General features: G+C 59.3%; 40 protein-coding genes. 19 read left to right on the forward strand and 21 right to left on the reverse strand.

Features of this window, described 5'->3' with window-relative positions; all coding sequences use genetic code 11:
- Positions 1-16: 16 nt before the first annotated feature.
- A complete protein-coding gene (locus C5687_RS18040; protein WP_104557496.1) occupies positions 17-1,522 on the forward strand; it encodes a flagellin N-terminal helical domain-containing protein in 1,506 nt (501 codons plus the stop codon).
- A gap of 176 nt (positions 1,523-1,698) precedes the next feature.
- Here the strand turns inward: C5687_RS18040 and C5687_RS18045 are convergent, their stop codons facing one another.
- The 4 genes from C5687_RS18045 to C5687_RS18060 form a co-directional block, all read right to left on the reverse strand.
- On the reverse strand, positions 1,699-2,049 hold the full coding sequence (locus tag C5687_RS18045; protein ID WP_238380493.1) for a hypothetical protein: 351 nt from the start codon (positions 2,047-2,049) through the stop codon (positions 1,699-1,701).
- Positions 2,050-2,920: 871 nt separating this feature from the next.
- Positions 2,921-4,816, reverse strand: a complete 1,896-nt coding sequence (locus tag C5687_RS18050) for a methyl-accepting chemotaxis protein (RefSeq protein ID WP_104557497.1) — start codon at positions 4,814-4,816, stop codon at positions 2,921-2,923.
- Positions 4,817-4,852: 36 nt separating this feature from the next.
- The gene (locus C5687_RS24745) at positions 4,853-6,016 is read right to left on the reverse strand and encodes a methyl-accepting chemotaxis protein (protein WP_104557498.1); all 1,164 of its coding nucleotides are present in this window, start codon (positions 6,014-6,016) and stop codon (positions 4,853-4,855) included.
- A gap of 111 nt (positions 6,017-6,127) precedes the next feature.
- The gene (locus C5687_RS18060; protein WP_104557499.1) at positions 6,128-6,619 is read right to left on the reverse strand and encodes a DoxX family protein; all 492 of its coding nucleotides are present in this window, start codon (positions 6,617-6,619) and stop codon (positions 6,128-6,130) included.
- A 455-nt stretch (positions 6,620-7,074) separates the two neighbouring features.
- Here C5687_RS18060 and C5687_RS18065 point away from each other — a divergent pair, with 455 nt between their 5' ends.
- Both C5687_RS18065 and C5687_RS18070 read left to right on the forward strand, forming a co-directional pair.
- Positions 7,075-7,884 (forward strand): winged helix-turn-helix domain-containing protein, encoded by an 810-nt coding sequence (locus C5687_RS18065; protein ID WP_059385140.1) that lies wholly within the window; start codon positions 7,075-7,077, stop codon positions 7,882-7,884.
- Positions 7,850-8,374 carry a hypothetical protein gene (locus C5687_RS18070; RefSeq protein ID WP_059385141.1) on the forward strand — a complete coding sequence of 175 codons (525 nt, stop codon included), beginning with the start codon at positions 7,850-7,852 and terminating at the stop codon, positions 8,372-8,374. The genes C5687_RS18065 and C5687_RS18070 overlap by 35 nt, the downstream gene beginning before the upstream one ends.
- Before the next feature lie 3 nt (positions 8,375-8,377).
- Here C5687_RS18070 and fliR read toward each other — a convergent pair whose 3' ends face one another.
- The 13 genes from fliR to fliF form a co-directional block, all read right to left on the reverse strand.
- Entirely contained in the window at positions 8,378-9,157 is a 780-nt protein-coding gene (gene fliR, locus C5687_RS18075; RefSeq protein ID WP_104557500.1) for a flagellar biosynthetic protein FliR, read from the reverse strand.
- Positions 9,157-9,426, reverse strand: coding sequence for a flagellar biosynthesis protein FliQ (fliQ, locus tag C5687_RS18080; protein ID WP_059385143.1), 270 nt, complete (start codon positions 9,424-9,426; stop codon positions 9,157-9,159). The genes fliR and fliQ overlap by 1 nt, the downstream gene beginning before the upstream one ends.
- 9 nt (positions 9,427-9,435) lie before the next feature.
- Entirely contained in the window at positions 9,436-10,134 is a 699-nt protein-coding gene (fliP, locus tag C5687_RS18085) for a flagellar type III secretion system pore protein FliP (RefSeq protein ID WP_104557522.1), read from the reverse strand.
- 26 nt (positions 10,135-10,160) lie between these two features.
- A complete protein-coding gene (fliO, locus tag C5687_RS18090; protein ID WP_104557501.1) occupies positions 10,161-10,532 on the reverse strand; it encodes a flagellar biosynthetic protein FliO in 372 nt (123 codons plus the stop codon).
- A complete protein-coding gene (gene fliN / locus C5687_RS18095; RefSeq protein WP_059385145.1) occupies positions 10,532-10,915 on the reverse strand; it encodes a flagellar motor switch protein FliN in 384 nt (127 codons plus the stop codon). Before fliN ends, fliO begins: the two co-directional genes overlap by 1 nt.
- Before the next feature lie 7 nt (positions 10,916-10,922).
- Positions 10,923-11,915 carry a flagellar motor switch protein FliM gene (fliM, locus tag C5687_RS18100; RefSeq protein WP_059385146.1) on the reverse strand — a complete coding sequence of 331 codons (993 nt, stop codon included), beginning with the start codon at positions 11,913-11,915 and terminating at the stop codon, positions 10,923-10,925.
- A 5-nt stretch (positions 11,916-11,920) separates the two neighbouring features.
- On the reverse strand, positions 11,921-12,427 hold the full coding sequence (locus tag C5687_RS18105) for a flagellar basal body-associated FliL family protein (RefSeq protein WP_104557502.1): 507 nt from the start codon (positions 12,425-12,427) through the stop codon (positions 11,921-11,923).
- Between the two features lie 129 nt (positions 12,428-12,556).
- On the reverse strand, positions 12,557-13,600 hold the full coding sequence (locus C5687_RS18110; protein WP_104557503.1) for a flagellar hook-length control protein FliK: 1,044 nt from the start codon (positions 13,598-13,600) through the stop codon (positions 12,557-12,559).
- Positions 13,597-14,046 (reverse strand): flagellar export protein FliJ, encoded by a 450-nt coding sequence (fliJ, locus tag C5687_RS18115; protein ID WP_032672560.1) that lies wholly within the window; start codon positions 14,044-14,046, stop codon positions 13,597-13,599. Before fliJ ends, C5687_RS18110 begins: the two co-directional genes overlap by 4 nt.
- A gap of 12 nt (positions 14,047-14,058) precedes the next feature.
- The gene (fliI, locus tag C5687_RS18120) at positions 14,059-15,423 is read right to left on the reverse strand and encodes a flagellar protein export ATPase FliI (RefSeq protein WP_104557504.1); all 1,365 of its coding nucleotides are present in this window, start codon (positions 15,421-15,423) and stop codon (positions 14,059-14,061) included.
- Entirely contained in the window at positions 15,420-16,124 is a 705-nt protein-coding gene (locus C5687_RS18125; RefSeq protein ID WP_104557505.1) for a flagellar assembly protein FliH, read from the reverse strand. Before C5687_RS18125 ends, fliI begins: the two co-directional genes overlap by 4 nt.
- The gene (gene fliG, locus C5687_RS18130) at positions 16,111-17,097 is read right to left on the reverse strand and encodes a flagellar motor switch protein FliG (protein WP_104557506.1); all 987 of its coding nucleotides are present in this window, start codon (positions 17,095-17,097) and stop codon (positions 16,111-16,113) included. The genes C5687_RS18125 and fliG overlap by 14 nt, the downstream gene beginning before the upstream one ends.
- Positions 17,094-18,776 carry a flagellar basal-body MS-ring/collar protein FliF gene (gene fliF / locus C5687_RS18135; protein WP_104557507.1) on the reverse strand — a complete coding sequence of 561 codons (1,683 nt, stop codon included), beginning with the start codon at positions 18,774-18,776 and terminating at the stop codon, positions 17,094-17,096. The genes fliG and fliF overlap by 4 nt, the downstream gene beginning before the upstream one ends.
- Positions 18,777-19,040: 264 nt before the next feature.
- On the opposite strand from fliF, the gene fliE reads away from it, so the two are divergent.
- The 8 genes from fliE to C5687_RS18175 are packed head-to-tail and all read left to right on the forward strand — an operon-like array spanning position 19,041 to position 25,992.
- Positions 19,041-19,364 carry a flagellar hook-basal body complex protein FliE gene (gene fliE / locus C5687_RS18140; protein WP_104557508.1) on the forward strand — a complete coding sequence of 108 codons (324 nt, stop codon included), beginning with the start codon at positions 19,041-19,043 and terminating at the stop codon, positions 19,362-19,364.
- Between the two features lie 16 nt (positions 19,365-19,380).
- Positions 19,381-20,235, forward strand: a complete 855-nt coding sequence (locus C5687_RS18145; RefSeq protein ID WP_059385154.1) for a CheR family methyltransferase — start codon at positions 19,381-19,383, stop codon at positions 20,233-20,235.
- Positions 20,232-21,311 (forward strand): protein-glutamate methylesterase/protein-glutamine glutaminase, encoded by a 1,080-nt coding sequence (locus C5687_RS18150; RefSeq protein ID WP_104557509.1) that lies wholly within the window; start codon positions 20,232-20,234, stop codon positions 21,309-21,311. Before C5687_RS18145 ends, C5687_RS18150 begins: the two co-directional genes overlap by 4 nt.
- Entirely contained in the window at positions 21,301-21,687 is a 387-nt protein-coding gene (gene cheY / locus C5687_RS18155) for a chemotaxis response regulator CheY (protein WP_059385156.1), read from the forward strand. The genes C5687_RS18150 and cheY overlap by 11 nt, the downstream gene beginning before the upstream one ends.
- A gap of 5 nt (positions 21,688-21,692) precedes the next feature.
- On the forward strand, positions 21,693-22,331 hold the full coding sequence (gene cheZ, locus C5687_RS18160) for a protein phosphatase CheZ (protein ID WP_025758664.1): 639 nt from the start codon (positions 21,693-21,695) through the stop codon (positions 22,329-22,331).
- A gap of 18 nt (positions 22,332-22,349) precedes the next feature.
- Entirely contained in the window at positions 22,350-23,495 is a 1,146-nt protein-coding gene (gene flhB, locus C5687_RS18165) for a flagellar biosynthesis protein FlhB (RefSeq protein WP_104557510.1), read from the forward strand.
- The gene (gene flhA, locus C5687_RS18170) at positions 23,495-25,588 is read left to right on the forward strand and encodes a flagellar biosynthesis protein FlhA (RefSeq protein WP_104557511.1); all 2,094 of its coding nucleotides are present in this window, start codon (positions 23,495-23,497) and stop codon (positions 25,586-25,588) included. The genes flhB and flhA overlap by 1 nt, the downstream gene beginning before the upstream one ends.
- Positions 25,585-25,992, forward strand: coding sequence for a flagellar protein FlhE (locus C5687_RS18175; protein ID WP_104557512.1), 408 nt, complete (start codon positions 25,585-25,587; stop codon positions 25,990-25,992). The genes flhA and C5687_RS18175 overlap by 4 nt, the downstream gene beginning before the upstream one ends.
- Before the next feature lie 42 nt (positions 25,993-26,034).
- Here the strand turns inward: C5687_RS18175 and C5687_RS18180 are convergent, their stop codons facing one another.
- The 3 genes from C5687_RS18180 to C5687_RS18190 all read right to left on the reverse strand — a co-directional run bounded on the left by C5687_RS18180 (position 26,035) and on the right by C5687_RS18190 (position 29,754).
- The gene (locus tag C5687_RS18180; RefSeq protein WP_104557513.1) at positions 26,035-28,167 is read right to left on the reverse strand and encodes an autotransporter outer membrane beta-barrel domain-containing protein; all 2,133 of its coding nucleotides are present in this window, start codon (positions 28,165-28,167) and stop codon (positions 26,035-26,037) included.
- A gap of 80 nt (positions 28,168-28,247) precedes the next feature.
- Positions 28,248-28,517 carry a polymyxin B resistance protein pmrD gene (locus C5687_RS18185; RefSeq protein ID WP_104557514.1) on the reverse strand — a complete coding sequence of 90 codons (270 nt, stop codon included), beginning with the start codon at positions 28,515-28,517 and terminating at the stop codon, positions 28,248-28,250.
- A 31-nt stretch (positions 28,518-28,548) separates the two neighbouring features.
- Positions 28,549-29,754 carry a conjugal transfer protein TraF gene (locus tag C5687_RS18190; RefSeq protein ID WP_104557515.1) on the reverse strand — a complete coding sequence of 402 codons (1,206 nt, stop codon included), beginning with the start codon at positions 29,752-29,754 and terminating at the stop codon, positions 28,549-28,551.
- Between the two features lie 278 nt (positions 29,755-30,032).
- Here C5687_RS18190 and C5687_RS18195 point away from each other — a divergent pair, with 278 nt between their 5' ends.
- From C5687_RS18195 to mtfA, 3 genes are all read left to right on the forward strand, one after another.
- A complete protein-coding gene (locus tag C5687_RS18195) occupies positions 30,033-30,578 on the forward strand; it encodes a chorismate mutase (RefSeq protein WP_104557516.1) in 546 nt (181 codons plus the stop codon).
- 29 nt (positions 30,579-30,607) lie between these two features.
- Positions 30,608-31,099 (forward strand): hypothetical protein, encoded by a 492-nt coding sequence (locus tag C5687_RS24635; protein WP_146086292.1) that lies wholly within the window; start codon positions 30,608-30,610, stop codon positions 31,097-31,099.
- A gap of 211 nt (positions 31,100-31,310) precedes the next feature.
- Positions 31,311-32,108 (forward strand): DgsA anti-repressor MtfA, encoded by a 798-nt coding sequence (mtfA, locus tag C5687_RS18205; protein ID WP_025758678.1) that lies wholly within the window; start codon positions 31,311-31,313, stop codon positions 32,106-32,108.
- Here mtfA and C5687_RS18210 read toward each other — a convergent pair.
- Positions 32,105-33,316, reverse strand: a complete 1,212-nt coding sequence (locus C5687_RS18210; protein ID WP_047959007.1) for an MFS transporter — start codon at positions 33,314-33,316, stop codon at positions 32,105-32,107. The two genes, mtfA and C5687_RS18210, sit on opposite strands and share 4 nt — an antisense overlap.
- A 138-nt stretch (positions 33,317-33,454) precedes the next feature.
- Here C5687_RS18210 and C5687_RS18215 point away from each other — a divergent pair, with 138 nt between their 5' ends.
- The 5 genes from C5687_RS18215 to C5687_RS18235 are packed head-to-tail and all read left to right on the forward strand — an operon-like array spanning position 33,455 to position 41,421.
- Positions 33,455-35,197, forward strand: coding sequence for an IucA/IucC family protein (locus C5687_RS18215; protein ID WP_104557518.1), 1,743 nt, complete (start codon positions 33,455-33,457; stop codon positions 35,195-35,197).
- Positions 35,197-36,144 (forward strand): GNAT family N-acetyltransferase, encoded by a 948-nt coding sequence (locus tag C5687_RS18220; RefSeq protein WP_104557519.1) that lies wholly within the window; start codon positions 35,197-35,199, stop codon positions 36,142-36,144. Before C5687_RS18215 ends, C5687_RS18220 begins: the two co-directional genes overlap by 1 nt.
- Positions 36,141-37,883 carry an IucA/IucC family protein gene (gene iucC, locus C5687_RS18225; protein WP_104557520.1) on the forward strand — a complete coding sequence of 581 codons (1,743 nt, stop codon included), beginning with the start codon at positions 36,141-36,143 and terminating at the stop codon, positions 37,881-37,883. The genes C5687_RS18220 and iucC overlap by 4 nt, the downstream gene beginning before the upstream one ends.
- Entirely contained in the window at positions 37,880-39,205 is a 1,326-nt protein-coding gene (locus C5687_RS18230; RefSeq protein ID WP_059385169.1) for a lysine N(6)-hydroxylase/L-ornithine N(5)-oxygenase family protein, read from the forward strand. The genes iucC and C5687_RS18230 overlap by 4 nt, the downstream gene beginning before the upstream one ends.
- A gap of 26 nt (positions 39,206-39,231) precedes the next feature.
- Positions 39,232-41,421: a TonB-dependent siderophore receptor gene (locus C5687_RS18235; protein ID WP_104557521.1), complete on the forward strand. Its 2,190-nt coding sequence runs from the start codon at positions 39,232-39,234 to the stop codon at positions 41,419-41,421.
- Positions 41,422-41,576: the final 155 nt, after the last annotated feature.

The following is a 41,576-nucleotide window of genomic DNA, read 5'->3' on the forward strand; positions in this document are numbered from 1 at the left end:
TTAGAAGGATATAACAATGGCACAGGTCATTAATACCAACGCACTGAGCCTGATGGCGCAGAACAACCTGAACAAATCTCAGAGCTCTCTGGGTACCGCTATTCAGCGTCTCTCTTCCGGTATGCGTATCAACAGCGCGAAGGACGATGCCGCAGGCCTGGCGATTTCTAACCGCTTCACCTCCTCCATCCGCGGCATGACCCAGGCGGCGCGTAACGCCAACGACGGTATCTCCCTGGCGCAGACCACCGAAGGTGCGCTGGAAGAAGTGACCGAAAACATGCAGCGCATCCGCGAGCTGACCGTACAGGCGAAAAACGGCACCAACTCTGCCGGCGACCGTGACTCCATCAAAAAAGAAATTGCTTCCCGTCTGCAAGAGATCCAGCGCGTGGCGGAAACCACCAACTTCAACGGCGTGAAGGTCTTTGACGGTTCACAATCTAAAATCACCATTCAGATTGGTGATAAAGACGACGATACCATCGACATTACCCTGAACAAGCTGGATATGCAGACCCTGGGTCTGGACAACTTCCTGGCTGATTTCGAGGATATCGGGATTACCGTGAATGGTGCGGGTACGCTGGCAAGTCAGTTTGATGATGCCGCAGTCGAGCAGGCAAATGGTGATGTGGATATCGGACACGCATCGGGTAAGGTTTGGGAACTTGCTGATACAGAAAGAGATGCTCTTAAAGCTGTTGTGGGTGAAGCTGACGTAGCAGATGTTAAGGTAATGACCTACGATGACAATGGTACTACCCGAATCTTTGCGTATGGTGAAAATTCTGAAAAAATGGTTGAAATCACCGATCCTAAATGGGACGCAACGGGGGCTAAATTAAAACTGGGTGCAAATCCTGATACAGCAGAGATTACTGACCCGGCTGACATCGATATGCTGCTTCACGGGAAAAGTGATTTCACAGAAGGATCGTCTACCGCGCTTAAAGAGGGTGATAAAGTTAATGGTGCAGGTACAGACATTACCCTGACTGCCGCCATACTTGACAATGTTGCTGCAGCAGCCTTCGGAACTGGTGAAACCGTTGAATCTTCTGGTATGAAGATGATCACGATGAACGATGGCACAAGCGATCGCTACTTCGTTTACGGCGGCGATGATGGTACTGGTGGTAAGGTATTACAAGAAATCACTTTTGATGCTACCGGTGCGCCAACTGCTACTGACGTTCGTCCTGCCGACAGTGATGTTGTGCTGAAGGAGTTTGGTGCGGCTGCTGCTGACAACCTGCTGGAGAAGCTGTCTGATGCAATCACTCAAATCGGTGACTTCCGTGCCGACCTGGGTGCCGTTCAGAACCGCTTCAGCTCCATCATTGCGAACCTGAACACTAACATCATCAACACCACCGAAGCGCGCTCCCGTATTCAGGACGCTGACTTCTCCGTGGAAGTGTCTGCTATGAGCCGTGCGAACATTCTGCAGCAGGCAGGTGTCTCCGTACTGGCCCAGGCCAACCAGGTTCCGCAGAACGTGCTGTCCCTGCTGCGTTAATCTGGACAAAACCACCTTACATTGTCATTACGCGCGTGCCTCACGCGCGGTTTGCCCTCCTCCCCGGAGGGCTTTTTTGTTTTTGTGCGCGGTGCCCATTGCCCGGCGGCGCTGCGCTTGCACGGGCCTGCTGGTTTCGTAGGCCGGGTCAGGCGAAGCCGCCACCCGGCTTGGTTTTAAGCGCGCAGATAAGGTTCCTTCACAAACTCCGCCAGCAGAAAGACCATGTCATGCAGTAATCCGGTCAGCACGTGATTCACCTCCTGCGGCAGCGTATTCCCCTGAATCGCCTGCGCCAGCGACCGGGCATAGGTGACCGTGGTGATCGTCTCCTGCCAGCAGTGCGGCATACAGGACGGCGCGGCGTCACCGGCAATCAGTTGTTCAATCAGATGCGGCGGCAGATCGTCACACAGACGTTCCAGCGCCTCCAGGGCATGCAGCAGGCGCCCGCAGAGGGCATGGCGTTCGCTCACGCTCTGCGTTTCGATCAGCGCGCTGGCAAACGCGGTGCAGAGATCGGCCACGTCAAACAGGTCGGAAGGGGTAAGGCGATGAGTTGTTCGGTGAAGCTATGGTGGGATGCGTCAGAGAGAGTGGACAGAAGAGTCATAGGAAAGCCTCCAGGGAGATGAGAACTGAATCACAAGGGAGCCAACCCGCAGGTCGCTCCGGTATCACCTTGTATCTTCAGGTTCTCACGCCCGGTTGCGGATGTTGCCGCAACGCAGGCACTTTACGATGTGATGAAAACAAACAACAGGGTAAACCACGGATTACATAAGGTTACTTGTGGGATTGCGAGGCGCCTTCCAGATTTGTGCCGGGGGGAACTTCCCCTCACCCTAACCCTCTCCCCAAAGGGGCGAGGGGACCGTTCGGTGCGGTCTTTATTTCAGGCACAGGTCTGCTTTTCCTCCTTTCCCTTACCCCGGTAGTTTTACCTGAAGCGATGAATGTTGCTCCGAAAAATTAATGGCTTACAGCGACACCCTGGTCCGGCTGTAAATCGCTGAGGCGTTTCCTGCAGGCCGGGGCGAGGCGCATGGATGCGCCGAGAGGGCGGGCTTTACAGGGACGTTACCTCCGCCCGTCCCCGATAAGCCGGAAGGAATAAGCCGAAGACAAAATTGCCGGGAGCAATTTTGGACAGCGCCTGCGCTGGCCCCGAAGGGGTGAGCCCCAGGGATGGGGCGAACAATCCGCGAAGCGGCGATTTACCGCCGGGAGCCCGGGTCGCCAGGGTGGTGGCGACTGAGCCACCCTGGCACGTTCACAGGTCATGTCGTTACAGAGTAGCAAGGAACATAAAGTGAACGGAATAACCTCCACAGCCGTATGTTCCCCCTCACCCCAGTCCTCTCCCGTCGGGAGAGGACGTCGCCCGTGCAAATAAAATTAAACCTTAAACCGATTAACCACACTTTCCAGCTCTTGCGCCTGCTCTTCCATCGCTTTAGCAGCAGACGACACTTCCGCCACCAGCGACGCATTCTGCTGGGTCGCACCTTCCAGCTGGCAGACCGCCACATTCACCTGGGCGATACCCACGCTCTGCTCCCGGCTGGCGGTTTTCACCTCCTCCATCAGGGCTGATACCTCGCTCACGGAGGTCACCAGCGCGTTCATGGTCTCCCCCGCTGCCTGCACCAGGCTACTGCCCTCCTGCACGCCCGCGACCGCGTCGTTAATCAGCTCGCGGATCTCCCGGGCAGAGCTGGAGGCTCGCAGCGCCAGGTTGCGCACTTCCGTCGCCACCACGGCGAAGCCACGCCCCTGCTCCCCCGCGCGCGCGGCTTCCACCGCCGCGTTCAGCGCCAGAATATTGGTCTGGTAGGCAATACCGTCAATTACCCCCACAATGTCCGCCACCCGCAGGGATGAGGATTCAATATGGCGCATTTTCTCCACTGCCGAGGTCATCAGCCCGGCGCCGCGCTGCGCTACCGCTGCGGCGTCGGTCGCCAGCCGGTCGGCGTGTTCCGCGTTATCGGCGTTGTTCGCCACAATTCCTGCGATCTCCTCCATCGAGGCCGCCGTCTGCGTCAGAGAGGCGGACTGCTCTTCGGTGCGCGAGGACAGCGACACGTTGCCTTCGGCAATCTGGTGCGAGGCGGCGGCAATGGTGCGGGTGCTGCTCCCCACCTGCTGTAACAGCCCCTGCAGATAACTCATAAACGCGTTGACGTTGCGGGCGATGGCGTTGAGCTCCTGGCTGCTGCTCTCCGGCAGACGGCGGGTTAAATCCGCGCCGCCTGCGGACAGGGTGGCCAGGCGGTCGCTCACCGTATGCAGGTTACGCATCACCGCGCGAATGGTCAGCACCAGCACCACGCCCAGCAGCAGTAACAGCGGGATCTGCACCATACCCAGACGCGTCAGGATAGCGTGCGTCTGCTGGCTCAACAGGCTGCTGCGGGTATCTGTCGCCACAAACCACGGGCTGCCCTTGATGGGATAAACAAAAATGGTGTGTTCCCCATCCTGCGCCTGATAGGTTCGCTCCAGCGGTGTCTCCTTCGCCTGCGCCAGCATCGCCTGCAGAATGGCAATTTCATGTCCCGGCAGTTCACTGATATTTTTCAGCGGTGGCGTCTCGTCGGATGCGCGGCTGTAGCCGACGATCTTGCCGCTGGCCTCCACGATCAGCACGCCGCCTTCAATAGGTTCAGCCATCTTGCGGGCCAGCGCGTTAAAGAAGCCGAGCGTCAGGTCAAGGGTTGCCACGCCCCACAGCTGGCCGTGGCGATAGACGGGCATCGCGCAGTTGGTCCGCGGCTGCGGGCTGGCCGCGTCTATATAGGCCTCAGCCCAGGCGCACTGGCCTTTCGCCGCACGGGATCCGGCTTTGAACCACGACTGTTCCCAGTAGGGCGGCGCGCTGGCGTCGTTCCAGGTGCTGTTCAGGCGCAGCCGGTTTTCCCGGTCCCGGGCAAAGAAGGTGCTGTGCCGGTCGATGCCCGCCTCACGCATGCCGGGAAGCGGCCAGACGCCGCCGCCGAAAAGCGCGCTGTCGCCGTTCTGGTTAATCAGCGCCGGCAGCAGGTTGTCTATCTGCGCACTCTCCAGCAGGGAGACGGTCTCGGTCAGGCTCCGCTGCTGGGCCTGCACGCGGGACATTTGCGTGGTAATGGCTGTTGCCTGTTCGCCAATCTGAGCATGGACGCGCTGATACTCGGTTTTAAGCAGCGACGGCGCCACCAGCCGCATCACCACCCACAGGGTGATGCCCGTCAGCAGTAAAAAGAAAGCAGAAACCAGCAGGATGATTCTGCTCTGAGTCGATTTAAACATAATAAGCTCGAAAATAAGGATTAACGTCGCGGCAGGTTAGCCCCGTACTCGCTGCATCAGGGCATTCGCCACGGTACAGACCTCTTCAATCAGTACGCTGTTATTCTGCGTCACCGACGCCGCACCGCTCTGCCCCTGCATCATCGCATCGTCAATCAGGGCCCGAAGCTCCTTCGAGGAGCGCGCGCAGCGGCTCGCCAGGTTGCGTGACTCCACGGCAAAAATCCCCTCTTCGTTATGCAGGGAGTAACTGTAGGCGCGGCTCGCCAGCTGAACCAGCGCCCCGCTGCTGTCGGCAATCTGCAGGGCTGCATCATGCAGCGCCTTCATGGCCATGATCACGCCGGTGGCGCTGTCGCCGAGCGTCGCCAGCAGATTGGCGCTGGCCTCCGGGACCTGCAGCAGCCGTTCGTTCTCCTGCGCAATAACGGTGGCCGCCCGGGCGATGGCATTCACCTGCTCGCCCACCTCATGCATCAGCGGCGGCAGATGCGCCCCCTGCCCGGTTTGCAGCTGCGACGGCAGCTCTTCATTGAGCCGGGAAAGGTGCAGATTCAGGCTGCGAAGCAGCGTCAGGGTCGAGACCAGCAGCAGCGCGGCCAGCGGCCACGGCTTGTGGAGCAGAATGCCAGGGCGCTCGCCCATGCGGCGGGTGGGGACATCGATGGCCAGCAGCCACGGCGTGTCGGTAAGGGGAACCACCATCAGGGTGTGCTCGCCGCTGGCGCTGCGAAAACGGGTATGGCGCAGCCCTTCCCCGGACTGGGCCAGCAGGGCGCGCAGCGGGACCGCCATGGGGAGATCGGCATCGTTGAGGGATTGCACGGTGGGCGCACCGGCAGCATCCGCGATGATGCGCCCGGTGTTTTCCACAATCCAGGCCCGACCGCCCAGCCGCTCCCCCGTCTCTTTCACCAGAGCATTGAAAAACTGACGGCTGTTGCCGGTCTCCTCCGGGAGATCGGTCTCCCCCGGCGCCGCTTTGTCGAGGGCAAAGCTTTTCAGGGTGACCACGCTTTCGGTCATCGAACGCTGCTGTGCTTCGACCCGGTCAAGCTGTTCACGCAGCTGGAGTGCCAGGGCATCCACCTGCGAGCGCAGGCGCTGCCCCTCCGTGCGGATAAACCACGGCATGACGCCCGCCTGTACCAGAATAATGAAGGTAATAAAAATAACGACCAGTATGACAATAAAAACCATGACAGCGCCTGTTGTTAAACATGACAGCACAATGCTGCCTCTACAGGGCTATTTTATTATGCGGGGGGCTGGAAATATGCTCTTCAAACCGTTGATAACCGCGCACTTCTGTTATCGCTCAATAAAAACAATCCGCCGGACATTATCCCAGCGTCTGACCAGCCAGCCATCGAGACTCCAGAACGTGCCGCCCCATGTCGCAGGCAGCAGACAGAGCACGATATACAGCGTCTCGGGCAGATAGAACAGCCAGCTGAGCCAGGCGATCAGGTTCAACCCGCGCGGAATGGTGTAGATACCGATGGTGACCAGCGCCACGGTGCTGATGACCATCAGTACCAGCGCGCTCAGGCGGCTGAATAACCCCAGCGTCAACAGCAGACCCATGCTGCATTCGAGAAAGGCCACCACCACCGCCATCACTGTCGGAAAAGGGATCCCCGCGTCATACATGGTGTCCACCATCAGCAGCTGGTTCTCGGTGACAAGTAATTTATTAAACCCTGCGGTAAAGAAAAATACGCCCAGCACCAGACGGCAGAGAAAGACGGGAAACATGGCTGGCATATCGGTGGTATGCAATAAACGCTTCAGAGAGAACATCGGTCATCCTTGTAAAGAAAATAAATACTGTGTAATAAATTCAATAACATCTGTTTACGCAGTATAAATTCGCCGGTCTCGTTCGCAACCGCTCCCGCCCCCTTCCCGACACAATTAATAAAAATATACAGATTAAAAAAGATTAATTCTGAATGATGACAGCGTCTCATTATCAACGCCGTACAGACGCCCCCTTTGACAGCAAAGAGGTAACCGATTGGTTTTAATATGATTAAAGTAAAACGTTATTAAGCACTACGTTTAATGTGGTTAATAACGCTCCGATTAATAACCTTAATCCCGTTAAGGCTGTTATTACGCAGTGGTTGCAAAAATATGACGTAAGACATAAAAAGCATGTCGCTCTGGCCTTCGGCTCGCAATAACATGTATTTCTTACTATTCATTACACTAGCCAGAAGCGATACCTAATACACCAGAAGAATCAAATAACTATGCTAAACCCTATCGCGATTGGAACGTCAGTGACGCTGGATTTACAGACCCGCGTACTTGCCCGGACGGATACGCAAGAGACGGTCACCCTTCCCCAAAGCGCGTGTCTGTGCCTTGCCGCACTGGTGGAGGCCCAGGGGGAGGTGCTTTCTCAGGAACAGCTGATGGAGATCGGCTGGCGCAGCGCAGGCGTGGAAGTGACCGACAACAGCGTCCGGGTGATGATCACCAAGCTGCGTCGCGCATTCGCCCAGTTGGATATGCAGGAAGCCATCACCCTTATTGCCGTGACGCGCAGCGGCTATCGTCTGCTCGTGCGGGACGCCAGCAGCGAACTGCCGCCTCAGCCGCAGACCGCGCCCCTGCCCGTGCAGGATGAACCGGCAGCGCCTGAGGTGTCGCCGGTGGCTGCGCACGCCCCTGCGCGCCACTATGCCCTGAAGCAGAAGATCTGCGTCACCCTGAGTGGCGTGCTGGTGGGGCTGGTGATTGCGCTGCTCCTGCGCGGGATCGTCGATTTTAGCCCCCAGCCGGTCCACTTTGTGCGCTGGAATGGCCCCGGCGTGCCGCCTGGCACGCAGGTGATGGTGCAGCAGGACAAACAGACGCAGCGCGCCCTGATTGAGTCCACGCTGCAAACCTATACCCGCCACGTGCTGGATCGTCGCCCCAATGAGAAACCGGCGGCGGTGCTGTACGTCACCACCGGCTCAGAAAAAATGAGCCAGTTCCAGGGACTTATTGCCTGCCAACAACCCTTTAAGGATTCCGGGAATGATTGCGAATCGTTCTATTTTCGCCTTTATTAAATCCCCGCTCAGCCTGCTGTTTGTCGGCGGGATGGTTGTCGGGCTGGGCGGCATGGCGCTGTACGGGCTTAAGACCTCAACGTTCGCGTCGCAGTGCATCGCCCCCACCTCCTACTACGTGATTGAGGATGACAACAATGCGACGCTGGCACGCGGCATCTACCGCTCTTACCGCGACGGCCTGTTCAGCGGGCATACCACCTATATCGGCACCATCAGCCATTTTAAAGACGGCAAACGCGACGGGCTGCCGAAAGCCGTGAACCGGGAGGTGCGCTACGATGTGGAACTGTCGGGCAAACGGATCCATCTGACCGTGACCAGCCAGCACCGTAAGCTCGGCGGTCAGACCACGGATCAAGATGTGACCGACTATATCTTCCCGCAAATTAAGCCGGGCGAAGTGGCGACCAGCACCGTCTATCTGCTGGATGACAAAGTGCTGGCCTCCGGCACGGAAACCGTCGCCCGCATCGCCTGCATGCACTGAGGGTTACACCAGCGCCTGAATCAGCCCGGCCAGCAGGTCAAAGCCGGTGGCCATCAGGCGCTCAAAGAACGGGGCCAGCGTTTCGGCAATCAGGAACAGCGCCAGCATGCCGAAGGTGAGCGTCAGCGGGAAGCCAATCACGAAAATGGAGAGCTGCGGCGTCAGGCGGTTTAACAGCCCGAGAATAAAGTTGATGCACAGCAGCAGGGCAATCACCGGCAGCCCCAGCATCAGCCCCTGACTGAAAATCAGCCCCGCATGGGTGACCAGATAGATAAACCCGCCCGCATGCAGCGGGGTGGCGTTTATCGGCAGCGTCTGGAAGGTGTCGGCCAGCAGGGCCAGCAGCCAGAGATGGCCGTTAAAGACGAGGAACAGCAGCGTCACCAGCAGGTTGAGAAAACGCGAGATCACCGGGCTGTTGCCGGCGCCGGGGTCAAAGAAGGTGGCGAACGACAGCCCCATCTGCATGCCGATGATTTCGCCGGACAAGCGCACGGCGGCAAACAGCAACTGCAGCGTCAGCCCCATCGCCGCACCGATAATCACCTGTTTCGCCAGCACCCAGACCCCTTCCCAGGAGTAGAGCCCTACCCCGGCGTCGGGCAGCGTCCCGCCGATGAGGATCGCCGTCAGCAGGGCCAGACCGGCGCGCAGTCGGGCACTGACGGCCTTCTCGCTGAAGACCGGCGCAACGTGCAGCAGCGCCGCAATGCGCACCATAATGAAAACGTAGTGGCTGACCAGCCCGTAGAGCTGATCGAGGGGAAGTCCAAAGGCCATCAGCCGATCACAAACGGGATGCTGGCGAACACCGCGCGGGTATATTCAATAAAGATTTTCATCATCCACGGGCCAAGCGCCACCGCGACGCCGACAATCATCAGGATTTTCGGGATGAAGGTCATGGTCATTTCGTTGACCTGGGTGGCGGCCTGCAAAATACTGATAATCAGACCGGTGACCAGCGCGGCCACCAGCAGCGGGGCGGAGATCATCAGCCCAACCTTGATGGCCTGCATGCCGATCACCATTACGCTTTCGGGGGTCATGGGGCTCTCCTAACTGTAAAAGCTCTGGGCCAGCGATCCCACCAGCAGCTGCCAGCCATCAACCAGCACAAACAGCATCAGCTTGAACGGCAGGGCAATGGTGGTCGGCGGCACCATCATCATCCCCAGCGCCATCAGAATGCTCGCCACTACCAGATCGATGATCAGGAACGGGATAAAAATGGTAAAGCCGATCTGGAACGCGGTTTTCAGCTCACTGGTGATAAACGCCGGGATCAGAATGCTGAGTGGCACCTCCTGCGGCGTGGCGACGTCCGGCGTTTTCGCGATGCGGGCAAACGTAGCCAGATCGCTTTCGCGGGTCTGGTCGAGCATGAAAGCGCGCAGCGGCTTCACCCCTTCCGTCAGGGCCACTTCCATGGTGATTTTGTTTTCCTGCAGCGGCTGCCAGGCTTTTTCGTAGATCTGGCTGAACACCGGCGACATCACAAAGAAGGTCAAAAACAGCGACAGCCCCACCAGCACCTGATTGGGCGGTGCGGTGGGCGTACCCAGCGCGTTACGCATCAGCCCCAGCACAATGATGATGCGGGTAAACCCGGTCATCATCAGCAGGACTGCGGGAATAAAGGTAAAGCCGCTCAGCAGCAGCAGGGTTTGCACCGGCAGCGTCCAGCCCCCTTCTCCGGAAGGCTGGCCGAGGGTGATATCCCCGTTGGCCGCCAGCGAACCGGCGGCAGGCAGCATCAGGATGAATGCCAGCAACAGACGACTCACTGTTCACCTCCCGGACGGTATTTCTGGCGCAGCTTCTCCAGCATCAGCGGGAACGTCGCCGCGGGCGCACTGGCCTGCGGGGCGTTTTCCGGGCGCGGCTGGGTGGCGAGGCAGGTAATCTGCGCGGCGGTAACCCCCAGTACTAGACGCTGGTCGCCAACGTCAACCAGCACCAGGCGCTCGCGCGGCCCCAGCGACTGAGTCGCCACCAGGGTCATGTTGCCCTGGGCGTCGTTGAGCCGACGCGCCAGCCCGCTGCGGCGGGCGGCCCAGGCCATCACCACCATCAGCAGAATAATCAGGGCCAGCGCGCCGCTGACCGTCATCAGCACCGAGCCGGTGGCCGGAAGGGAGTCAGTGGCGTTCATTAGCGGCTCAGACGATGCATGCGCTCGGACGGGGTAATGATGTCCGTGATGCGGATACCGAATTTATCGGACACCACCACCACTTCTCCCTGCGCAATCAGGTAACCATTGATCAGGATATCCAGCGGCTCCCCCGCCAGACCGTCCAGCGACACCACCGAGCCCTGGCTTAAGCGCAGCAGCTCCTTGATGGTCATTTTGGTGCGTCCCAGCTCCACGGTCATTTTTACCGGGATATCGAGGATCAGGTTCATTTCGTCAGAAAATTGCGCACCCGCCATGGTGTCGGTCATTCCCGCCGCGTGCTGTTCGGTCATTGCCTCACCCCAAAGATTATCGATGGACTGATCGTCAGAACCCGATGAGGTGTTCATATCGCTCATGGGGAAATTACTCCTTGTTTAATGAAAGTAATGAAGGCTGAATCATCTGCTCGACCTTCAGGGCATATTGATTGTTAACGGCGCCGTAGCGGGCCGTGAAGACCGGTACGCCACCCACGCTGGCCTCGATAAACTCCTGCTTATCCAGCGCGATGATGTCGCCTTTTTTCATCTGCATGACGCGGGACAGACGGGTGCCGATATCGGCGAAACGCGCCGTGAGCTCCAGCTCGGTTTCCCGCATCTGGCTTGCCAGCAGGCCGCGCCAGTGGGAGTCCTCATGGCGTGAGTTGTCCATCGGCGGGTTACTCAGCAGCTCGCGCAGCGGCTCGATGGTGCTGAAGGGAATACAGATGTTGAACTCCCCGCGGTGCGAACCTATCTCCACCGAAAACGGCGTGGTGACCACCACGTCGTTCGGCGACGAGGTGATGTTGGTGAACTTCACCTGAATTTCGGAGCGGATGTACTCCGTTTTGATTTTGTAGATCGAACTCCAGGCGAACTCGTACGCCTCGCGCGCCATCGACAGCATGCGGTGGATCACGCGCTGCTCGGTGGGCGTGAACTCGCGGCCGTCGGCTTTGGTCGGGAAACGCCCGTCGCCGCCGAACAGGTTATCCACGGCCATAAACACCAGCCCTGGCGAGAATGCCATCAGCGAGGTGCCGCGCAGCGGGTTAAGGTGCAGCAGGTTCAGGTTTGTCGGCACCGGCAGGTTGCGGGCAAACTCGTGATACGGCTGGATCTTAATATTCCCCGCCGTAATATCCGGGCTACGGCGCAGCAGATTAAACAGCCCCATGCGGAACTGACGGGCAAAACGTTCGTTAATGATCTCCAGCGAATGCAGACGTTCGCGGATCACCCGGCGCTGGGTATGCGGATCGTAGGGTTTGATCCCCGGGTCTGCCCCATTGTTCTGACGATCGCTGTTGCTCTCCACATCGGCATTAAGCAAACGGTCGATCTCATCCTGAGATAAAAAGCTGTCAGCCATAATAATTACCGCAGAATAAATTCGTTAATAAGCACGTCAGTGACGCGAATGGACTGGTTAAATGCCAGCGGTTTATCGAGCTCACTCTGAATATGGGTAATCAGGCGACTCTTTCCTTCATCCGTCGATAAATCTTCATAGGTCTGGTGAGTGAGCAACATAAATAAGCGGCTGCGATATTCCGGCAAATATTTTTCCAGCACCGCCAGTGATTTCTGTTCCGCCACGCGAATCGACAAGCCCAGGTACAATACCCGGTCCGATTCGTTCGCCGTCGGCTTCAGGCTGACGGTAAAAGTATTCATTGACGCATACAGCGGCTCGACCTGCACGGGCGCGGGCGGTGTTTTGATTTCCCCTTCCGCGACTTCTTGTGCCGGTTTGGCGAACTTCATCTCCCAGAACAGGTAGCCGGAAACTCCGCACGCCGCAACGGCAGTCAAAAACATGAACATCATCAGAAGCGAGCGAGACCCTCCGCCACTGGCGACCTTTTTATTTTTATTACTCATTGAACGTACACCTGATAAATAAGAGAGGGCAGCGTGCTACCCTCGTGTCAATATGGCGGACATTGTAGTCCATTTAATCATCCTGATAATCAGGCGATAAAATTTCATTCCTGAAGCTAATTCGCCACTTCAGGCAAAGGTATTAATTCCGTAGATATTTCCGGGGGTGGTGGTTAATAACGTAGGCACACTCTCCTCCTCCGGCGCGTGCTCTTCCGCCTCCTGCGCGGCATGTTCGTCGCCCGCGGCGTGTTCCCCCTGCTCACCGGCGGCAAACGACTGCCCTTCCGCGCTGACGCTGGACTGACCCAGCTGAATGCCGGATTCCGCCATCGCGGCGCGCAGCTGCGGCATCGCCTGCTCCATCACGTGGCGAATGTGCGCATGCTCGCTGACGATATGGATCTGTGCCTGATCCTGTTGCATGCGCAGGGAAATCTGCAGCGACCCCAGCTCTTCCGGGTGCAGACGGATCTCCGCACTGTGCAGCCCGTTGCGGCTAAAGACCGCAATGTGCTGGCTGACCGACTGCTTCCACTCCGGCGCTTCCGGCGGATGGTTAACGGTGACCACCTGCTGCGGCGCATGGGCGACGCTGGTGCGTACGGCGGCAGGCAGCGCCACGGCGTTCACCGTTGGCGTCGCGGCAACCTCGGTGGTGATCAGCGCTTCGCTGCTGAGCGGTGCGGGCTGCGCCGCCAGCGGCGCGGCAGCGGCCGCCGGGGTTTTATCCCCGCTCATCATCAACGGTGCTGCGGTTTTTCCCTCCGGCGCCGCGTGTTTTTCGCCCGGTACGCCTTTCACCGGCACCTCCCCGGTGACGCTGCGGGTTACCAGCTGCTGCAGCTGCCACTGGGGGCTCTCGTCGCCTTCACCGTCGGTCAGGGCGATGCCCTGCAACGCCTCTGCCAGCGCGGGCATAGCCATCAGCGGCCTTCCCTCGTCATCGAGGACAGGTGCGTCTTCAGCCAACTTGCCCGGCAGTAACCCGGCAGGTAAGGCGTCCTCCGGCAGCGCGGCCAGCATCTGCGGGTCAAGGCCCGGGAAAAGCTGCGCCAGCTCAGCCAGCTTGTCATCCAGCGCCAGGCTGAAGTTCTCGTCAGCGAGCAGCCCGGCCTTCGGTTTGCCCGCAGCCCCGCTGCCCAACAGCAGGGTGGCAATATCAATGTTCATAGCCTTTCTCTCTTTTGTCCGGCACGCTGGGCAAATTCATCCATCAGCTTCTGTTCATGTCGGCTTTGAACCAGCGCCTGCGCTGTCTCCCGGCGGGCAATCAGGGTTTCAAAGGCGTTCAGGCGCTGCTTGTTCTGCACCCAGTTCTGCTTCACCTTGTCGACCGCCTGTTCACAGGCGTTAACGTGGCCTTCCTGCTGCTTGACGACCTGCTTCAGCGATAAAATAAACGACTGATGATTCACCAGATCCGCCACCGACATGCCGCCGCCCATCATCCCCTGACGCAGGGACTGCTGGTACTCCTGCTCGTAGTGCTGCAGCTGTTCGTGCTGGGTGAGCGCCTGCTGAAGCTGCTGCTGCGCGCCGCCCAGCGCACGGGTGGTCTCCGTCAGCGTCTCTTCGGCCATATCGCGCAGCAGCGTCATGGGGTTTTTTACCTTCATCGCGCCTCCGGATTAGTCTTTGATGTCCGGGAAGAGCCCGGACAGGGCGCGAATGGCGTCGTCGTAACCGCTGCGCTCATGGATCGCCTGGTGGAGGAACGCCTCCAGCGACGGGTATTTGTCGATGGCCTGGTCCAGCATCGCGTCGCTCCCTTTGACGTACGCCCCCACGCTGACCAGATCGCGGTTGCGCTGGTACGCGGAGAGCAGCTGTTTGAAACGCTGCACCCGGCGGTACTGGGAATGCGGGATCAGCTCGGTCATGGCGCGGCTGATCGAGGCTTCGATATCGATAGCCGGATAGTGCCCCGCCTCGGCCAGACGACGCGACAGCACGATGTGGCCGTCGAGGATCGCGCGCGCGGAGTCGGCAATCGGATCCTGCTGGTCGTCCCCTTCCGTCAGCACCGTATAAAATGCGGTGATCGAGCCGCCCCCTTTCACGCCGTTACCGGTGCGCTCAACCAGGGCAGGCAGGCGGGCAAACACCGACGGCGGATAGCCTTTGGTGGCCGGCGGTTCGCCAATCGCCAGCGCCACTTCACGCTGCGCCATGGCGTAGCGGGTCAGGGAGTCCATGATCAGCAGCACGTTGAGGCCGCGCTCGCGGAAATCCTCCGCGATGCGGGTGGCGTAGACGGCGCCCTGCATACGTAAAATCGGCGAGACGTCTGCCGGGGCGGCGACAACCACCGCCCGGGCGAGCCCCTCCTCGCCGAGGATATTCTCGATAAAATCTTTTACCTCGCGGCCACGCTCGCCAATCAGCCCCACCACGATGACGTCAGCGGTGGTGAAGCGGGCCATCATGCCGAGCAGCACGCTTTTGCCGACGCCGGAACCGGCGAACAGGCCCATACGCTGTCCTCGCCCCACCGTCAGCAGGCCGTTGATGGCGCGCACGCCGACGTCGAGCACGGTTTTGATCGGGTCGCGGTGCAGCGGGTTAAGCGTCGGGGTAAAAAGCCCGGCCGCCGGTTTTCCCGGCGCGGGACGGCCATCCAGCGGACGGCCCTGGGCATCCAGCACGCGGCCCAGCAGATGCGGGCCAACGGGGAGCTGTTTACCGGCGTGCCTGTCGCTTTGCAGGGCGTAGATGCGCGCCCCCGGCAGGATACCGTCGACATGCTCCAGCGGCATCAGGAACAGCGTCTGGCCATTAAAGCCCACCACCTCGCTCTCGACCGGGATAATTCCCTGCTCCGTCTGGCGCTCAACGATGCACAGGGCACCGATGGGCAGCTTCAGCCCCACGGCCTCCATCACCAGCCCGGTGGCGCGCGTCAGCTTGCCGTACTGGCGAAAATCGGGGACCTGCGTGAGTTTCTCCTCCACCCGGTCGAGGGCGGAGAGCCACTTTTTTAGCTGCTGGCTCATTGCGAGAGCTCCTCGCGTGCCAGCTGGCAGAGCGCCTGCCAGCGGGTTTCCATGCTGGCGTCCACCTCAACGTCCGGGGAGACAATCCGGCAGCCCCCGGCGGCCAGGCTGGCGTCGCGGTGCAGCTCCCAGCCCATCGCGGTGAGCGTTTCGCCCAGCGCCGCCTGCACCCCCGCAAACGCGTCCGGGCTGACATACAGCTGGATGGTGCCGTGCAGCAGGGCATCCTGCTGCATCAGGCTGCGGATCTGCGCGTTCAGCGCCTGGTTGTCCGTCACGCGGGCAGTGCCGTAGAGCTGCTGGACCGCGGTGAGCGACAGCTGCACCAGACGCGCGGGGACCAGCCCTTCGAGGTTTTCCAGCGCCAGCTTAAAGTTGCTGACCCAAACTTCGGCCTCGCGCAGCAGCGCCTGCTGCTCCACGCGCGCCTGCTCTACGCCCTGGGCAAACCCGGCGTCGCGGCCCTCTTTCAGCCCGGCCTCGTAGCCCTGCTTGCGCCCCTCTTCCTGGCCCTGCTGCTGTCCCTGAGCAAATCCCTGCTGCTCCGCCTGCTTGCGCAGGCGCGCCAGTTCAGCTTTCAGCAGTGCCTCAGACTGGGTGTTGTCCATTGTCGGCAGCGGGGTGTCCAGCGGCTCACCCAGCAGGTTTTCAGGCTTCCAGGCCCGCCACCCGGTAGCGTTGTGTTCATCAAATGTAGGCATCGTCGCTGCCTCCAATCAGGATCTCGCCAGACTCCGCCAGGCGACGCACCACGTTGAGAATGGTCTTCTGTTCGGCTTCCACCTGCGACAGACGCACCGGGCCACGCGAGGCCAGATCGTCGGCCATCAGCTCGGCCTGACGGCGCGACATATTGCGGAAGAACTTCATGCGCAGCGGCTCGTCGGCCCCTTTCAGTGCCACAATCAGCGTATCGCTCTCGATCTCCTGCAGCAGACGCTGAATACTTCTGTCTTCCACATCCACCAGGTTTTCGAACAGGAACATCTCATCGATGATCTTCTGCGCCAGTTCGCCGTCGAACTCGCGCACCGCCTCGATGGCCGCCTCCTCCTGCTGAGATTTCATCAGGTTGAGGATCTCGGCCGCCGGACGGACGCCGCCCATCTTGCTGCGCTTGAGGTTCTGACCGTGCAGCAGGTTGTTCAGCACTTCCGTCAGCTCCTGCAGCGCGGCAGGCTGGACGCCGCCAAAGGTGGCGATACGCAGCATGATGTCGTTACGCTCGCGATCGTCGAATTTGCCCAGCACATCAGCCGCCTGGTTACGCTTGAGGTGCACCAGGATGGTGGCGATGATCTGCGGATGCTCTTCCCGGATAAGGTCGAACACCGCCTGCGGATCCATAAAGTTGAGCGTTTCGATCCCGTTGGTGCCCTGATGGGTATCCAGCAGATCTTCCAGCAGCGAGGAGGCTCGCTCTTCGCCCAGCGCCTTGACCAGCACGCTGCGCAGGTAGTCGTTGGTGTTGAGGCTGAGCGCCGCATATTCGCTGGAGTCTTTCCTGAACTCCTCCAGCACGCTCGCCATCTGGTCGTGGGTAAAACCCGCCATGTTGACCATCGAACCACTGATCTGCTTTACCTCGTGGGCGTTGAGGTGTTTAAACACCTCGGCTGCCAGGACATCTCCCAGCGTCAGCATGACGATGGCGCTTTTTTCTGAGGCATTCATTGTTTTGGCTCCTTACTCATCCACTGGCGGATCACCAGGGCGATAACGCGCGGCTCCTGCTCTGCCAGCTCACGCAGCTGCTGACCATTGAGTTCCGTATCCACCCGCTGCTGCGCGCGGTCGCGGGAGATCTTCTCGGCGGCGCGTTTTTTCGCGGCAATTTCTTCTTCCCGGGCCTCTTTTTCCATCTCCAGGCGACGAATTGTGGTCTCCTGGTGGCGAACCCAGGCCGGCTGCACCAGCTTGCGCCACATGATCCAGGCGATAATGGCAATGACCAGATAACGGGCGATCGCCATCAGCAGCGCGTAGAAGCGATCCTGCTTCCAGAACGGCGGTATCGGTGCTTCCACCACGCCGTTAAAGGCGGAGTTCAGAATGTTGACGCTGTCGCCGCGCGCGGCGTTGTAGCCGATGGCCTCTTTCACCAGGGCGTTAATGCGCGCCAGTTCTGCCTCGCCGATCGGCCCCGGCTTGCCCTCTTCCCCTTGCGGCAGGTGGTTAATCACCACCGCGACCGACAAGCGCTGGATGCGTCCGGCATTGGATTTGGTGTGGGTCAGGGTGCGATCCACCTCAAAGTTGGTGGTCTCATCGCTGCGGTTGTTGTACGGCTGCGCCGTTTCACGGCTGGCGCTGCTGCCGGTGGTTTTCTCTTTTTTGTCGTCCGCAGGCGTGTTAAGCGGCTGGGTCAGCGGCGCGGTAGCCGGTGCCGGTGGGGTGTTGCTCAACGCGCCCGGCACGCCGCTCGCGCCACGGCGGTTGCCCTGCTCCGAGAGGCTGGCCTGACGGCTGCGGATCGCCATTTTTTCCGGGTCGCTGTTAGGCTGGTACTGCTCCAGGGTCTGCTCCTGCTCGGTGAAATCCATCTGCGCAGTCACCTGGGCGCGGATGTTTTCATCCCCCACCAGCGGGGCGAGAATGCGCTGAATGCGCTGCTGGTAGTCGCTCTCGATTTCATTGGTGTATTTCAGGTGCGCCGTCTGCAAGCCTCGCAGCCCGCTCTGGGTGAGGAGGTTGCCGCGCTGATCGACAATGGTCACGCTCTCTGCGGCCAGCCCGGTCACCGCACTGGAGATCAGATGGGTGATGGCCACCACCTGGCTGTCGTCCAGGGTCCGGCCCTGCAGCAGGTTAACGGTGACCGAAGCGGTCGGTTTTTTCTGTTCGCGGACAAACATCGACGGTTTCGGCGTGGCCAGATGCACGCGCGCGCTCTGGATCGGGCCGAGATTTTCGATGGTGCGCGCCAACTCGCCTTCGAGTGCGCGCTGGTAGTTCACCTGCTCGGTGAACTGGCTGACGCCAAACTTCTCCTGATCGAGCAGCTCAAAGCCCACCGAGCCGCCCTTTGGCAGCCCCTGCTGGGCCAGCTTCATGCGCACCTCATGCACCTGGGAGGCCGGCACCATAATGACGCCTCCCGGCGTATCGATCCGGTAAGGCACATTGAGCTGTGACAGCTGGGCGACAATCGCGCCCCCCTCTTCATCACTGATATTGCTGAACAACACCCGGTAGTCCGGCTCTTTTGCCCAGAACATTAACGCGATGATGACGGAAAGCGCCGCAGCGCCGCAAATCACCAGCAAAAGCTTCGGGCTGCCGCGAAGTGAGGACAGTATCGATTTAATTCGCTCTGCCGGATTGTTGGTTAACTCATTTAGTGTGGCACTCATGCCGTATTCCTGTATGAAATAGCACGCATCAGCGATGCGCGTCAGCTCACGAAATTCGCGAGAGTGATGTCGACGATTTCAAAAATATAAGAATTTTTCAGGCGGGCATTATCGTCTGAAAGGCGTTTTTTTTAAGGATAAATAAGCTCAAAGTTCTGTCGGCTTATTGGATTTTCTGAGGTTTTTAAACGCGTGTTAAGCTGTCGACGTTTAAAAGATGTGCAATAAACAGTGGTTTTTATCCCATTTATCAGGAACTGAAAAATGTCAGCGACATTAATGCGTGGCGTACTCGATCAAATTCAGACCCAGGCGCAGCAGGTCAGCGGCCCGTCTAACCGGCTGCAGACCTCGCGCGGCGACGCGCCCTCCTTTTCTGACGTTTTATTTAACAGCATTAACGAAATAAATAAAACCCAGGTTGAGGCAAAGAACAAAACACAGCAGTGGATGTCAGGCAGTAGCGATATTGCCCTAAATGACGTGATGCTGGCGATGCAGAAATCCTCTATTTCATTCAGCTTCGGTATGCAGGCGCGAAATAAGATGATCAGCGCGTATCAGGAAATAATGAATACCCCGGTGTAAGGTCTGATCCCATTCTATGAGTGAAATTAACAGCACGCCTGCACGCTTATCCCTGAATACGCTTTCTCTGACTGACAGCGAATTACAGCGTGTCGGGAAATTAATCTATAAGCGCGCCGGCATTGTCGTCAACGCGCAAAAGCGAGAGATGATTTTCAATCGTCTCTCTCGTCGCGTGCGCACGCTGGGACTGGCCACGTTCAGCGAGTATATCGCCCTTCTGGAGTCGCACGCAGAGCACCCGGAATGGCAGAACTTTATCAACGCGCTGACCACCAACCTGACCTCCTTTTTCCGCGAGGCCTATCACTTCCCGATCCTCGCGGAACATGCACGGCAGCGCGCGAATGGCTATCGCGTCTGGTGTACCGCCGCCTCAACGGGGGAAGAGCCCTGCTCTATCGCCATGACGCTGAACGAGCAGCTTGGCGCGTCGGTGGCCGGGCCGCGCATCTGGGCGTCGGATATCGACACCGAGGTGCTGGCAAAAGCGGAAGCGGGCGTGTACCGGCTGAGCGATCTGGACGCCCTGACACTGGCGCAGAAGCGCCATTACTTTCTGCGGGGCGCAGGCGATAACAGCGAATGGGTGAAGGCCAGACGGGAATTGTTGGCGGCCATCCACTATCAGCAGCTGAATTTACTCGATGAAAAGTGGTCCGTTCCCGGGCCGTTCGACGCCATTTTCTGCCGCAACGTGATGATCTATTTCGACGCGCCAACGCAGCAGCGCCTGCTGCAGCGCTTTGCGCGTCTGCTTAAGCCAGGTGGCCTGCTGTTTGTCGGCCATTCGGAACACTTTAACCACGCACATATTCCGCTGCGCCTGCGGGGGCAGTCGGTGTATGAACTGACGGAGGCCACACGGTGAAGGCGATTCGTGTGCTGGCGGTCGATGATTCCGCGCTGATGCGAAGCATGCTCAGCGCGGTGGTCAATCAGCAGCCGGATATGGAAATGGTCGGTACGGCACCGGACGCGTTTATCGCGCGCGAGTTGATCAAACAGCTTAACCCGGACGTGCTGACGCTGGATATCGACATGCCGCGGATGGACGGGCTGGAGTTTCTCTCCCGCCTGATGCGCCTGCGCCCGATGCCGGTGATTATGGTCTCCTCCCTGACTACCCGCGGGTCGAAAGCCACTCTGACCGCGCTTGAGCGCGGCGCGGTGGATTTTCTGCCCAAGCCCGAGCACCGCGGTGCAGAGAATATCGACAGCTGGGGCCAACTGGTGGTGGAGAAGATCCGCGTCGCGGCCCGCGCGAAGCTGGCCCCGCACGACCCGGCTGCCAGGCCGGTGCTCGCCGGTATTCCCGTGCGCCAGCAGAGCCTCATCGCCATTGGTGCCTCCACGGGCGGCACGGAGGCGCTGCGCCGGGTGCTGATGCCGCTGCCGGTCAGCACGCCGGGGATTGTGATTGCCCAGCATATGCCTGCCAGTTTTACCCACTCTTTCGCCCAGCGACTCGACTCGCTGTGCCAGATTGCCGTGCGTGAAGCGCAGGATGGCGAGCCGGTGCTGCCAGGTACCGCCCTGATTGCCCCGGGCGATCGCCATATGGAGGTCATCTGCCAGGACAACGGCTACCGGATCAGGCTCAGCGATGCCCCGCCGGTGAACCGTCATCGTCCGTCGGTGGATGTGCTGTTTGACTCCGTGGCGCGTCAGGCCAGCAAACACGCCAGCGCCGCCCTGCTGACCGGCATGGGCGCGGACGGTGCGCGTGGCCTGCTGCACCTGCGCCAGACCGGCGCCTTTACCCTCGCGCAGAGCGAAGCCACCTGCGTGGTGTTCGGCATGCCGCGGGAGGCGATTGCGCTGGGCGCGGCGAAAAAGGTCGTCGACCTCGACGATATCAGCCAGTGCTTACTGGACAGTTTCCATAAACATAAATCATCCCATACCGACTCACGACGTTCAGGAGATACCCCCCATGTCGGATAAAAATTTGCGTTTTCTGGTGGTAGACGACTTCGCCACCATGCGACGCATCGTACGAAACCTGCTGCAGGATCTGGGCTACAAGCACATTGACGAGGCGGAAGACGGTCAGGACGCGCTCAACAAGCTGCGCGCCAGCGACTTCGATTTCGTGGTCAGCGACTGGAACATGCCGAATGTCGACGGACTGGAGCTGCTGAAAACCATCCGCAGCGATGCGGCGATGGCAAAACTGCCGGTCCTGATGGTGACCGCAGAAGCGAAGAAAGAGAACATCATCGCCGCGGCTCAGGCGGGCGCCAATGGTTACATCGTTAAACCGTTCACCGCTGCCACGCTGGAAGAGAAGCTCGGCAAAATCTTTGAAAAACTCGGGTAACCCTTATGAACTCCCCGTTAAACATGCAGGCGGATAACGCCACTGAGATTTTCGTTCGCATCGGACAGTTGACCCGTCTGCTGCGCGACAGCATGGCCAACCTCGGTCTGGAACAGGCGATTATGGAAGTCGCGGACGCGTTTCCGAACACCCGCGACCGCCTGAACTATGTGGTGGGTAAGACCTCCCAGGCCGCCGACCGGGCGCTGACCAGCGTAGAGGTGGCGCGCCCGCTGCAGGAAGGGCTGAGCGATAGCGCCACCGCGCTGAGCGCCCGCTGGGATGCGTGGTTTGCCAATCCGCAGCCGCTGGACGATGCCCGCGAGCTGGTTAAAGCCACCCGCGCCTTTCTGCACGACGTGCCGGAAAAGACCCAGCAAACCAACCGCCAGCTGACGGAAATCATGATGGCGCAGGACTTCCAGGATCTCACCGGCCAGGTGCTGCAAAGCCTGATGCACGTTATCGAAACCGTGGAGAAGGAGCTTATCAGCGTGCTGGTGGAAAACATGAGCGAACGCGACGCCAGCGCCGCTACCGGTGACGCGCACCTGAAGAACGGTCCGCAGATCGACACCCGCGCCGAGGGCATTGTGGCGTCTCAGGAGCAGGTGGACGATCTGCTGGAGTCACTCGGCTTCTAATCCCGCCGGGCGAATGTCATGTCAGAACAAAACGACAGCGAAAAAACCGAAGACCCCACCCCCCACCGAAAGCAAAAAGCGCGCGAGGAGGGACAGGTTCCCCGATCGCGCGAGCTGACGAGCCTCCTGATGCTGCTGGCAGGCTGGGGGTTACTGCTGGTGGCGGGCGGCTGGCTGGCGAAACAGCTGCAGCATCTGCTGCATAACGGTCTGACGTTTGACCGGCTGTTAGTCAGCGACCCGCAGCAGATGCTGCATCACGCCGGATCGCTGCTGGGAATGGCGTTTCTGGCCCTGCTGCCGTTCGTCGGCGGGCTGTTTCTTACCGCCGTTGCCACGCCGTCGCTGATTGGCGGCCTGAATATGAGCGCCAAAGCCCTCAAGTTCAACGTCAAAAAGCTCAACCCGATCAGCGGCATCAAGCGTCTGTTTTCCGCGCAGATGGTGTCGGAAATGGTCAAGAGCGTTCTCAAGGTGACGCTGGCGGGCATCGGTGGCGGGCTGTTCCTGTGGTTCAACAAAGGGAAATTTATCAGCCTGATGTATGAGCCACTGCGCCTGGCGCTGGGTGATATCAGCGCCCTGCTGATGGGCTGCATGCTGGTCATTATCTTATCGCTGATCCCGATGGTGGCGTTCGACGTGGTGTACCAGCTCTGGAGCAACTTCAAGAAGCTGCGCATGAGCCTGAAGGAAATCAAAGACGAATTCAAAAATCAGGAAGGCGACCCGCTGATTAAAAGTCGCATCCGCCAGCTGCAGCGTCAGATGGCGCAGCAGCGAATGATGACCGATGTCCCCACCGCTGACGTGGTGGTGAATAACCCGACCCACTATTCGGTGGCTCTGAAGTATCAGGAAGGCGCCATGGGGGCGCCGATGGTGGTCGCCAGCGGTAGCGGGCTGATTGCCCTGCGCATCCGCGAACTGGCCGAAGAGAACCGGGTTCCCATGCTTGAGGCACCGCCGCTGGCGCGTGCCCTGTATCGCCATTGTGACCCCGGCTCACCGGTTCCCGCCGAGCTCTATAGCGCGGTGGCGGAAGTCCTGGCCTGGGTTTATGGCCTGAAGCGCTGGCGTAAGGGCTATGGCTTACGTCCGCTGACACCTAAAGATCTTCCCGTTCCGGCGGGAATGGATTTTGCACAAGAGAGTAGAGAGTGATGGCCAATATCGCCACCAAATTACGATTACCCAACATGAAGGAAACCCAGTGGCAGGTGCTGGCCGGGCCGGTACTGATCATGACCATCCTGGCGATGATGATCCTGCCGCTGCCGACCTTCGTGCTGGACCTGCTGTTTACCTTCAACATCGTGCTGTCGATCATGATCCTGCTGGTCGCCATGTTTACCCAGAACACGCTGGAGTTTTCGGCGTTCCCGACGGTACTGCTGTTCTCCACCCTGCTGCGGCTGGCGCTGAACGTCGCCTCCACGCGCGTGATCCTGATGAATGGCCATACCGGCTCAGAAGCGGCCGGTCAGGTGGTGGAAGCGTTCGGCCACTTCCTGGTGGGAGGCAATTTCGCCATCGGTATCATCGTGTTCATCATCCTGATCATCATTAACTTTATGGTGATCACCAAGGGTGCCGGACGTATTGCGGAAGTGGGCGCACGTTTCTCCCTCGACGGGATGCCGGGCAAGCAGATGGCGATTGACGCGGATCTGAACGCTGGCCTGATCGGCGAAGAGGAAGCCAAACGCCGCCGTAAAGAGGTGACGCAGGAGGCGGACTTCTACGGCTCGATGGACGGTGCCAGCAAGTTTGTGCGCGGTGATGCCATCGCCGGGCTGCTGATTATGGCGATCAACATTATTGGCGGTCTGGTGATCGGCGTGATGCAGCACGACATGTCCGTGGGCGTGGCCGGTGAAACCTACACCCTGCTGACCATCGGTGATGGTCTGGTGGCGCAGATCCCGGGCCTGGTGATCTCCACCGCGGCCGGTGTGGTCGTGACCCGCGTGGCCAACGATCAGGATGTGGGCGAGCAGATGGTGGGCCAGCTGTTCACCTCTCCGCGCGTGATTGTGCTGGCGGCGGGCGTAATTGGTCTGCTGGGGCTGATCCCCGGTATGCCAAACTTCGTCTTCCTGCTGTTTACCGCCACGCTGCTGGGCGTCGCCTGGTGGCTACGCGGCCGTGAAGGCGACGCGAAAAAAACCGGTGGCGCGCAGGCCGACGCCGACGCGGCGGAAGCCGAAGTGGCGCAGGTGCACGAAGCCACCTGGTCTGACGTACAAATGGAAGATACCCTGGGTCTGGAAGTGGGCTATCGCCTGATCCCGATGGTGGATCACGAGCAGCAGGGCCAGCTGCTGACCCGCGTGCGCGGCATTCGCAAGAAGTTCGCCCAGCAGATGGGCTTCCTCCCCCCTGCCGTGCATATTCGTGACAACCTGGATCTGGCCCCGACGCACTACCGCATCCTGCTTAAAGGGGTCACCATTGGTTCAGGCGACGTGCAACCGGATCGCTGGATGGCGATCAACCCCGGCTGCGCAGAGGGCGAAGTCCCCGGCACCCCGTGTACCGAGCCGACCTTTGGCCTGCCTGCCCTGTGGATTGACGAAGTGCATCGCGAACTGGCGCAGACGCTGGGCTACACGGTGGTTGACCCGAGTTCGGTGGTGGCAACGCACCTCAACCATCTGATCTCCACCCATACCGAGGAGCTGTTTGGCCGTCAGGAGGCGCAGCAGCTGCTCGACCAGATCACCAAACACTCACCGAAACTGGTGGAGGATCTCATTCCGGCGGTCATCAGCCTGACCACGCTGCACAAGGTGCTGCAGAACCTGCTGGCCGAGCGCGTGCCGATCCGCGATATGCGCACCATCATCGATACGCTGGCGGAGTTTGCTACCGCCCAGAGCGATGCCGATGAGCTGACCACCCGCGTGCGGGCGCGTCTTTCCAGGGCGATCACCCAGCAGTGGTTCCCGGGGGAGGGCGATATTCAGCTGATTGGTCTGGATCTCTCCCTGGAGCAGCTGCTGGTCCAGGCGACCCAGAGCGGCAGCGCGATTGAGCCAGGCATTGCCGAAAACCTGATGAAGCAGACCGAACAGGCGCTGCAGCACCAGGAAGGCTTAGGCGCGCCGCCGGTGCTGCTGGTGAACCCGGCCCTGCGCCTGATGCTGTCGCGCTACCTGCGCCGCATCTTCCCGCAGCTGGCGGTGCTTTCGAGCCAGGAGATTAATACCCAGCGCAACGTGCGGATGACCTATCTGATTGGGGGGAAAGGATGACGCGATGGGCTGCGGGACTACTTCTGATCTCACCGCTGGTCATGGCGGCGGACGGATCCTGGAGCAGCAGCAGCTTTGGCGGCACGATGACGCGGGGCCAGCAGGTGCTGAAGAGCAAACCGGTGCAAAGCCCCTCTCCCCTGCCCGCGGGGGCCGTGGCCGCCCGCGTACACTGGAAAATCACGACCCATGGACTGACCCCGCCGGGGTTTCGCATCCGCCTGTGCAGCGAGGCACGCTGCCTGCCGCTCTCCGGTTTTTCCGGCGAGCAGCGTCTGCCTGCCGGTATGCCAGCAGGCGGGCCGTTTCGTTTCGAGTATTATTCCACGGCGGGCGGGCGTCTTGACGCCCCGTTAACGGTGCTGAGTAATCAGGTTACGGTGAGTTACCGGAACCGCGGTTGAGCCCGAGCATGACCGGCGAACCGGTCATGCTTGCGGTACAACTTAGAAATCGACGCGCAGGCCGACACTTCCCACCACCGGCGACTCAACATGCTCACTCTTCGCGTAGCTCGCATCCAGCCAGACCTCGGTTGACGGAGTCACTTTCACGCTGATACCGCCCGTGAATGTGCCACCCGTTCCGGTGAAGTCGTTGGTAAAGTCATAGGTTTCGTTAATGCGCGTACTGCCGTTTTTGACCAGCTCCTGACGCAGGGCCGCCGTCGCATAAGGCATGACCTGCACCTCACCGGCCTCCAGACGCGTGCTCACACGCAGACCGGCTTGCGCCTGCAGTGAACGTCCGTCGCCGGTTTCCGCCGTCATCCCGTTGTTCAGTTTGACGTGCTCAGACGGGGTCACCCAGCCATCGAGCCCGGCAAACGGCGTCAGATGCGTGGCATCGCTCAGGGCGATATGACGACCCGCTTCCAGACCCAGTCCGTATCCCCAGCTGTGCCAGTCGGCACGCGCCGTTGCACCATCGCTCATGCGGGCGCTCAGCTTGTTGGCGAAATGGTTAATCTGCGCGGAGCCGCTGGTGTACCAGCCGTTAGCCGAGTTCAGCGTGGCATACAGACCGCCACCGTAGCTGGTGACACGGCTCTGGCCGCCGCGGGCATGTTTAACCTGACCGGTTGACTGGCTCAGCCAGGCCCCGGTGGTGAGATCCCCTGCATTCAGAGAAGTTACCTTATCGCCGCCCAGCATCATGCCGTTTTGTTCCAGGCGATAGGCGGAACCCCAGGCGCCGTCGACATCGCTGCGGCTGTGCAGCACAGTGCCCCACATGCCGGACTGCGACCGGGTGCGGGTGTCGTCAAGACGCGCGCGCAGGACGTTCATTTCATACTCGTGGATAAACTGTGGCGCGGACGCCATCGACAGCATCGCATCGGTAGACGCGGAGGTTGAACCTGGCGCCTGCACCAGCTCCCACTGGTTGCCATTACGCACCAGCGTATGCTGCCAGGCCCCCACGTCGAGGCGTCCTCCGTTCAGGGCAAATTCAGCATCACCGCCGCCGGTACGCACCAGCGTCAGCACGTCGCGACCGGCCTCGCGACCGCTGGCCGCCACGTGCAGAGTGTGTTTCCCGGAGGCGCTGTCGGTGATATCCAGAAGATCGGCTTCGCCCGTGCGGAGATCGGCATTCATCACAAAATGACCGCTGCCGGAGAGCGTGCCGAGCGTCAGGGTGCGGTACTCCTCTCCTGCGGCAAATCTCACCGTTCCGCCCGCCATGGAAAGGGATTTGATATCGGAGTCAGCCGTCATTTCATAGAGGGAGGTGTTATCCAGCGACAGGGAATTGACGTTCGTCATCGCGCCAGAGAGATGGCTGCCGTTGCTGAGCGCGACGTCAACAATCGCCGAATCTTCCGCACGGATGTCTCCTGCGGCGTGGCTGGCGTCAAGCGTCAGATCAACGCTTCCTCGCTCAGCAACCAACAGTTCGCCGGTCTGCGAACTGGCGGTGCTACCCTGTTGCAACAGAATATTTTGATGACCACTGCTTGCCAAAAAGGCGGGGCCATTTGTCGCTCCGACGTGACTGCCTGCGAGCGTAAGGTGATTATCGCCGTTCAGATAGACCCCTGAGTTATATCCTTCAATCACGCTGCCGTTAAACGTCGCGCCAGTACTTTCGAGATGCACCGCCCCCGTCCATTGGCTATCGTCATGGGCAAAATAGCCATTATCGACGAGCACATCGCCGTTACTAGCGAAAAATTGCTCTGCACGGATTTGCGTTGCCCTGAGGCGGGAATAGAAGAGAACGAGCTGTGTGTCAATCGTCGTATTGCTGAGTTGCGTATCGCCCAGAAGGGCTGCGAAAGCGATTTGCGCATTACTGATAGTGGCTGAGCTTCCTTCGAAAACTGTCAGCCCGTATGCGATCTTCCCGCCATCCATATCTAAATGTCCGGCATAGATGTCCATTTTGCCCGCCGTCGCATTGCGGGCAGTGAGCGTCGCGCCATTTTGGACCTGATAATTTTCATTTACTGGCGCGCTTTCATCGATAAAGGCGTCTTTTTCGATAATTGTGTTAGCTTGCAGATTGCCGGTCGAACCAAGCAGCGTAACGAGGATCGCCCTGCGAAGCGGCGAAAAATAAAATAACGGTTTCATAAATTGCCTTTCTGATTAGGAATAAACAGAGAGGAGTTCCTCTCTGTTTATTCATCGGAGAAAAGGCCATTGGCTAAAATTTAATACGCTGCAACGTCCAAACCCGATTGCGCCTGTAACGATTTCCAGCGCAAAGGGGTAAATGCAGCAGTGCTGATTATCTTAACGGCTTTATATTCGTCTTTATTAATCAGATATTTTGCATCCTGCACGGGATAAAGCCTATCGCCCGCAGTAACAGGTGCTGAAGAGGTGATGACCGCTACCAGCTTTAACTGCTCAGCACACAGAATAAGCGCGTAGCGCTGCACAGCCGCTAACTCTATAACATCTGTAACCCGCCACTCCATAGCGTCTCCTGTCTCACAAACCCTGGATCTGTCAGAAGTAGAAGGTAAATTGCGCGACACCGCCAATCGTGCGGTCGCGTCCGGCAAGGGCGGTTAAGTCAAACTGCATGGCCTCACCGGCGGAAAACCCGACACCGCCCGTCACCACGCGGCGGTCATTGCCACGCATATCCAGACGATAGCCCGCCCGCAGCTGGACCCAGTCGGCAGTGCGCCATTCCGCGCCAAAGGCCGCGTACTGATTTTTGTCGATATACTGGAAATTGCTGACCGGCGTCAGGTCAATATCGGCCCCCAGCGTCACCGGTCCGGTTTGCCAGGCGGTACCGGCGGTGAGCTGTGGACGGATCACAAAGGCAGGCTGATAGCCGTTTACCTCTCGGGTTTTTATGCGGTTTTCAAACAGGTTTTGCGCGGAAAGCGCCACCATCCAGCCTGGGGTCGGCGAGGCAAAGAGACCGGCGTCGATGTTGGCGCTCATGGTCTGGTGCTGCCAGTTGCCATCGCGCAGATCGGAGCTGTCATAGTTGTTGATGGCAACGTTGTAGTTCCACGTTTCAATACGCTGGATCTTCGGCGTGAACCCCACACCTGCAGGAATATCCCCCACGGTAAACGGATGGGCAATCGACACGCCGTATTCAGTGACCAGCGCCGCCATCCCTTCGGCGCGGGAGGTCAGGTTATCCAGATCTTCCTTCACCGGAATAATGGAGCCATTGGCAACGCCTTCGAGATACTCCAGGTCGCTCTGACTGACCAGCGCACGGGCATTGCCCTTCGCCCAGCTGTTAACGGATAGCGCGATGGGCAGTGAATCATCCGGCACCGCCAGCACCATCGCCAGCCCGACATTCGCGTAAGCATTTTCCCCGGAAAGACCAGCAACCATTTCGCCCAGTTTACCTGCGGCCTGCGCCTCATTGCCGGTACCCATGGCGCTTTCCAGCCTGTCCCAGGCCGATTTGACATCATCAAAACCATCAATCAGGTTGGCCGGATCGCTGACCTGCGCGCCGAGGGACGGTGCGATCAAGCTGATTTTATCCTGCGAGCGCGAGGTCGCCAGCAGGGCCGGGTTGACCAGTGGCGCCACACCAAAGTGTGCCGACGCCACGCCGGTGCCCCCCATGGCGGTGCTGCGGGCATCAAAACCGTTATAAGAAGCAGAGGCAAAAGGGACTGTCGCGCTAAACCCTGCAATTAACAGGCTGCGCATAATAATATTCGTTTTCATTTTATTTCCAGAGTCATATTGAGTGGCGCGTGATAGCGCACATTGCGTGTGGTATAAATTGCTCTTTATTATGCTATCAGGAAGTTCAATCTGTTTATCTGGCAATAACCTTAAAGACCTTTCTACTATTTACGACTTTAGTGAACAGAATAAATTATTTATCCCTTCATCACCCGAAATGCTTACAATTGTCATCGCTTATTAACGTGATAAAGGATTGCCTGTAAAAAACAGGCTGCCATAATAGATTTCTCATTATTATTGCCGGGAGAATAACCGTGCGCTATTTCGCTGTCGTGGTTTCATCAATATTAATGTGTGGCTCTTCTCTGGCCACGTCCGTAAACGCCGCAACCCTGCCTGAGCTGGCAGAGGCCTTAAATACACGGTTCGACGTGATGAAGGATGTGGCAGGCTATAAAGCGGCGAACCACCTTCCCGTTGAGGATCTCCCGCGAGAAAAAAATGTGCTCCTGAAGGCGCAGAGCGCTGCCCGTGACGCCATGCTGGATCCGCAGAGTATTGACGCGTTTGTCCAGACGCAGATGGCCATCAGTAAAAATATCCAGTATCGCTACCTTGACCGCTGGCGTTTACAGCCAGAAAAAGCGTGGCAGCCCCGTCCATTGAAAGAAGTCAGAGCACAAATTCTGCAACTGGATAATACGATCCTGAATCTGATTAGCCGTCAAATCCTGACCGGTGGTGGGTTTGGTGAAGAGCAGGACCGTATGCTGGCCCGATTACTGGACGATAAGCAGATCTCTGACCTGGAGAAGGCGCAACTGATTGACGCGCTCGGGAAGATTAAACGTCGTCAATAACCCGTTTGAAGAGAATAAAGGAGCAACCATTGATCCTGAAAAGAACCTCAGGCCTGTCCGTTTTTCCACTCCTGATGATAACGCTGGTTCTGTCAGCCTGTAGCGCGTCTGAACACAAGCCCGCGGCAAAAAATAGCGCCCTTTTCACCCCACAAAGTTCGCCACTGCCCTACAAAGTGACGCTTTCCGGAACACAGGATGGCCGTATGCTTTGTGAAAATTGCGGAAATAATGGCAAAAAAGTCTTGATCCGCAGTGGGGACAAACTCAGCCAGTATAATATGATGATCGATAGTCCCTATTTTGCCTTCCTGTGCAACAACTCCGCAAATGCCTGCCGGACCGGTTCGTGGATTGCGATTAATAAAAACTCAGCCACTCCATATGTTAAAACACTCTCGCTTGGCGGCGGAGCGCTAATCAGCGATCTCCGACCCGCAAATGATGAGCATCACACCTGGCTGCAGGTGACGTATGTTAACGGAGAGCAAAACGTATTTGTTTTGGAAAATAGCCAATAACCGTCGGCTACAGACTTTCCTCACCTGATGTTCTCATTGGGAGTTTTGTCACTGAAAGGAAACGGGATAAATGGTTGAATAATGGCGGAGAGGCTGGCCTCTTCTGCCATTCCGACATCTCAACGTTTTGTAGTTGCCTTCATGCCGGTTTCTTTGGCATGTTAACCTGACCTTTCAATTTTGTTCACGTGACGAGTTTGCGAGCAAAGCGATGATTAAGTGGCCCTGGAAATCAAATGATGCTGGTCAACATGCGGCGCTGCCGTGGGATGACGCGCTGGCGATCCCCGTGCTGGCCAGTCTCCAGCCGGATGAACAGTCAAAGCTGATTCAGCTGGCGGATCGCTTTTTGCAGCAAAAGCGGCTGGTCCCGCTGCAGGGGTTTGAGCTGGATGCCCATAAAAGTGCGCGCATCGCCCTGCTGTTCTGCCTGCCGGTGCTTGAACTCGGTATTGAGTGGCTGGACGGTTTCCACGAGGTGCTGATCTATCCTGCACCGTTCGTGGTGGATGACGAGTGGGAAGATGATATCGGGCTGGTGCATAACCAGCGCGTGGTACAGTCCGGGCAAAGCTGGCAGCAAGGGCCGATTATCCTCAACTGGCTCGATATTCAGGACTCGTTCGACGCGTCCGGTTTTAATCTGATTATTCATGAGGTGGCGCATAAGCTGGATACCCGCAACGGCGATCGCGCCAGCGGTGTGCCACTGATCCCGCTTCGCGACGTCGCGGGGTGGGAGCACGATCTGCATGCGGCGATGGATAACATCCAGGACGAAATTGACCTGGTGGGGGAAAGCGCGGCCAGCATCGATGCCTATGCGGCGACCGATCCTGCCGAATGCTTTGCGGTGCTGTCAGAGTATTTCTTCAGCGCACCCGAGCTCTTCGCGCCGCGTTTCCCGGCGCTGTGGCAGCGTTTCTGCCACTTTTATCAGCAGGATCCGCTTAAGCGTCTGCGACAGCATGAGGAGTCTGGCGGCGCGTCTGCCCGCCAGGTCCACTAGCGCCTGCCGGCCGGGGTACGCTCAGCTGACCATACCCCTACACTCAGGGCCAAAAACAGCAGCGCCATTCCCCAGGCGGCCACGATTAACGACGACTCACCGGATACGCGCGTTACCAGAGGGACCAGCAGCGCGCTGACGCCGTAGCCTAACGTATGGCTGGTGGCAATCACCCCCGCTCCTTTCCCTGTCGTCAACCTGTCGTTCAGCAGTAGCTGATAGCCGGGCGTCGCCATGGCCGCCCCCAGCGAGGTGATGACGATCCCCACGTAGAACAGCGCGACACCCGCGATACACATCACCCCAAGGCCGACAACCATCAGCCCCGCCGCCAGGCACAGCAAGGTGACCGGGCTGAAATGCTGCGGGCGGACCACCAGAAACTGCGCCGCGAGTGTGGCCAGCGCGGCCAGGCTCAGCAGGACCGCGACATGATGGCTAATCTCCCGGGCGTTACCGTTCAGTAACGGGCTAAGATGCGGTGACAGGCCAAGCTGCATCAGACTCACCAGCGCCGCCAGCAGCAGCGCCAGCAGCAGGAACGGCAACATTGCTGCGGTTAGCCGGGTCGACTGGTGCGCCACCGGGGGCAGAGGCGGATCGGCGACTTCGCGCAGTACCAGCAGCAGAGCGATTAACGGCGCGATCGCCATCAGCCACAGCGGCGCCACCGGGTTAACGCTGAGCATCATCGCCGCCAGCGGCGGGCCGAGCAGACGCCCGCAGCTGAGACCGGAGCTGATTGTCGCCAGCGCGGCCATTCTTTTCTCCAGCCCCGCACGCTGAATCGCCCACGTCTGGGCCGCAGGCACCAGCCCGGAGACCGTCAGGCCATACAGCGTTCGTGAGAGGACCAGCCCCGCCAGCCCCCACACGGTATCCAGCCTCCCGGCGGCCATCGCCCAGACCACCAGCGCCATGACGACAAAACTGGCCAGATAGCCGCTGAGTGCGGCCAGCATCACGCTTTTACAGCCGTGCCGCTCGCTCTGACGTCCCCACCAGGGCGAAGCCGGTAAAAAGAGCATCGATCCGAACATCAACAGACCCGCCCAGACGGAGAGGGAGAGTCCGGTCAGAGTGACCAGCTGCGGCAGCATCACCAGCAAACCGTTTTGTCCGATCCCTAATAAACCTGCACACAATGCCAGGGGCCAGTTCGCTTTCGGGGTGAGATTGTCCGTCAGAGTGTCAGAAAGTGAGCGCATAGAATTGTGAACATAGTGTCAATAAATGTGTGGAAATCATGAACTTTATGAAAACAAATATTGCAAAAATAGTTGCGACTGTAAACAGAATGAATATCATAACGAGAATTATTATCAGTCATGGAATGAGGTACACCTATGCGTACTCTGCCCCGCTCTGCCGGTACAGACGTTGCGGCCCAGTGTTTTTTAAACGCCCTGTTGCGCGAAACGAAGGACTGGCGCTATCTCCCCGCGACCTGTGCGGATGCGTTATCGCAGATCCATATCCCGCTCTCGCCAACCCAGGCCATTCGGGTTTCAGTACACTATTTTTCCCCAACCCAGCATCATCAGTACCGTTTCCCGGCAACGCTTATCCAGAGCGACAGCGACTATGGTGACGCCGTCACTTTTCCTCAACTGGTTGATTTAATTCTTGAAAAACCCTCTGTAAAAGGCTCACTGGATGCCGATACGCTGGCGCGTTTTAAACAGCGCGTCCTCGAAAGCCATGCCCACACCTGGCAGGCGATCGACCTGCGTCACCGCTGGGCAACCCTGCGCGACACGCCGCTGACGTTCGCCGAGGCGGAACAGGCGCTGCTGGTGGGGCATGCGTTTCACCCGGCCCCGAAATCGCACGAGCCGTTTAACGAAGCCGAAGCGCGTCGCTATTTGCCCGATTTCGCCTCCCGCTTCCCGCTGCGCTGGTTTGCCGTTGAGAGCGAACTGATTGCCGGCGACAGCCTGAACGTCTCCCTGCGCGAACGCCTGCTGCGATTCGCCGCCCAGAGCGCGCCTGAGCTGCTCGGCCACTTCACCGACACCCGCTGGCTGCTGCCGATGCATCCGTGGCAGGCGGAGTATCTGCTGGAGCAGGCATGGTGCCAGCGGCTGGTGACGAAGGGTGCTCTGCAGGATCTGGGCGAAGCGGGCGCGCAATGGCTGCCGACAAGCTCTTCCCGCTCGCTGTACAGCGAAACCAACAGCGACATGATTAAGTTTTCCCTCAGCGTGCGCCTGACCAACTCGGTGCGCACACTGTCGGTGAAAGAAGTTAAGCGCGGGATGCGCCTGGCGCGTCTGGCGAAGACGGCGCGCTGGCAGGAACTCCAGGCGCGCTACCCCACCATGCGCGTCATGCAGGAAGACGGCTGGGCGGGTCTGCGTGACGAAAGCGGCACCATTCAGGAAGAGAGCCTGATGGCCCTGCGTATCAACCTGCTGTTTGATACCCCGGATACGCAAACCAACGTGCTGGTGAGCCTGACGCAGGCCGCGCCGGACGGCGGTGATAGCCTGTTGGCCGCGGCGGTGCGCCGTCTCAGCCAGCGGCTGGATTTACCGCTAGCCCAGGCCGCGCGCTGCTGGCTGGACGCCTATTGCGACCGCGTGCTCCTCCCGCTGTTCAGCGCCGAGGCGGACTACGGGCTGGTGCTGCTGGCACACCAGCAAAATATCCTCGTTGAGATGCAGCAGGATTTCCCCGTCGGGCTTATCTACCGTGACTGCCAGGGCAGCGCCTGGACCGAAGGGGCCGACGCGTGGCTGCAGGAGGCGGGCGAAAGCGAGGTGGAAAACCGCTTCGGCGAGAGCCAGCTGCTGCGCTACTTCCCCTATTACCTGCTGCTGAACTCCACACTCGCCGTCACCGCCGCCCTCGCCGCTGCCGGTTTCGACAGCGAAGAGAGCCTGATGACCCGGGTGCGTGACGCGCTGGCCGGACTGCGCCAGACCGCGAAGCAGACCCGCTGTCTTGACTACGTGCTCGACAGCCCGACCTGGAACTGCAAAGGCAACTTCTTCTGCTACCTGCACGATCGCAACGAAAACACCATTGCCGACCCGGCGGTGATCTATTTCGACTTTAGCAACCCGTTTTACAAGGAGAAAGCGTGATGGCTAACGCGAATATCGTCCATTCCGGCTACGGCTTTCGCTGCACCGCAACGGATAAGTCTCTTCCGCTGAGCCTGGGTCTCGACGGCAGCGCGGTGCTTGAGCGCCTGAACGACATCCCGGACGGCTGGCTGGTCGAGGCGCTGGATCAGCTGTTCGTCGCCGCGCCGGCGCTGACCGGCATCACGCTGCCGTGGGCGGTCTGGCAGGATGAACCCCAGGCGCAGGCGCTGTTTCGCCAGGCTCACGGGGATTATCTGGCCCGCGAGACCTTCTGGCAGCTGCCGCTGTGGCTTAAAGGCGAACGTCCGCAGGCCAGCGGTGGTATGCAGTTCGATGAGAGCCGTCAACTGTACTTCCCGCTGCGCCCTCACCGCCCGCAGGGCGAAGTTTACCGCCGTTACGATCCACAGATTAAACACACCCTGAGCTTCCGCGTGGCCGACGTGGCGCTGGACGGCGAACGTTTTACCCAATGGATGAACAATCCACGCGTCAACGCCTTCTGGGAGATGGCCGGCCCGCAGGCCGAGCAGGAGAACTACCTGCGCCGTCAGCTCGACTCGACGTACTGCTATCCGGTTATCGGCTGCTTCGACGACCAGCCGTTTGGCTATTTTGAGCTCTACTGGGCACCGGAAGACCGCATCGGCCGCCACTATCGCTGGCAGCCGTTTGACCGCGGGCTGCATATGCTGGTCGGGGAAGAGAACTGGCGCGGCGCGCAGTATATCCGCAGCTGGCTGCGCGGCCTGAGCCACTACCTGTTTATGGATGAACCGCGCACCACGCGGATTGTCGCCGAGCCACGTTTCGACAACCAGCGCCTGTTCCGCCATCTGGCTACCGCCGGTTTCGACACCGTCAAAGAGTTCGATTTCCCGCACAAGCGTTCGCGCCTCATCATGAGCGAGCGTCACCGCTTCTTCAGCGAGGTGGGCCTGTGAACGCACTCTGGCAAAAAGTGAACCGTGAGATGGTGGCGAAGATCCTCGCCGAGCTGGAATACGAGCGCACCCTGCGCGCTGAGTCCCTGGACACGGACCGCTGGCAAATCACCATGGGCAGCGAAACCTGGCAGTTTCACGCCACGCGCGGGATCTGGGGCTGGCTGCATATCGACCCGAACAGCCTGACTGCCGTGAGCGGCGCGACCATTGAAGCCGAAAGCGCGCTGCTGCAGCTGGCCACGGTGCTGGAGATGAGCGATGCGCAAACGGCAGAGCATCTGGAAGATCTCTACGCCACGCTGCGGGGCGATATTCAGTTGCTGCAGGCGCGTGAAGCGCTGGATGCCGACGCGCTTATCCACCTCGACCCGGACGAACTGCAGTGTCTGATGAGCGGCCATCCGAAGTTTATTTTTAACAAGGGACGCCGCGGCTGGGGGCTGGATGCGCTGCGCCAGTACGCGCCGGAATACCGCGGGCGTTTTCACCTGCACTGGGTCGCCGTTAAGCGCGAGCAACTGGTCTGGAGCAGCGACGCCGATTGCGACATTCACAATCTGCTGGCCAGCGCCATGGACAACTCCGAGCGCGCCCGCTTCGACACCCGCTGGCAGGCGCTGGGGCTCGACGACAGCTGGCTGCCTGTGCCGCTGCACCCGTGGCAGTGGCAGCAGAAGATCGCCATTCATTTCCTGGCACAGCTGGCGCGCGGTGAGATGGTGGAGCTGGGCGAGTTTGGCGATGAGTACCTGGCGCAGCAGTCCCTGCGCACGCTGACCAACGCCAGCCGCCGCACGAAATATGACATCAAGCTGCCGCTGACCATCTACAACACCTCCTGCTATCGCGGTATTCCGGGCAAGTACATTGCTGCTGGGCCGCTGGCATCGCGCTGGTTACAGCAGCAGTTCACCAGCGACGCCACCCTCATCCGCTCTGGCGCGCAGGTGCTTGGCGAACCAGCGGCGGGGTATCTCTCGCATCCGGGTTATGCCGCATTGCCGAAAGCGCCCTATCGCTACCAGGAGATGCTGGGCGTGATCTGGCGGGAAAACCCCTCCTGCTATCTGCAGGACGGTGAACAGGCGGTGCTGATGGCGGCGCTGATGGAGACCGACAACGCCGGGCGTCCGCTGATTGATGCGTGGATCACACGCTCGGGGTTAAGCGCCGAAGCGTGGCTGGAAACGCTGTTTGAGGCGACGGTGATCCCGTTCTATCACCTGCTGTGCCGCTACGGGGTGGCGCTCATCGCCCACGGGCAGAACGTGACGCTGGTGATGAAAGATTACGTCCCACAGCGCATCCTGCTGAAGGATTTCCAGGGTGATATGCGCCTGGTGGATGAGGATTTCCCGCAGGCGCAGAGCCTGCCGGAGCAGGTGAAAGCCGTCACGGCGCGCCTGAGCGCGGATTACATCATTCACGACCTGCAAACCGGCAACTTTGTGACGGTGCTGCGGTTTATCTCGCGTCTTACCCAGCAAAGCGGGGTCAGCGAAACGCGTTTCTACCAGATCCTCGCCGGCGTGCTGCAGCGCTATATGGCTGCGCACCCGGATCTGGCGGAACGCTTCGCCAAATTCGATCTCTTCAGGCCGCAGATCATTCGCGTGATCCTCAACCCGGTCAAACTGACCTTCTCCGAACACGACGGCGGCAGCCGCATGCTGCCGAACTACGTCTCCGATCTCGATAACCCACTTTTTCTGGCCTCACGGGAGTCAGCGCAATGAAAACCTATGATTTCATCGGCATTGGTATTGGCCCGTTTAACCTCAGCATCGCCGCCCTCGCAGAGGGGCTGGACGGCTTTAGCTCGCTGTTCCTTGAGCGTAAACCGCACTTTTCCTGGCACCCGGGAATGATGGTACCGGACTGCCACATGCAGACCAGCTTCCTGAAGGATCTGGTCAGCGCCGTGGAACCTACCAACCGCCACAGCTTCCTGAACTACCTGGTGCAGCGTAAAAAGTTCTACCGTTTTTTGACCACCGAGCAGCGCACCGTCTCTCGCGAAGAGTTTGCCGATTACCTGTGCTGGGCGGCGGAAAATCTCACCAACCTCGCCTTCAGCCAGCAGGTACAGCAGGTCAGTTTTGATGAGAACAGTGGCCTGTTTGAGGTGGTAACCCAGCGGGATCGCTTCCTGGCACGCCACGTCTGCGTGGGGATTGGCAAACAGATCAATCTGCCCGACTGCGTCACGGTGCAGGACGATACCTGCTTCCACGCCAGCGAGATGATGCTGCGCACGCCAGATCTGGCGGGCAAGCGCGTAACTATTGTCGGCGGCGGGCAGAGCGGCGCCGACCTGTTTTTAAATATCTTCCGCGGGGAATGGGGCCAGCCGCTGAGCCTGAACTGGGTGTCGCGCCGCAACAATTACAACGCGCTGGATGAGGCCGCATTTGCCAACGAATATTTCACGCCGGAATACGTGGACAGCTTCTCCACGCTCGGTGAAGAGGCCCGTCGCCAGATGCTGCACGAGCAGAAGATGACCTCCGACGGGATCACCACCGAGTCCCTGCTGGCCATTTACCGCGCCATGTATCACCGCTTTGAAGTGCTGCGTGAGAAACCCTGGGCGCACCTGATGCCGTCCCGCTCGGTGACCGCGCTGACGCGGCTGCAAAACGGGCAGCGCCTGAGCATACAGCATCACCTCGACGGCGGCAGCGAGCAGCTGGAGAGCGACGTGGTGATTTTTGCCACCGGTTACCGTGCCGTACAGCCAGCGTTCCTCGCGCCGCTGTCTCACCGCCTCCATCTGGATACGGACGACGCCTTCTGTATCAACAACGACTTCACCCTTGAATGGGACGGCCCGCAGAGCAATCGCCTGTTTGCCGTGAATGCCGGGATGCACCGCCTCGGCATTGCCGAACCCCAGCTCAGCCTGATGGCCTGGCGTGCAGCGCGAATTCTGAATCGCGCGCACGGCGATGAGCCGTTTGAGCTGGCCACTACCCCCGGCGTGATCCACTGGCGTAGCACCGCCAGCCCGGAGAGCAGCCAGGTTTTTAAATCGTTAGCCAAAACGACTGAGTACTGACACACACATTCAGGATCAACATAACAATGAAACGTTCTCATCTTTGGGTTTTAAATCCGTGCTTGCTTGCAATGCTTTCTACCTCTGCGTGGGCAGAAGAACAAAAGGAAGAAAATATCGTTGTCTCCGCCAGCCGCGCGCACCGCAGCGTGGCGGAGATGGCGCAGACCACCTGGGTTATTGAGCGGGCTGAAATTGAGCAGCAGGTTCAGGGGGGAAAAGAGATTAAAGACGTGCTGGCGCAGCTGATACCGGGCATGGACGTCAGCAGCCAGGGGCGTACCAACTACGGTATGAACCTGCGCGGCCGTTCTATGATGGTGATGGTGGACGGCGTACGTCTGAACTCGTCCCGCAGCGACAGCCGTCAGCTTGACTCGATCGATCCGTTCAACATCGACCGTATCGAAGTGATCTCCGGCGCCACCTCGCTCTACGGCGGCGGCAGTACCGGGGGTCTGGTGAACATCGTCACCAAAAAAGGCCAGCCGGAGACTGAGGTTGAGTTCCAGACCGGTGCCAAAAGCGGCTTTAACAGCCATAACGATCACGATGAGAACGTGTCGGCGGCGGTCAGCGGCGGGAATGATAACGCGTCCGGCCGTCTGTCGGTCTCCTATCAGCGCTACGGCGGCTGGTATGACGGCAAGGGCGACGAGGTGATTATCGATAACACCCAGACCGGCTTACAATATTCCGACCGTATTGATATGATGGGCACGGGCACCATCAACATTGACGATCACCAGCAGCTGCAGTTAACCACGCAGTACTACAAGAGCGAATCCGACGGCAAGCATGGCCTGTATCTCGGGAAGAACTTCTCGGCGGTAACGGGTGATGCCACGGCGTATAACAAAAACAACCTGGACTCTGACCGTATTCCCGGCACCGAGCGCCATCTGATTAACCTGCAGTACTCCAATACCGATTTCTGGGGTCAGGACCTGGTTGCGCAGATCTACTATCGTGATGAGAGCCTGACCTACTACCCGTTCCCGACCCTGAGCAAAGGGGCGGTGACCAGCATTGGCGCCTCCCAGCAGAAAACCGATTTTTACGGCGGCAAGCTGACGCTGAACAGCAAACCGGTGGATGACCTGACGCTGACCTGGGGTGTGGATGCCGATCACGAAACCTTCGATGCTAACCAGCAGTTCTTCGACCTAAGCAAAGCGGCGGCGAGCGGCGGCATGAAGCTCGAAAACGCCTATAACGTGGGCCGTTATCCGGGTTACAGCATCACCAACCTCGCCCCGTTCCTGCAGGCGAGCTACGACATTGACGCCATTACCCTGAGCGGCGGCGTGCGCTACCAGTACACCGAAAACAAGGTGGATGATTTTGTCGGTTACGCCCAGCAGCAGGCCATCGCCACCGGCAAGGCCACCTCTGCCGATGCGGTACCGGGTGGGAAAACGGATTACAACAACTTCCTGTTTAACGCCGGGATCCTTGGCCGCCTGACCGAACAGCAGCAGCTGTGGTTTAACTTCTCTCAGGGCTTCGAAATTCCTGACCTGGCGAAATATTACGGCTCCGGCACCTATCAGCTTGTCGACGGGCACTATCGTCTGGTTAACAGCGTGAACGTGAACGATTCGAAACTGGATGGCATCAAGGTCAACGCGTATGAGCTGGGCTGGCGTTATACCGGGGATAACCTGCGTACGCAGGTCGCAGCCTATTACTCGCTCTCGGATAAAACCATCACCATCAACAAGACGGACATGACGATTAACCTCGAAGACGACAAGCGTCGTATCTACGGGGTGGAAGGTCAGGTGGACTATTTCTTCACCGACAGCGACTGGAGCACGGGCGCAAACTTCAACGCCATTAAGTCCGAAACCCGTGAAAACGGCAAATGGGAGAAGCTGACGGTTGACAGCGCCAGCCCGTCGAAAGCCAGCGCCTGGGTCAACTGGGCACCGGGCGACTGGACCCTGCGCGTGCAGAGTACGCAGACCTTTGACGTCTCTGATGCCGACGGCAAGAAGATCGACGGCTATAACACCGTCGACTTCCTTGGCAGCTACGCCCTGCCGGTGGGCAAAGTCAGCTTCAGCGTGGAAAACCTGCTGGACAAAGACTACACCACCGCCTGGGGCCAGCGTGCTCCGGGGCTGTATAGCCCAACGTATGGCGCACCGGGTCTGTATACTTATAAAGGCCGCGGGCGCACATTTGGTCTGAACTACTCCGTCCTGTTCTAAGTCATTGCGCCGCCTGCCCGCGGGCGGCGCACTTCCTGTGTAATTTCAACGCGATTTTGCTATAAAATCAGCGATTTGCTGAAATTGTCGGCAAACGATCAAAAAGGGTGTTTTCCCCCTTTGACAAGGCGTACTGAGGTCGTTACTATGCGCCT

Origin of the sequence: Enterobacter sichuanensis (assembly GCF_002939185.1) — a bacterium.
Taxonomy (GTDB): domain Bacteria; phylum Pseudomonadota; class Gammaproteobacteria; order Enterobacterales; family Enterobacteriaceae; genus Enterobacter; species Enterobacter sichuanensis.

Coding starts and splice junctions, on each gene's coding strand:
- C5687_RS18040 (WP_104557496.1), top strand. CDS start 17: ATGGCACAGGTCATTAATACCAACGCACTGAGCCTGATGGCGCAGAAC.
- C5687_RS18050 (WP_104557497.1), bottom strand. CDS start 4,816: ATGTTTAAATCGACTCAGAGCAGAATCATCCTGCTGGTTTCTGCTTTC.
- C5687_RS24745 (WP_104557498.1), bottom strand. CDS start 6,016: ATGGTTTTTATTGTCATACTGGTCGTTATTTTTATTACCTTCATTATT.
- C5687_RS18060 (WP_104557499.1), bottom strand. CDS start 6,619: ATGTTCTCTCTGAAGCGTTTATTGCATACCACCGATATGCCAGCCATG.
- C5687_RS18065 (WP_059385140.1), top strand. CDS start 7,075: ATGCTAAACCCTATCGCGATTGGAACGTCAGTGACGCTGGATTTACAG.
- C5687_RS18070 (WP_059385141.1), top strand. CDS start 7,850: ATGATTGCGAATCGTTCTATTTTCGCCTTTATTAAATCCCCGCTCAGC.
- fliR (WP_104557500.1), bottom strand. CDS start 9,157: ATGGCCTTTGGACTTCCCCTCGATCAGCTCTACGGGCTGGTCAGCCAC.
- fliQ (WP_059385143.1), bottom strand. CDS start 9,426: ATGACCCCCGAAAGCGTAATGGTGATCGGCATGCAGGCCATCAAGGTT.
- fliP (WP_104557522.1), bottom strand. CDS start 10,134: ATGCTGCCTGCCGCCGGTTCGCTGGCGGCCAACGGGGATATCACCCTC.
- fliO (WP_104557501.1), bottom strand. CDS start 10,532: ATGAACGCCACTGACTCCCTTCCGGCCACCGGCTCGGTGCTGATGACG.
- fliN (WP_059385145.1), bottom strand. CDS start 10,915: ATGAGCGATATGAACACCTCATCGGGTTCTGACGATCAGTCCATCGAT.
- fliM (WP_059385146.1), bottom strand. CDS start 11,915: ATGGCTGACAGCTTTTTATCTCAGGATGAGATCGACCGTTTGCTTAAT.
- C5687_RS18105 (WP_104557502.1), bottom strand. CDS start 12,427: ATGAGTAATAAAAATAAAAAGGTCGCCAGTGGCGGAGGGTCTCGCTCG.
- C5687_RS18110 (WP_104557503.1), bottom strand. CDS start 13,600: ATGAACATTGATATTGCCACCCTGCTGTTGGGCAGCGGGGCTGCGGGC.
- fliJ (WP_032672560.1), bottom strand. CDS start 14,046: ATGAAGGTAAAAAACCCCATGACGCTGCTGCGCGATATGGCCGAAGAG.
- fliI (WP_104557504.1), bottom strand. CDS start 15,423: ATGAGCCAGCAGCTAAAAAAGTGGCTCTCCGCCCTCGACCGGGTGGAG.
- C5687_RS18125 (WP_104557505.1), bottom strand. CDS start 16,124: ATGCCTACATTTGATGAACACAACGCTACCGGGTGGCGGGCCTGGAAG.
- fliG (WP_104557506.1), bottom strand. CDS start 17,097: ATGAATGCCTCAGAAAAAAGCGCCATCGTCATGCTGACGCTGGGAGAT.
- fliF (WP_104557507.1), bottom strand. CDS start 18,776: ATGAGTGCCACACTAAATGAGTTAACCAACAATCCGGCAGAGCGAATT.
- fliE (WP_104557508.1), top strand. CDS start 19,041: ATGTCAGCGACATTAATGCGTGGCGTACTCGATCAAATTCAGACCCAG.
- C5687_RS18145 (WP_059385154.1), top strand. CDS start 19,381: ATGAGTGAAATTAACAGCACGCCTGCACGCTTATCCCTGAATACGCTT.
- cheY (WP_059385156.1), top strand. CDS start 21,301: ATGTCGGATAAAAATTTGCGTTTTCTGGTGGTAGACGACTTCGCCACC.
- cheZ (WP_025758664.1), top strand. CDS start 21,693: ATGAACTCCCCGTTAAACATGCAGGCGGATAACGCCACTGAGATTTTC.
- flhB (WP_104557510.1), top strand. CDS start 22,350: ATGTCAGAACAAAACGACAGCGAAAAAACCGAAGACCCCACCCCCCAC.
- flhA (WP_104557511.1), top strand. CDS start 23,495: ATGGCCAATATCGCCACCAAATTACGATTACCCAACATGAAGGAAACC.
- C5687_RS18175 (WP_104557512.1), top strand. CDS start 25,585: ATGACGCGATGGGCTGCGGGACTACTTCTGATCTCACCGCTGGTCATG.
- C5687_RS18180 (WP_104557513.1), bottom strand. CDS start 28,167: ATGAAACCGTTATTTTATTTTTCGCCGCTTCGCAGGGCGATCCTCGTT.
- C5687_RS18185 (WP_104557514.1), bottom strand. CDS start 28,517: ATGGAGTGGCGGGTTACAGATGTTATAGAGTTAGCGGCTGTGCAGCGC.
- C5687_RS18190 (WP_104557515.1), bottom strand. CDS start 29,754: ATGAAAACGAATATTATTATGCGCAGCCTGTTAATTGCAGGGTTTAGC.
- mtfA (WP_025758678.1), top strand. CDS start 31,311: ATGATTAAGTGGCCCTGGAAATCAAATGATGCTGGTCAACATGCGGCG.
- C5687_RS18210 (WP_047959007.1), bottom strand. CDS start 33,316: ATGCGCTCACTTTCTGACACTCTGACGGACAATCTCACCCCGAAAGCG.
- C5687_RS18215 (WP_104557518.1), top strand. CDS start 33,455: ATGCGTACTCTGCCCCGCTCTGCCGGTACAGACGTTGCGGCCCAGTGT.
- C5687_RS18220 (WP_104557519.1), top strand. CDS start 35,197: ATGGCTAACGCGAATATCGTCCATTCCGGCTACGGCTTTCGCTGCACC.
- C5687_RS18230 (WP_059385169.1), top strand. CDS start 37,880: ATGAAAACCTATGATTTCATCGGCATTGGTATTGGCCCGTTTAACCTC.
- C5687_RS18235 (WP_104557521.1), top strand. CDS start 39,232: ATGAAACGTTCTCATCTTTGGGTTTTAAATCCGTGCTTGCTTGCAATG.